Annotated in this window: 51 protein-coding genes (1 of these 51 running past the window's edge); 20 read left to right on the forward strand and 31 right to left on the reverse strand. The window is 61.7% G+C overall.

Translation table 11 applies throughout. The features are described from left to right. Positions 1-73 precede the first annotated feature (73 nt). From ACNQOP_RS19630 to ACNQOP_RS19640, 3 genes are all read right to left on the reverse strand, one after another. Complete coding sequence (locus ACNQOP_RS19630) at positions 74-2,491, reverse strand: glycoside hydrolase family 3 N-terminal domain-containing protein (protein ID WP_284988079.1); 2,418 nt, start codon at positions 2,489-2,491, stop codon at positions 74-76. Positions 2,492-3,037: 546 nt separating this feature from the next. Beyond that, entirely contained in the window at positions 3,038-3,721 is a 684-nt protein-coding gene (locus tag ACNQOP_RS19635; RefSeq protein WP_284988078.1) for a TetR/AcrR family transcriptional regulator, read from the reverse strand. A gap of 1,078 nt (positions 3,722-4,799) precedes the next feature. Then, positions 4,800-5,675 (reverse strand): SDR family NAD(P)-dependent oxidoreductase, encoded by an 876-nt coding sequence (locus tag ACNQOP_RS19640; protein ID WP_416405504.1) that lies wholly within the window; start codon positions 5,673-5,675, stop codon positions 4,800-4,802. Positions 5,676-5,781: 106 nt separating this feature from the next. On the opposite strand from ACNQOP_RS19640, the gene ACNQOP_RS19645 reads away from it, so the two are divergent. After that, the gene (locus tag ACNQOP_RS19645; RefSeq protein ID WP_284988076.1) at positions 5,782-6,378 is read left to right on the forward strand and encodes a TetR/AcrR family transcriptional regulator; all 597 of its coding nucleotides are present in this window, start codon (positions 5,782-5,784) and stop codon (positions 6,376-6,378) included. A gap of 32 nt (positions 6,379-6,410) precedes the next feature. Here the strand turns inward: ACNQOP_RS19645 and ACNQOP_RS19650 are convergent, their stop codons facing one another. Together ACNQOP_RS19650 and ACNQOP_RS19655 are read right to left on the reverse strand one after the other, a co-directional pair. Then, positions 6,411-7,451 carry an SMP-30/gluconolactonase/LRE family protein gene (locus tag ACNQOP_RS19650; protein WP_416405505.1) on the reverse strand — a complete coding sequence of 347 codons (1,041 nt, stop codon included), beginning with the start codon at positions 7,449-7,451 and terminating at the stop codon, positions 6,411-6,413. Next, on the reverse strand, positions 7,451-9,304 hold the full coding sequence (locus tag ACNQOP_RS19655; RefSeq protein ID WP_284988074.1) for a flavin-containing monooxygenase: 1,854 nt from the start codon (positions 9,302-9,304) through the stop codon (positions 7,451-7,453). Before ACNQOP_RS19655 ends, ACNQOP_RS19650 begins: the two co-directional genes overlap by 1 nt. A 174-nt stretch (positions 9,305-9,478) precedes the next feature. Here ACNQOP_RS19655 and ACNQOP_RS19660 point away from each other — a divergent pair, with 174 nt between their 5' ends. Beyond that, entirely contained in the window at positions 9,479-9,937 is a 459-nt protein-coding gene (locus ACNQOP_RS19660) for a MarR family winged helix-turn-helix transcriptional regulator (protein ID WP_284988073.1), read from the forward strand. A gap of 209 nt (positions 9,938-10,146) precedes the next feature. On the opposite strand, the gene ACNQOP_RS19665 is transcribed toward ACNQOP_RS19660, so the two are convergent. After that, complete coding sequence (locus tag ACNQOP_RS19665) at positions 10,147-11,016, reverse strand: Lrp/AsnC family transcriptional regulator (protein WP_284988072.1); 870 nt, start codon at positions 11,014-11,016, stop codon at positions 10,147-10,149. 222 nt (positions 11,017-11,238) lie between these two features. Between ACNQOP_RS19665 and ACNQOP_RS19670 the strand changes: the two genes are divergently transcribed. The 4 genes from ACNQOP_RS19670 to ACNQOP_RS19685 are packed head-to-tail and all read left to right on the forward strand — an operon-like array spanning position 11,239 to position 14,376. Continuing rightward, positions 11,239-12,081 carry a transporter substrate-binding domain-containing protein gene (locus ACNQOP_RS19670; RefSeq protein WP_416405506.1) on the forward strand — a complete coding sequence of 281 codons (843 nt, stop codon included), beginning with the start codon at positions 11,239-11,241 and terminating at the stop codon, positions 12,079-12,081. Continuing rightward, on the forward strand, positions 12,081-12,815 hold the full coding sequence (locus ACNQOP_RS19675; protein ID WP_284988070.1) for an amino acid ABC transporter permease: 735 nt from the start codon (positions 12,081-12,083) through the stop codon (positions 12,813-12,815). Before ACNQOP_RS19670 ends, ACNQOP_RS19675 begins: the two co-directional genes overlap by 1 nt. Beyond that, positions 12,815-13,600 (forward strand): amino acid ABC transporter ATP-binding protein, encoded by a 786-nt coding sequence (locus ACNQOP_RS19680; RefSeq protein WP_284988069.1) that lies wholly within the window; start codon positions 12,815-12,817, stop codon positions 13,598-13,600. The genes ACNQOP_RS19675 and ACNQOP_RS19680 overlap by 1 nt, the downstream gene beginning before the upstream one ends. Continuing rightward, complete coding sequence (locus ACNQOP_RS19685) at positions 13,597-14,376, forward strand: MBL fold metallo-hydrolase (RefSeq protein ID WP_284988068.1); 780 nt, start codon at positions 13,597-13,599, stop codon at positions 14,374-14,376. The genes ACNQOP_RS19680 and ACNQOP_RS19685 overlap by 4 nt, the downstream gene beginning before the upstream one ends. Positions 14,377-14,562: 186 nt before the next feature. On the opposite strand, the gene ACNQOP_RS19690 is transcribed toward ACNQOP_RS19685, so the two are convergent. The 7 genes from ACNQOP_RS19690 to ACNQOP_RS19720 form a co-directional block, all read right to left on the reverse strand. After that, positions 14,563-16,047 carry a DUF4038 domain-containing protein gene (locus tag ACNQOP_RS19690; RefSeq protein WP_416405507.1) on the reverse strand — a complete coding sequence of 495 codons (1,485 nt, stop codon included), beginning with the start codon at positions 16,045-16,047 and terminating at the stop codon, positions 14,563-14,565. Positions 16,048-16,751: 704 nt separating this feature from the next. Next, positions 16,752-18,308: a family 43 glycosylhydrolase gene (locus tag ACNQOP_RS19695; protein WP_416405508.1), complete on the reverse strand. Its 1,557-nt coding sequence runs from the start codon at positions 18,306-18,308 to the stop codon at positions 16,752-16,754. Between the two features lie 128 nt (positions 18,309-18,436). Continuing rightward, positions 18,437-19,279 (reverse strand): carbohydrate ABC transporter permease, encoded by an 843-nt coding sequence (locus tag ACNQOP_RS19700; protein ID WP_284988064.1) that lies wholly within the window; start codon positions 19,277-19,279, stop codon positions 18,437-18,439. A gap of 2 nt (positions 19,280-19,281) precedes the next feature. Then, positions 19,282-20,226 carry a carbohydrate ABC transporter permease gene (locus tag ACNQOP_RS19705; protein ID WP_284988063.1) on the reverse strand — a complete coding sequence of 315 codons (945 nt, stop codon included), beginning with the start codon at positions 20,224-20,226 and terminating at the stop codon, positions 19,282-19,284. A gap of 73 nt (positions 20,227-20,299) precedes the next feature. After that, positions 20,300-21,589, reverse strand: a complete 1,290-nt coding sequence (locus tag ACNQOP_RS19710) for an ABC transporter substrate-binding protein (protein ID WP_284988061.1) — start codon at positions 21,587-21,589, stop codon at positions 20,300-20,302. Positions 21,590-21,769: 180 nt separating this feature from the next. Continuing rightward, positions 21,770-22,600, reverse strand: a complete 831-nt coding sequence (locus ACNQOP_RS19715; protein ID WP_416405509.1) for an alpha/beta hydrolase — start codon at positions 22,598-22,600, stop codon at positions 21,770-21,772. Positions 22,601-22,817: 217 nt separating this feature from the next. Beyond that, a complete protein-coding gene (locus ACNQOP_RS19720; protein WP_284988059.1) occupies positions 22,818-25,028 on the reverse strand; it encodes a glycoside hydrolase family 3 N-terminal domain-containing protein in 2,211 nt (736 codons plus the stop codon). A 371-nt stretch (positions 25,029-25,399) separates the two neighbouring features. On the opposite strand from ACNQOP_RS19720, the gene ACNQOP_RS19725 reads away from it, so the two are divergent. Further along, on the forward strand, positions 25,400-25,600 hold the full coding sequence (locus ACNQOP_RS19725) for a hypothetical protein (protein WP_284988057.1): 201 nt from the start codon (positions 25,400-25,402) through the stop codon (positions 25,598-25,600). Positions 25,601-25,654: 54 nt separating this feature from the next. Here ACNQOP_RS19725 and ACNQOP_RS19730 read toward each other — a convergent pair whose 3' ends face one another. Beyond that, entirely contained in the window at positions 25,655-27,301 is a 1,647-nt protein-coding gene (locus tag ACNQOP_RS19730) for an MFS transporter (RefSeq protein WP_284988055.1), read from the reverse strand. Between the two features lie 176 nt (positions 27,302-27,477). On the opposite strand from ACNQOP_RS19730, the gene ACNQOP_RS19735 reads away from it, so the two are divergent. The 6 genes from ACNQOP_RS19735 (at position 27,478) to ACNQOP_RS19760 (ending at position 34,478) form a co-directional block, all read left to right on the forward strand. Further along, the gene (locus ACNQOP_RS19735) at positions 27,478-28,683 is read left to right on the forward strand and encodes a flavin reductase family protein (RefSeq protein ID WP_284988054.1); all 1,206 of its coding nucleotides are present in this window, start codon (positions 27,478-27,480) and stop codon (positions 28,681-28,683) included. Between the two features lie 125 nt (positions 28,684-28,808). Next, positions 28,809-29,798, forward strand: coding sequence for a LysR family transcriptional regulator (locus ACNQOP_RS19740; RefSeq protein ID WP_284988051.1), 990 nt, complete (start codon positions 28,809-28,811; stop codon positions 29,796-29,798). 19 nt (positions 29,799-29,817) lie between these two features. After that, complete coding sequence (locus tag ACNQOP_RS19745; protein ID WP_284988049.1) at positions 29,818-30,954, forward strand: LLM class flavin-dependent oxidoreductase; 1,137 nt, start codon at positions 29,818-29,820, stop codon at positions 30,952-30,954. Beyond that, complete coding sequence (locus ACNQOP_RS19750) at positions 30,951-33,413, forward strand: beta-glucosidase (RefSeq protein ID WP_284988047.1); 2,463 nt, start codon at positions 30,951-30,953, stop codon at positions 33,411-33,413. Before ACNQOP_RS19745 ends, ACNQOP_RS19750 begins: the two co-directional genes overlap by 4 nt. Continuing rightward, entirely contained in the window at positions 33,410-34,063 is a 654-nt protein-coding gene (locus tag ACNQOP_RS19755) for a TetR/AcrR family transcriptional regulator (RefSeq protein ID WP_284988046.1), read from the forward strand. The genes ACNQOP_RS19750 and ACNQOP_RS19755 overlap by 4 nt, the downstream gene beginning before the upstream one ends. A gap of 118 nt (positions 34,064-34,181) precedes the next feature. Then, positions 34,182-34,478 carry a hypothetical protein gene (locus tag ACNQOP_RS19760; RefSeq protein ID WP_284988045.1) on the forward strand — a complete coding sequence of 99 codons (297 nt, stop codon included), beginning with the start codon at positions 34,182-34,184 and terminating at the stop codon, positions 34,476-34,478. 63 nt (positions 34,479-34,541) lie between these two features. On the opposite strand, the gene ACNQOP_RS19765 is transcribed toward ACNQOP_RS19760, so the two are convergent. After that, positions 34,542-34,766: a hypothetical protein gene (locus ACNQOP_RS19765; protein ID WP_284988043.1), complete on the reverse strand. Its 225-nt coding sequence runs from the start codon at positions 34,764-34,766 to the stop codon at positions 34,542-34,544. A gap of 241 nt (positions 34,767-35,007) precedes the next feature. Here ACNQOP_RS19765 and ACNQOP_RS19770 point away from each other — a divergent pair, with 241 nt between their 5' ends. Genes ACNQOP_RS19770 through ACNQOP_RS19790 form a run of 5 tightly spaced genes read left to right on the forward strand, consistent with a single transcriptional unit; the run spans position 35,008 to position 40,119 of the window. Further along, positions 35,008-36,027, forward strand: coding sequence for a VOC family protein (locus ACNQOP_RS19770; RefSeq protein ID WP_284988041.1), 1,020 nt, complete (start codon positions 35,008-35,010; stop codon positions 36,025-36,027). Positions 36,028-36,034: 7 nt separating this feature from the next. Continuing rightward, complete coding sequence (locus ACNQOP_RS19775; protein WP_284988039.1) at positions 36,035-36,997, forward strand: fumarylacetoacetate hydrolase family protein; 963 nt, start codon at positions 36,035-36,037, stop codon at positions 36,995-36,997. After that, complete coding sequence (locus ACNQOP_RS19780) at positions 36,994-38,025, forward strand: cyclase family protein (protein ID WP_284988038.1); 1,032 nt, start codon at positions 36,994-36,996, stop codon at positions 38,023-38,025. Before ACNQOP_RS19775 ends, ACNQOP_RS19780 begins: the two co-directional genes overlap by 4 nt. Positions 38,026-38,065: 40 nt before the next feature. Continuing rightward, complete coding sequence (locus tag ACNQOP_RS19785; RefSeq protein WP_284988037.1) at positions 38,066-39,136, forward strand: amidohydrolase family protein; 1,071 nt, start codon at positions 38,066-38,068, stop codon at positions 39,134-39,136. 11 nt (positions 39,137-39,147) lie between these two features. After that, positions 39,148-40,119 carry a fumarylacetoacetate hydrolase family protein gene (locus ACNQOP_RS19790; RefSeq protein WP_284988035.1) on the forward strand — a complete coding sequence of 324 codons (972 nt, stop codon included), beginning with the start codon at positions 39,148-39,150 and terminating at the stop codon, positions 40,117-40,119. Positions 40,120-40,604: 485 nt separating this feature from the next. On the opposite strand, the gene ACNQOP_RS19795 is transcribed toward ACNQOP_RS19790, so the two are convergent. The 13 genes from ACNQOP_RS19795 to ACNQOP_RS19855 form a co-directional block, all read right to left on the reverse strand. After that, a complete protein-coding gene (locus ACNQOP_RS19795) occupies positions 40,605-41,651 on the reverse strand; it encodes a PDDEXK nuclease domain-containing protein (protein WP_284988031.1) in 1,047 nt (348 codons plus the stop codon). A gap of 103 nt (positions 41,652-41,754) precedes the next feature. Next, complete coding sequence (locus ACNQOP_RS19800; protein WP_284988029.1) at positions 41,755-42,183, reverse strand: DUF4913 domain-containing protein; 429 nt, start codon at positions 42,181-42,183, stop codon at positions 41,755-41,757. A 14-nt stretch (positions 42,184-42,197) separates the two neighbouring features. Further along, a complete protein-coding gene (locus tag ACNQOP_RS19805) occupies positions 42,198-43,967 on the reverse strand; it encodes a type IV secretory system conjugative DNA transfer family protein (RefSeq protein WP_416405510.1) in 1,770 nt (589 codons plus the stop codon). After that, entirely contained in the window at positions 43,964-44,491 is a 528-nt protein-coding gene (locus ACNQOP_RS19810; protein WP_416405511.1) for a hypothetical protein, read from the reverse strand. Before ACNQOP_RS19810 ends, ACNQOP_RS19805 begins: the two co-directional genes overlap by 4 nt. Next, positions 44,488-46,083: an ATP/GTP-binding protein gene (locus ACNQOP_RS19815; RefSeq protein ID WP_284988026.1), complete on the reverse strand. Its 1,596-nt coding sequence runs from the start codon at positions 46,081-46,083 to the stop codon at positions 44,488-44,490. The genes ACNQOP_RS19810 and ACNQOP_RS19815 overlap by 4 nt, the downstream gene beginning before the upstream one ends. Further along, a complete protein-coding gene (locus ACNQOP_RS19820; protein ID WP_284988024.1) occupies positions 46,083-47,591 on the reverse strand; it encodes an SCO6880 family protein in 1,509 nt (502 codons plus the stop codon). The genes ACNQOP_RS19815 and ACNQOP_RS19820 overlap by 1 nt, the downstream gene beginning before the upstream one ends. Continuing rightward, complete coding sequence (locus ACNQOP_RS19825) at positions 47,578-48,894, reverse strand: hypothetical protein (protein WP_284988022.1); 1,317 nt, start codon at positions 48,892-48,894, stop codon at positions 47,578-47,580. Before ACNQOP_RS19825 ends, ACNQOP_RS19820 begins: the two co-directional genes overlap by 14 nt. 1 nt (position 48,895) lies before the next feature. Next, positions 48,896-49,642: a hypothetical protein gene (locus ACNQOP_RS19830; RefSeq protein ID WP_284988021.1), complete on the reverse strand. Its 747-nt coding sequence runs from the start codon at positions 49,640-49,642 to the stop codon at positions 48,896-48,898. A gap of 27 nt (positions 49,643-49,669) precedes the next feature. Then, entirely contained in the window at positions 49,670-49,939 is a 270-nt protein-coding gene (locus ACNQOP_RS19835; protein WP_011777317.1) for a hypothetical protein, read from the reverse strand. A 37-nt stretch (positions 49,940-49,976) separates the two neighbouring features. Continuing rightward, complete coding sequence (locus tag ACNQOP_RS19840) at positions 49,977-50,558, reverse strand: DUF6668 family protein (protein WP_416405512.1); 582 nt, start codon at positions 50,556-50,558, stop codon at positions 49,977-49,979. Between the two features lie 33 nt (positions 50,559-50,591). Further along, on the reverse strand, positions 50,592-52,067 hold the full coding sequence (locus ACNQOP_RS19845; RefSeq protein ID WP_416405513.1) for a chromosome partitioning protein ParA: 1,476 nt from the start codon (positions 52,065-52,067) through the stop codon (positions 50,592-50,594). Positions 52,068-52,109: 42 nt separating this feature from the next. After that, positions 52,110-52,622: a hypothetical protein gene (locus ACNQOP_RS19850; protein ID WP_284988109.1), complete on the reverse strand. Its 513-nt coding sequence runs from the start codon at positions 52,620-52,622 to the stop codon at positions 52,110-52,112. Beyond that, positions 52,619-53,629: a CHAP domain-containing protein gene (locus tag ACNQOP_RS19855; RefSeq protein WP_416405514.1), complete on the reverse strand. Its 1,011-nt coding sequence runs from the start codon at positions 53,627-53,629 to the stop codon at positions 52,619-52,621. Before ACNQOP_RS19855 ends, ACNQOP_RS19850 begins: the two co-directional genes overlap by 4 nt. 435 nt (positions 53,630-54,064) lie before the next feature. On the opposite strand from ACNQOP_RS19855, the gene ACNQOP_RS19860 reads away from it, so the two are divergent. Then, on the forward strand, positions 54,065-54,394 hold the full coding sequence (locus tag ACNQOP_RS19860; RefSeq protein WP_416405515.1) for a hypothetical protein: 330 nt from the start codon (positions 54,065-54,067) through the stop codon (positions 54,392-54,394). A gap of 195 nt (positions 54,395-54,589) precedes the next feature. Here the strand turns inward: ACNQOP_RS19860 and ACNQOP_RS19865 are convergent, their stop codons facing one another. The 3 genes from ACNQOP_RS19865 to ACNQOP_RS19875 all read right to left on the reverse strand — a co-directional run bounded on the left by ACNQOP_RS19865 (position 54,590) and on the right by ACNQOP_RS19875 (position 56,967). Further along, a complete protein-coding gene (locus tag ACNQOP_RS19865) occupies positions 54,590-55,021 on the reverse strand; it encodes a hypothetical protein (RefSeq protein WP_231745629.1) in 432 nt (143 codons plus the stop codon). A gap of 537 nt (positions 55,022-55,558) precedes the next feature. Further along, complete coding sequence (locus ACNQOP_RS19870; protein ID WP_284987824.1) at positions 55,559-56,452, reverse strand: hypothetical protein; 894 nt, start codon at positions 56,450-56,452, stop codon at positions 55,559-55,561. 98 nt (positions 56,453-56,550) lie between these two features. Beyond that, entirely contained in the window at positions 56,551-56,967 is a 417-nt protein-coding gene (locus ACNQOP_RS19875; RefSeq protein ID WP_416405516.1) for a hypothetical protein, read from the reverse strand. 529 nt (positions 56,968-57,496) lie between these two features. Between ACNQOP_RS19875 and ACNQOP_RS19880 the strand changes: the two genes are divergently transcribed. Then, positions 57,497-57,671, forward strand: the 5' portion of a protein-coding gene (locus tag ACNQOP_RS19880; RefSeq protein ID WP_018779737.1) for a hypothetical protein. The gene runs 59 nt beyond the window's last position; 175 of the gene's 234 nt are visible here — the first part of the coding sequence; it begins with the start codon at positions 57,497-57,499; its stop codon lies off the right edge, out of view.

The raw sequence follows: 57,671 nt of genomic DNA on the forward strand, positions 1-57,671 counted from the left end.
CAGCCCTGTCGGGGGGGGGGGACGGGGGCGGCACCCGGGGGCGCCACCCCCGCGTGTCCCGCCCAGTGTGATGTCAGGAAACGCTGGTTGTGGCGTAGAAGCCGCGGTTTTTTCCATCGATGACGGCGGATTTCTCGATATCGAACGATCCCGTCAGGCGGATATCAGCTGAGGAAGCCCCGACGTTGACCGTCATCTGGCCGGCTTCAACAACCCAGCGCATGTCGACGTCAAGGAAGGCGAACTGGTCGGCCCGCATTGTAAAGTGAACGGTTTTGGTTTCTCCGGCTTTGACGAACACCCTGTTAAAGCCTGCCAGTTCCTGAACGGGGCGGACCATGCTGGCGAGCTCATCACGGACGTACACCTGGACGACCTCTTCGCCGTCCTGCTGGCCGGTGTTGGTGATATCGCAGGACAACCGCACCGCACCGTCGGCTGTAACCGTCGGAGTCAGGGCGAGGTTGGAGTACTCAAAGGCCGTGTAGCTCTTTCCCTCCCCGAAGTGGAACAGGGGAACCTTGGATCCGTCCACGTACCGATTCATGATCATTGTCCCGGCGCTGCTGAAGCTGTTGCTGCGGCGGTGGGCTGCGTAAAGGGGGATCTGGCCGGCGTCCCGGACCGCCGTCATTGGCAGACGTCCGGCAGGGTTGTAGTCGCCGAAAAGTACGTCGGCCAGTGCCTGGCCTCCGGTTTCACCCGGGAACCAGTTTTCGATGATGGCCGGGAAGTTTTCGGCAATGTAGACGCTGGATAGCGGCTTGGCGTCCATGTGCACCATGACGGCCGGTGTGCCGGTCTCGAAGATGCGCTGGGCAAGTTCTTCCTGAATCCCAGGAAGGCCCACGTTGGCGGTGTCGATCCCTTCACCGGAGGTGCAAGAACTGCCCCAGCCGTACTTACCGCCGAGCGTAAGAATCACAACGTCCGCTTCCTTGGCAGCGGCAACCGCGGCATCGAAACCGGTGCGGTTGGTGCCGGCGATGTCGCAGCCCTTTTCGTACACCACTTCGGCTTCGGGGCACTTGTCCTGGATGGAGGCGACGATGGTCGGGGTCTTGTGCCCCAGCGCACCTTGGAGGGCCTGCTCCACCGCTGCGGGCTCGGAGCGGACATCGCTGCCTTCAAAGAGCGGCGCCAGCGGGGGCTGTTCGTAAGAGGCGGTCAGCTCAGGAAGGTCGAGCATCCCCGCCATTTCCGACATGGTCCCGCTCATTGCCAGATCGATTGAAGCCGGGTAGGTGTAGCAACCGAAGAAAAGGCGCAAAGAGTTGGCGTGAGGGCCGATGACGGCGATCTTTTTCGTTGCCTTGTTCAGCGGAAGAAGGCCTTCGTTCTTCAGCAGGACGATCGATTCGCGGGCGGCCTTCAGGCTGTGCGCCTTGGTGGATTCCGGCTCGTAGGCGGCTGCGATCATCTCTTTGCGTGCTGAGTTGTCTTCAAGGAGGCCGAGCTTGGCTTTAAGGGTCAGCATGCGGCGTACCGCGCGGTCGATGAAGCGCTCTTCGAGTTCGCCGCGCCTGACCGCCTGGACCAAGCCGTCAGTGAAGCCGTAGGGCGTGGGCAGTTCAACATCGAGTCCGGCTTTGAGTGCCTTAATGCCGCCGTCGGTGGGGTCCGCGCCGACGTTCAGGTCGACGGCGAGGTTGATGGACATGTAGTCGGAAACAACGAGGCCTTCGAAGCCCATCTCCTCGCGCAGCAGATCATCAAGGATGTGCTTTGAGGCGATAATGAGCTCGCCATCAATGGTGCCATACGAGTTCATGATGCCGGCGAGGTTAGCCTCGGTGATGGCAGCCTGAAACGGCTTCGCGTAGACCTCGCGGAGCTCCCGAGGCGAAATGGGGTTGGAGGTCATGTTCAGGCCGCCTTCCCCAAGGCCGAAGCCGAGGAAATGCTTGCCGGTAGCGGCCACGCCGTCGGCAAGGTTCTGTCCCTGCAGGCCCTTCACGAATGCAACGCTCATCGCAGCGCACAACGTGGGGTCCTCACCGTAGGTCTCGCCCACGCGGCCCCAGCGGGGATCCCGGGCGACGTCCATGATGGGGGACAGCGCCTGGCGCACCCCAACGGCGAGCATCTGCTCACGGACGATGTCGGTCATGCCTTCGACTGTGTCAGGGTTCCACGTAGCCCCCAGCCCGATTGCCGAAGGAAATACTGTCCCTCCAAGTCCCGTCCAGCCTGAGACCGCCTCGCCGTGGAGCAACGGCGGCACTGACAGGTCGGTTTTGGTCATCACTGCGTCCTGGACCTGGTCGTAGTGGTCGGCGTCGGCCTCAATGGATACGCCGGTGCTGATGCTTCCGGATGCACCCAGACCGTGAGGAAATTTGACGAGGCCAGTGTCGAGATGGCCCGTGATGGGAATGGTGCACTGAAGCTGTGCGACCTTCTGCTCCAAGGTCATGCGTGATATGAGGTCTTCGACCTGATCTGCGACGGTAGTCGCCACGTCAGAGGTCGACAGTACTTGGTTTTCCACTCGGGTCTCCTATTCCGCCACCCGCTACGACGCGGACGTGGCATGGGGGTTTGGCCCCTTGAACGCTTTACTGGCATGCCTGACGACGCCGAACAAAGTGGGTCTGCGGGCTGTCCATGCCACCGTTGTCCTTCACCGTTGAAGCAAGCCGCTGGGGATTCAGTGCGGCACCCCTTTTTCCCGGGGTGGGAAAAATTCTAGAGGGGTGAGCACTGTGAGTCAAGTCGCATGCTAAAGCCGGAGGCAGGTCAGCGGACGGCAGGAGGGCGCCTTATCAGCCCGATCGGTGAAAGCCAGCGAGCGGCTCAAGGCGGAGGTCAGGGTATCCGGCGATACATCATGGTCCAGCGCAGGGGGCTGGACGGAACGCTGACCGATTTCCTCCGACGCGCAGCGGAACGCTGGCACGCGTCAAATTCCGGCCGAAGCCGGCAAAAGTCGCCCACGACACAAGGCGGTATACGGCATTAAGCCTGGCGGCCACACCAGTGGCATCTGCGGGATGTGTTCCACTGGGGTGCCGCTGGCAATGATGCTGCGTACGTGCTATAGCTGTGCTTTGGGCCGTTCAAGCAGGCGCTCCACGCCAAGCGACACAATTTCGAGGTTGAAGGCAAACTGCTCTTCGGTGCCGAGTTCCGTTGACCGTCCCCCGACCAGCTTGCGAAGAAGTGTGAATTCCTCTTGGGGGGCCTTCTGCAGCAAGTGCTCAAGGACAGGTTCCTGAGGATGGCGCCCTGCGGTTTTCGGAATTGAGCGGTCCGTCGCTGACGTGAACGCAAGGCCAGCCAGCAAGGCAATGACCCGCCCAGCTTCGGCTTCGGGGAGTCCAGCGGCAACCAGTGCCTCCGCGGCAGCCTCCGCTGGTCTGATGGCTTCGAGGTCGGCCTCTGTTTCATAGCCGACATAACTTGCCCATGCTCCGGCAGCCGTGACGGCGTCTCGCGTAATATGGGCAAAGGCCCGGATAGCCTTCCGCCAGTCCTTCTCAGGGGTGAATTCATGGGCGGTGACCGCCTCCCGGAAGGCGTCTGCAGCCACCATGCGAAGCAGAGACTCGCGGTTATCGACGTGGTAATGCAAGGTTTTGCGGTCTACGCCAATTTCTTCCGCGAGAGCCTGCATGGTCAAGGTCGATGGGTCGAGTACCTTGGCCGCCTCGATGATCCGCTCACGATCGACGCGCCGGGGCCTTCCCCGCCGCGGCCTGACGCCCTCTACGCTGGTCATGCCACTCCTAACGGTCTTCAACATTGCACCTTCATCCCGTCCGCCCTGAGAAGACGAGTACAGCGATGACTTGACCTCGCGGGTATTGGGCACCTATCTTTTTTACCACCCAGGGGAAAAATCTGGAAAACAGAGGTACCAGTGAGCCTACCGGAGTGCGAAGGACCTCGCCAGGATCAGAGGGCACACACAGTGCGCCTGGAAGATCGGTCCCGCTACGCCGCAGCCTTCTAGTTGCAGATTGTTAGCCTCGGCGTCCGCTCCTGTGCCGACCTCAATTCTTAGGGTCCGCGGGACATGTCATTCTCAGTTCTCGGGGGCCGGCTGCTTATTCAGGCGAAAGAAAGTACACATGGACCAACAGAAACCGCAGGGCAACCGACTGCGACTTACCATCGACAATCGCGACCAGCTTGAGTGCGCTTTGGACTCAGCGGTCACTAAACTTTTGAGTGAGGGCGGGAAAGACTGTGGACAGGGAATACTTGTCACGCGTCACGATCACGGCACCTTTACCCTCGAGTTCTGCATGGAGATCGAGCATGGGGTTGTAATTGAAAAGGATCTACGAATCCAGCGAATCCTTACAGGCAGCGATGTACAGCATTAGCAGCAAGATTCGCAATCCCCATACTCCCGTGCCTACCCGCCCTACCTGCCATCCGACTGCTGCAACTCTTAACGGCAGGTGCCTTGGTGAGAACGAGGGGGAGCTCACGTGACGGCCGCCCGACAACCACTCAGTGGTGGTCCGTGGATGCCTGTCGATGATTGGGTATCTGTCGTAGGGCGCCAGGTCCGGGTCTACCGAAACGGTGTCCAGATTGATTGCGGCCAAGTCGATGCCGTCACTGATGGCGGTGGCATTCTGTGGCTGATGCAGGATGGAGCACACCCTAGGCGCATCGTTGAAAAAGTCCTGGGGGTCGAGCTCCACCTTGCGTAAGGGTCTGCGCCTGTATTTCGAGCCGTCCGGAGTGTCCTTCACATCGGTCGGGCGTAGTTAATAGTTATCGGGAGGTCAGCAGGAACGCGTCACTGCTGTTCCTGCTGACCTGTCATCGACGTGGCAGCTGCCTCACCCCATCCACTGCCCGCCGGCGACGTCGATGGTTTGTCCGCACATGTAGTCAGCAGCTTCTGTGCTGAGGTAAGCGACCATATTGGCCACCTCTTCCGGGATGGACACCCTCCCAAGTTGAATGTATCGATCCACAGCCTCCAGCATTGAGCCTTTCGCTGCGAGGGCCTGCTCGTCAGAGGCGTTTGCCAGTATGTCGCGCAGCAGCGGGTTGATCATCACGCCGGGTGCCACCCCAAGGACATTGACGCCTCTCGACGCAAACTCATGGGCGAGGTTCCGCGTGAAGCCTATAACGCCGGACTTCGCGGCGTTATAGACAGTTAGCCCCCGGTGCTGAATCCGGCCTCCGACAGAGGCGATGTTGATGATACGTCCGTGGCCCTGGGGCAGAAAGTGTTCAACCGCGGCATGTGCGCCATACATGAGCATTGTGAGGCTGCCATGGACCGTGTAGTCAATGTCCGCCTTGGTGTGGTTTTCGAACCTGTCGGAGACCACCTGAACGGGATTATTGATCATAATGTCCAGACCCCCGAGCGCCTGCGTGCTTTCTGAGACCACAGAATGCACCTGATCCCAGTCGGACAGGTCTGCCTGGAACGGGATGGCTCGCGTGCCCCATCGGCGTTCGATGGTCTCGGCGTTAGCGACGGCTCCGTCCTTATTCAAGTCGATGACAGCGACGTCGGCCCCCAGGCCAGCAAGCCGGTTGGCGATGGCCTGCCCCAAGCCACCTCCCCCCGCCCCTGTGACTACTGCCTTTTTCCCCGTGAGGTCCATCAGATCGGTGACACGCTTTTCGACTATGTGCGTCGGCAGCCGGTCAAAGCCCATCGTCTCGGCGAAATCAACGTTTTGTGTGCTCATCATGCTCCTCGTTGGTTATGAAGGGCGCCGGCCTCCCGGACAAGAGGGCTCCTTTGCCTTAAAGGCAACATACTGTTGCCTTTTCTAAAGGTCAATAGAATGCTGTTTCATGGCCGAGTTAATGCGCAGGACACAGGGAGCCCAGCAGGGTGCACGCAGCTCGCGGGTAGTTGAGGCCGTTCTGAGGGCCACCACTGCGGAGCTGTCACGGGGAGGCTATGCCCGCCTCACGATTGAGGGGATCGCCAGGGCTGCAGGAGTTAACCGCACGACGGTATACCGGCGTTGGCCTACGCGGGCGGCCTTGCTGGCTGCCGTCCTGGAGCCACTCCTGGCCCGCTATGACGTTGTTCCAGACACCGGCTCAAGCTGTCATGACCTGTCCGTGCTGTTACGAACAGTGCGCGACAATGCAGAGCTGCCCGAGGGCCAGGCCTTTACCGAGGCGACAAGATCCACGTCCACCGAGCTGCAGGATTTGATGTCCGCCGCGCTGCACAGAGCCCTCGCCCCCTTTCACGCCGTGCTGGCTCGAGCGGCGCAACGGGGCGAGATCAGACCGGAGCAGCGCGACCTCATCGCCCAGCTCGCCTTCTTTGGGGCCGCCATGTGGACGCAAACGCATCCTGCACCTCCAACCGATACGGAGTGCGACGATATGGCACAACTGCTCCTGCCTGGCGCAGCCGCTGCCCACAAGAGGTGACAGCCTGTTCCCCTTACGCTCCGTCGGGCCTTCTATCCACCATTAGATTGACGCACACCATCGGCGAGGGCCGTGAACCCGTAAACGAATCCTCCACCCTTGCCGCTCACGGTCATGTAGCCTTCCGTAGTGCCCGGCTTAAGGGCGACGTTGGTTGCCGATGAAACGTCGTCCTCCCTCGGTACGGCGATAGTGGCCGCCAGTTCGCCGTCGGGCCGGTAAACGAGGACAACTGCCCGGTTGTGCATCCCGACGTACGTGTTCCCTGCCGCGTCGACGGCCAAGGAATCCACTTGGCCGACGCCTGCACTAACGTGCACGGCAGGATGAGCGGTCTGAACCCTGTACCCGTCCGCGCTGAGCCTGAGGTAATCGATTCGATTTCCCGTGTTGTGGCTTACCCACAGTCCGTCATAAGCGGGGTTGAAGGCAATACCGTTCGGCGCTGGCATGTTCCCAGCAAGGACGTTTCCTTCAGCGGTGTCCTTGTCGATCCTGACCAGGCGGCCGGTAGGTTTCCAGTAAGGATCCTGCGACCCGGCGGCATCGGTGACGTACAGGTTTCCTTCCTGGTCGAAGGCGATGTCGTCGGGATTCATGGCAACGCCGTCCAATGTGCCCTGGAAGAACGTGCGGTGGTCCTTCCCCGAATCGGTGATGCTTTGAACTGTACCGCCGACAAAGTCCGTAAGGTACAAGCGTCCGTCGTGCGGGCTGAACTGTGCCGAGGTGAAAGCGCTGACATCATCCGTGTAAACGGTTTCCACCGCTCCGGATGCAACGTCTAGTTTTATAACCTTTGGGCCACCTGCTGGAGCCATTACGTCTACCAGGTAAAGCCCCCCGTCTGGGCCAAAGGTCGGCCCTTCGAGCAGGGTCATTCCTGTTGCCTCGTGAACAGCCGATACCTGAAACAGACGTTTCGCCGTTTGCTGCATGGCTGAGTGAGGCCCGGCTTGCGAGGATGTCTGTTCCGGCGGGGCCTGCACCGTGGCGGTGCAGGCGGAAAGTGAAGTGGTGAGAGCGGTGAGCGCTGCTGCGGTGGTCAATAGTCGCTGCCATTTTCTTGGCATTATCCTCCCGCCTTTGGCCCAGCGTTTACGCGGCGCGTCTTGCCGCGGGTTGACGACGACGTTAGGACATCCCGCATGGATTCCTGACGCCAGTGCCGCAGGAGACGGTGGAACGCGACGGGTCCGGGGCTGTAGGTTGTCGGGGACGAGACGCGGGTTCCTTCGCCGTTGTAGTAACCGGGGGTGCACTCGGCCAGGAACCCGCCGTCTCCCGTCGCCGTTTCGGCGATGTGGGCGCACCATGCCTCCTCTGATTCGGGGCTGGGTTCCACGACACCTGTCAAAGTGTCTCTGGCCGCGTGAATGACTGCGGCTATGTGCTCTGCCTGTTCCTGCAGGATGTGCGCGTAATTCACGGAGTTTGCGTTTTGCATAACCCCAAGATTGAACAGATTGGGAAACCCGCGAGTGTAGAAGCCATGAAGCGTGCGGGGACCATTGCCCCAGGCGGCCAGAAGGGACCTGCCATGACGACCCGTCACCGGAAGAGTGCCGGAGAGAACACCCGACACTCCCACATCGAATCCCGTGGCAAAAACGACGCAATCCACCTCGTACTCGACATCACCCACCACGATGGAAGTCTCAGTCATCTGGGTGATTCCACCAGTGTCGGCCGTGTCAACGAGTGTCACGTTGGGCCTGTTGAAGGTTTGCAGGTACGTATCACTAAAGCACGGACGTTTGCACATATATCGGTACCACGGCTTCAACAACTCCGCCGTTTCAGGGTTTTCTACGATCTCGTCCACTCGGGCACGGATTCCCGCCATCACCTCCCAGTCGGCGAGCTCATCCCGTGCTTCACGTTGCTCATCGCTCAGACTCTTGTCTACGGAGCCCGACAGGAATTTCCGTTGCAATCGCACCGTGCGGGTCCAACCGTCATTTACCAGGCTTTCGGTTACCGGTTCTCCAGAGAGTACCGCAAGGAAGTTCTCCATCCGTTCGCGCTGCCACCCCCGGCCCAGGGACGCAGCCCATCGCAGGTCTGTTGGCCTGTTGTCGCGGACGTCGATGGTTGAGGGGGTCCGTTGGAATACCAGCAATTGCTGCGCATCCCTGCCCAGATGAGGGATGACCTGGACTCCGGTGGCACCGGTCCCGACGACTGCGACCCGTTTGTCGGCCAGCCCGACCAAGTCACCCTCAGCTGTTCCTCCGGTATATCCATAGTCCCAGCGGCTGGTGTGGAATGTATGGCCCCTGAAGGTCTCAATTCCGGGAATGTTCGGCAGCTTAGGCTGCGTCAGCGTTCCGGAAGAAGTGACGACATACCGCGCCCGGAAACGATCACCCCGGTCGGTCTCAACCGTCCATTCCTCCGCTTCCTCATTCCACCGAAGACCTGTGGCGCGGGTATGGAAGAGCGTATCGCGATAGAGATCGAATCGTTTGGCCACGGCAATGGCGTGCTGCCGGATCTCCTCCCCAGGCGCGTAACGCCAAGAGGGAACATATCCCACCTCCTCCAGCAGGGGCATGTACACATAGGACTCAATGTCGCAATGTATGCCCGGGTAGCGGTTCCAATACCAGGTGCCCCCTACGTCCCCGGCCTCATCCATCAACCGAATTGATTCGACGCCAGCCTCCCGGAGACGTGACGCCGTAAGCAGGCCACCGAAGCCGGCGCCGATCACCAGAACCTCCACGCGGTCACTGACACGCTCACGCATGGTTTTCTCGGAATAGGGGTCAACGGCGTAAAAACCAAAGCTTCCGCCAGTACTGCGATATTGACCAAGCCCCTCTGGGCGGATGCGCCTGTCACGCTCCTCGCGATACTTGGCACGTAGCTCGTCGATGGTCGATGGCTCAGCGGAAGCTTGGATTTGGACCTTGGAAAACATTCTTCGTTCCTCCAGTAGTGATTGGTCGCCCCGGACGGCAGGATGTGCGCCGCCAGTCCGCAGGCGTCAGGTGGTGTCCCGGAATCGGAAAAGAAACTTAGCTCGAAGCTAAATAAAAACTTAGCGTTAAGCTAAGTAATGGTCAAAAACGGTTGCAAGAGGTAATTTGGCTGCATGCCGCACCCTGACCACGACCACCAAGCACTCCAAGAAAGCGTGAATAATCTCGCTGTTGCTGTAGCGATCCGATCACTTCCGCTGGTGCTGCAAACTTTCCTGACGACAGATCTGACCATTCAGCAGCTGAAAGTCCTATCGGTGATAGTCACGTCAGAGCACGGAGTTGCCATCGGGCGACTGGTTAGTCAATTTGAGGTGTCGATGGCATCCATGTCCAAACTTTTGGACCGCCTTGTGGCAGCTGGCTTAGCCACACGAGTGTCGGATCCCAGCGACCAAAGAGTGCGCGTCATGAAAGCCACCACCCTTGGAAGAGCTGTCGTACGCGAACTAATGGCCACAAGGCCTGAACTCGGCGAAAACATCTTGGCACGCCTCAGCCTCGATGAGCTTCGAGCCCTTGAAACTGGGCTCGGAGCCATAAGCAGAGAAATGCGGAATCTTTCCGGCTGAGGTCACGAGCCCTCTCGTCGAGATGCCGCATCCAGGAGTTGGGAACCGCAATCCGCCGAAAGACCTTGCTTGAACCTCTGACGTTCCATACCTCAGCTGATTCCTGACGCCTTCTTCTCAGCCTGGCGTCATGGCGCGGTGATGGGTTTCGCCAATGTCAGGGCACGCGGTAGCCGTGCCGCGTGGAGCGGGGCCTTCACATCGTGTTCCTAATGCTCTTCTTTCACGACATTGAGGTGTATCCATGACTCGACGTGGATGACTTCAGGTATTGCCCGGATCTGGTCAACGGTGCGGAGTGCTGAGTTTGCGTCCGTTCCGTGGACGGTGGCTATAACGTCATGCTGGCCGATGCTGGATGCCAAGAAGCTAAAGCCCGGTATGGCCTCGAGTGATTTGACTAGTTCCAAAGCTGTCCCTTGGATGCGGAGTCCAAGCCCCATGCGGGTCACTCGTTCCTGGGAGGCGGGGCGCCAAGTGACACCGATTTTTACGATTCCGCTGTCCAGGAGACGCAGAACGCGGGCCCTTGCGGTTCCGGTTGATATTCCAAGGGCAGTGGCCATTGTTGTGTAGCTGGCACGGCCGTCCTGCCGCAGAATCTCGATGAGAGCCAAATCAAGTTTGTCGATGGCCGGGTCCTTGATTTGAGCCGGATGCAGGATGTCTATGAGGAGATCGGTATAGATGCTGGTGCGCATGTAGGTCACTCCAGGGATGTTGCGGATGTCCTCGATACATGCCTGGAGTTCCTCGTGGTTCCTGGCCCGAATTTCTGCTACCAGGGACATGACCCCGGCAGTTATGGACACGAACAGAACCCGGTGGTCCTGCGCGATCTTCTCGGCCAGACTCTGAACCGGGGTCGCAGCGTCGATAGAGACATGCGCCATGACAGGCAGCCCAACGACGGCAGGGTGAGCCAATCCGATCACTCTGACACCAGAGTCAGTCAAGAGCGTCGTCAGTCGACGAGAGACCGAGATGCGGTTGAGACCCACTTTGTGGGCAAGCTCGGTCACGGTGATGCGGCCGTTAGCGACCAGTTCCTGCAGTATCTGCTCGTCAAGCTCATCCATAACGCCATCCTTTCCGCGGCTTCGTTACGGGAAATTTTTCTGCGCGATTCTGCTTACGAATCTGTAAATTGAAGTCACCTTTCACGATGATAACCATCATCGTATGCCGTGAGCATTTACACATCTGCGTTCTCCCGACTCAAGACTGATGTTCTGAAATTTTGCCGCCCTAGCATGTGAGGAGTGCCACACCCGTGGGGCTGTTCGACGAAAGGGATTGTCATGACGAAGTTCGGCTTAGGTTCTGTAGCTGCCGCCGCAGTGGTGGCGCTGACCGCATGTTCAGGGGGAGTCGACGCTACTTCCCCGGAAAGTGCCAGCGGTCCGAAGGGTTTGCTGAAGTCCGGTGAGTTCAGTGTGTGTATGACGCCGCAGTACAAGCCCATGGAGTTCTATAAAGACGGCAACACGGGGACCCAGCCAATCGGTTTTGATTCCGACGCGGCGGTTGCGCTGGCGGAGTCATGGGGCGTGAAGGCCCGGTTCTCTGACGTGGCTTTCGACGGGCTGATGCCGGCGCTTCAGGCTGGGCGCTGCGATGCGGTGTGGTCAGGCCTGTACGTCAACGAAGCCCGCCAGCAGGTCGCCGACGCGGTGCCTTACCTGAAAACCGGATCGGTGATCATCGCCCCAAAGGACTCGAACATCAAGAGTGCTGAGGACTTGGCAGGAAAGACAGTAGCCGTACTTGCCGGGGGCGCCTACGAGGCGAATCTCAAGGAACTCTCGGCGGCGTTGAAAAACAAAGGCCTCCCTGATCTAATCCAGCAGTCATACCCGCAGAACACGCAGACCTCAGCTGCAGTTACGAACGGCAAGGCTGATGCGCTCATCGATACTGACGTTTCCGTCGGTGAGATCGTAGAGAAGACAGGCGGAAACCTACAGCCAGTTCCCGGAATCTTTGAGGCCGACGCCGTATTCGGCATTTACGTCAAGAAGGGCTCGGTCCTGACCGACGAGATCCGCAACGGACTGAAGACACTTGGCGACGAGGGGAAACTGGCCGAGATCGCAAAAAACTACTCGCTGGACGCCAGCCGCCTGACCGAATCGACAAAGTAATGGACTTTGACCAGAGCATCTTCCTCCAGGCGCTGACTTCCAAGGAATTCCTCTCCGGCGCAGCGTTGTCCCTTGAATTGGCTGCCGTCTCCCAAGTGGCCGCTACCCTGATCGGGCTCTGCATTGCCCTCGCTGGCATCTCCAAGAACAAGACCCTTAGAAGCTTGGCCTGGGTTTATGTGTGGTTCTTCCGCTCCGTGCCGACACTGTTGCTGCTTCTCATCGTCTGGAACGCTGCACCGCAGGTCATTCCCGCGCTCCGCGACAGTTGGTACTCGCCATTCCTTGCAGGGTTTGTGGGTCTCTCGGTCGTCGAAGGCGCTTTCATGGCAGAAATCCTCCGTTCAGCACTGCTGAGTGTTGACGGCGGGCAGAAGCTTGCCGCAAGGGCACTGGGTCTAACCCCTGCGCAAACGTTCCTCCGTGTCGAACTGCCACAAGCCATCAAGGTGGCGCTGCCTCCCACGGGCAACGAACTCATCGGAATGATCAAATACACCTCGCTGGCATCGGTGATCTCACTGCAGGAGTTGATGACCACAGCCCAGGTCCAAGTCGCAACCACGTTCCGATACGCAGAATTTTACTCGGCCGCGCTCGTCTTCTACCTCGTCATTGTCAGCGCCGTGATGGCGCTCCAACACCAGGTGGAAAAGCGATACCGATGGGTTTCCCTCCCCGATAAAACCCTGCCCCGCGTCGAGCGCGCTACCGCTACCTTGAAAGGACTCTGATGTCCGAGACCACCACAACGCCACCTCAAACCGTAAAAAGCGTGCTCGAAGTAAGGAACCTCCACAAAACATACGGGCACCAAGAAGTCCTAAAAGGAGTCGATTTCACCGTCGGTTCGGGCGAAGTCAAAGTAGTCCTCGGAAGGTCCGGATCAGGGAAATCAACCATGCTGCGCCTAATGGCCCTCCTGGAACCCCTCGATGCCGGAGAGGTCATCTTCAAGGGTCAAAAAATCGGCATCGACGCCAACAACCGGCCCGCACGCGAACGGACCCTGGCCCACCAGCGTTCGGAGATCGGCATGGTCTTCCAACGCTTCAACCTCTTCGCCCACCTCACCGTCCTGCAAAACGTCACCCTGGCTCAACGCCTGAGCAGGAAAACCGGTGCCGCCGAAGCCAAAGCTCGGGCAGCGGACATGCTCGACCGCGTCGGGCTGGGTTCCCACCTCCGCCACTTTCCCGGCGAGCTTTCCGGCGGCCAGCAACAACGGGTCGCAATCGCCCGGGCACTGGTCCTGAACCCTTCCGTCATGCTCTTCGATGAACCGACCTCGGCGTTGGACCCGGAACTGGTCAACGACGTCCTGGCCGTCATGGAAAATCTTGCCGCAGACGGCATGACGATGGTCGTAGTAACCCACGAAATGGGATTTGCCCGGCGAGTCGGGACCGACGTCGCCCTCTTCGACCAGGGCGTACTCGTTGAGCAGGCACCCCCTGAGGAGTTCTTCACCAACCCTCAGCACGAACGCACCCGCGAATTCCTAAGGCACATACATTGAACACACCCACCCCACAACAAACCGTCCCCCGCACTTCCCTGACTTGGTACGCCCTTGAAGAAGTACTCCCAGGACTGACAAGGATCACCGAACCCCACGTCCATCCCATGCTCCAATCCAACATCTGGTGGCTTCACGGCCAGGACCGGGATGTAGTCATCGACGCGGGCCTCGGCATCGTCCCCTTGCGCCACGAGATACCCCAAGTGTTCGAACGGGACCCGCTCCTCATCATCACCCACACCCACCTGGACCACGTCGGAGGAGCACATGAGTTCAACCACATCGCAGTACACGGTGAAGAAGCCCACACCCTAATAACACCGGGACCTGTCTCCCTGAACACCCACACCCTGTACGGCATCCTGGGAATAGATATTCCAGAGAACGAAGAGCCCTCAATGCTCCGCCGCGTCCCGCACCCCGGCTACGACCCGACCCAATACCAGGTGGCGCCGGCCACCCCAACACGACGGCTCAAGGACGGAGACAACATCAACACCCTCGGAACTCCCTTGGAGGTCATCGCGACCCCGGGACATTCCCCTGGGAGCATCTGCCTGTACGATCGTCAACGCCAATGGCTCTTCACCGGAGACACAATGTACGAAGGCCAACTCCTCGACACGATCCACGGAGCTAACCAAGCGGACTACCGACACACCATGGGCCTCCTCCTAAAACTTGATGTTTCCGCCGTTTTCGCAGGACACGGACCACAGTTGGGCCCGGCTTCTCTGAAAACCATCGCTGAGAACTACCTCTCCGGCCCATAAGTGAGGCAAGCATGCTGCTGTCGACACTTTCCAGTCCGCCCGCAGAGCCCAAACACCTAACCCAGGAAGAGCGGCCGTACCTCAACCCGGGAGAACGCGTTCGATTACAACGTCCCGGGGAACCGCCGCCAGGGATCTACCCCGTGAGGGTCGGCAGCATGGCTGGACCGGACGGCCTGCTGGAGGCTACTCGGCCCAGATCATTGACATATCGTCACTCGGCAGTGGATTTGCCCACGTGCGCCGGACGGACAGGCGTAGAAGACGGTCCCGATTTGTGGCGAGGACTAGCAGCCAGTCCTGCTCGGGCCCCTGCGTGGGGGCTTCGAAGAGGTTTCCGTGTGGCTCCCGCCGGACGTCGAAAGGTTCCGTGGTTTCGGCTGTGCGTGGATTGAACCACACGCCGAGGACGTCAGGGGTGCTGAGGTAAGCAAGGTTCACCCGCTCTGATCCTCCGTCAGTGAGATAGACAATGGCGAACTCACCGTTTCGGTCCAAGGCTGCCTGCCTGTGCTGGTCGAGGCATGTATGGCCGCACTTCGCATTATGGGCAACCATTGACTGAGCAGGCACCCATCGCTCAAAACTGAGGGACTCGACAAAATCCCTAAGGATCGTCATCTGTTCCGCTCCCGGGTGAGTGAGCGCCTCGTACCAGGAGGCGCTCAGAACTTCATTGCGTTCTTTTTCTGAGATCATGCACCAAACGGATGCATGACCATAGGTGTGGCCGAACGCTCCTGCAAGTACCGACCAGTATGCACGTTTGCGGACAATCCAATCACCATGGAGGGGGAACAGTTGAGGCCAATTCATGGGCATCTGCTCGTATGCAGGCTCCGCATCTAGGACGGGCATAGGATTAGACCGCTCATACTCAGCACGCACTTGCCAATAACTCGCTGTTATTAGTCCATGGCCAGATTGGAGCAAGATTAAACTGATCCAAGCTTCATCGTCGGACCAGTATGACATGGTCGAAAATTCATTCGTCTCCATCTCAAAGCAGGTGTGGTAGGTGATGATGAGGTTACGCCAGGCCGGACTGGACTCGTCCCAGCGGGGATTTTGTCCCGTTACGCCGTTTGCGAGTCCCTCCGCCATTCGTCGCCATACGGGCCGATAATCAATTCCCTTATGGATGGGCTGCCGATCCCCGCCCAAACACCAAATAATATGTGGCCTATCTCGGTAGCGGGCTCCAATCCATCGGCCAAAATCGTATGCATTGTTTTCCGTGACCGTCTCGGGGAACGTCGATCCTCCCCAGCTCTCTCCTACAACAAGCTGGCCCCAGACAGGCAGAAGCATGACGTATAAGCCCATGTCCTGAGCCGCTTGAACAAGTCGGTCGAGGTACTGGAAGTAGGCCTCATTCGGCTTGGAGAGGTCACCCCCCTGAAGGGCTGAATTTCCCGCAGGGTCCCGCATGTCCACATCCCGTTCCGGATCAAGGGCGACAATCTGGATAACCGTGAAACCCTGCATGCGCCTCTTGTTCATGTAATAGAGCGCATCATCCCACTTGAGTCGCTGCGGTAATGTCCACGCGGTGTCTGCAAGATAGAAGAAGGGCTCACCCTGGATGGTCACCAGCCTTCGGCCGTCTGCAGAGACAGTCAAGGGACTCAGTGCCGGCTGCGCGTGGCCGACTATTGTTTTGTCGCTCACAGCCCGAGAACTTCCCACGCGTCACAAGGAGACCGTCTCAACTTTCCTATGTCACGTTGCGTGACTGCAGCAGAAATAGTTAGGAAAAGCTTTACGGGCATCTTCGATCCTTTGGTTTGTTCCTGGGCGGCCGGTGGTGTCGGGACAGTATCCGCGCTATTGACAATGAAGCTTGTAAGAAATGCTTTACGGCGATGGCAACCATCAACCTCTTCGATAACACCGGATCCTTGGCCCGCTGCACTTTGGACCAACACTGCGGTCGAGAGCATTGAAGAGTCGTGCTTGGTGTTTCCGCTGTGCCGGCCCGCTCAGGCAAACCGGGCACTAGCGCTGCAGCTTCACTTGAGAGCAAAACTGCGATGAGTTGCCATAGTCCTCTACGAACTCGGTCAGTGAGTGAAACACTAGCCACATGGCACGCACCCGCTACTTCCAGCGGCAGAATCCCTTAGAAGCTCGCCATCATGTGCGCCGCTGACCATCCATTCGACTACCTCATCCCGCCATGTTGGAGTGTGATCATCCGGAGCACCGCGTCTCGGGCGACCGCACGACGAGCTTGCGTGCAGTCCGTCCGCGCTGTGGATACGGGATTGACGGTTACTCTCTGCAGGAGAGGCTCGCCGTGGCCTGACCTACTTGAGTGCCTTAGCGAACGCCACTTGGTGTCCGTGACGTCGAAGGTGGTCCACTGGTTGGCTTTAGTGATCCAGGGCGCGGTACTGGAATTTCCGGAACCTTACGCTTCCCTCCCCGAATGAGAAGAGCGCAGGGCGGAGGCTGAGCAGTTCTCCGACGGTGTTGGTGTTGAATCCGGAGACTTCGAACCGCAGGCCGTGCCGTGTCCATTCCTCCCCGTCGACGCTGTAGTACATGGTGACGATGTGGGCATCGTTGACGATTCGGAGGTGCATGACCCGAGAGGACGCGGCAGGTTCGCGCCAGTACGGAATCGGCTCTCCCGCCCGATAGGTAGTCATCTTCTCCCCATCCAGGCCCATTCCGCAGAAGAGGCGTCGGCTGTAGTAGAGCAGCAGGCCACCGGTTGCTCCCTCTTCGACTTCAACCTCAACGGTCACTTCGTACCGGTGGTCTCCGACGAAGCAGGTCAGGGGAGAGGTGTCGGCCGGGCTGCTTCCGCTGGCCGTCAGGACCAGGCCGTCACCCAAGGACGCACGCCGGTACTCGTCCTTCGAGGGTGCGTGGAACGACCACTGCACTCCGAAGCGGGGCACCGAAAAATCGTCGGAGAGAGCCAGCCCGTGCCCGCCCGGTTCCCGGGAACCGCTGGGAAGCGGCGAAGGCTGCGGTTGCGACAGGTCCTTGCCGGCGACCATGGGCCAGCCGTCCGGGGTCCACTCGATGCGTTCCAGCAGCGTCTGGCGTCCCAAGGTGGAGAACCCGTTCTCGTAGCCGTGGTAGATGCTCCACCACTGGCCGTGAGGGCCCTCGAAAAGGGTGGCGTGCCCTTTGCTCCACCAGGGTTCTTCTGCGTCCCAGGTGCGGATGATGGGGTTCGACGGGCAATCCTCCCAGGGTCCGTGGACCGAGCGCGACCTGGCGACCGTGACCATATGTCCGGTGGGCGGCCCCGATGTGCCGCCTACCGCCGTCGTCAGGTAGAACCAGCCGTTACGCTCGGTTAGCTTGGGGCCTTCCAGCGCGTAGGCCTCCGTGACCCAGTCCTCGGGGTATTTCCAGCCGTCGTAAACGTGCTCAATGGGTCCGTCCGTTGCCAGGCCGTCCGGTGTGAGGCGGACACGGCTAACGCCGTTGAGGAACAGGTAACGGTGCCCGTCCTCCCCCACGACATGCCCCGGGTCGATGTGGCCGGATATTCCCAAGTTTGTGGGTTTACTCCACGGCCCCTTCATATCCTGGGCATGGATGACGTAGATCTGCGCGGGAGCGGAGGGATCCGGTGACACATCTGTCGGTATCACGGGGATGTAGATGTAATACCTGTCGCCTACCTTGCACATATCCATGGCAAACACATTCCCCAAGGGATCAGGCAATGCAGGGCCGAGGGGAGTCCAGTTGAGCAGGTCCCGCGAGTGCCAGATGATGAGCCCGGGAGTCGATTCAAACGAAGAGAACGTGATGTAGTAGTCCTCTCCGTCCCGGAGGATGGAAGGGTCCGGGTGGTCGCCGGCGAAGATGGGATTGACGTATGTCCCATCCCCAAGGTCGGCTTGCCGCTGGCCTTCAACGGCGCCGGGCACGTTCAGCCATTTAGGACTTTCAGATGTGCGCAAGATGTTGCTTCCGTTCGTTGTCTATCGGTGAGGCCGTGGCCAAACGTCGAAAAGTACCGCCAAATGATGCCCCAAATCGTTTGGTGTAACACTGGCATGTCGGCGCGTCTCTACTTGGGGTAGGTTCGTTAGCTTTTGATGCCGCCAGCGTAGCCCTGCATCAGCTTCTTCTGGGCAAACACGTAGAACAGCAGCACGGGGGCCATGGCAATGAGCACCACCGCGAAGCTGAGGTTCCATTGTGAGACGAGGCTGCCCACGAAGTTGTAAACCACTACTGGCAAAGTCATGTAGGGCGAGCCGTTCAGGAAGATGACAGCCGTGAAGAAGTCGTTCCAGACCAGGAGGCCCGACAGGATGGCCACTGTGCCGGTTGCCGGGGCCATCTGGGGGAAGATCACCCGGGTGAATATCTGGAACCTGCTGGCACCGTCAAGGGTGGCTGCTTCTTCATAGTCCCGCGGCAGGCGTCGGAAGAAACCCGAGTAGAGGAATACGGCAAACGGCATGGTCATAGCCGTGTAAATCACAATCATCCCCCACGGGCTCCCGACCAGGCCCAGGTTCCGGGCCCCGATGTAAAGAGGAAGGACCCCAAGCTGGGTGGGGAGGACGATCGCGATCAGGAAAATCCTGAAGACCGTATTCGACAATTTGCGTGTACTGCGGGCGAAGACGTACGCAGCCGCGGACGACAAGGCGATCAGGACCAGCACTGTGCCGATGGTGATGATGAGGCTACTGAACAGGCCCTGGTACACGTTGCCGGACTGGCTCCCCTCCGGCGACAGCAGCTGGATGAAGTTGTCCAGGGTTGCCGCTTTCGGCGGAGCGAAGGCCGACGTGGTTAGCACTTCGTCGCTGGTCTTCAACGACGTGCTGATCACGATCCAAAACGGAAGGAGCATGATGATGCTGGCGATGACAACCAGGATTTCCCGGGCCAGTGACCACTTGGTGTAACGATGCATTGCTATTCTCCGTTGCTGCGGTCGCGCACGACGACTTGCTGGACGACGGCCAGGATGAGGATGAAAACGGTGAGGACGAGGGCAGCGGCTGCCCCCAGGCCAAAGGCCCCGTAGACGAATGTCTGCTGGTAGATTTGCGAGGCCAGCGTCTGGGTCGCGTCACCGGGGCCGCCTCCCGTCAGTGTTAGTACCTGGTCGAACACCGAGAGGCCCTGGATCAGGGTCAGTACAGTGGCGATGGCAACGGACGGCCTGATGGTGGGCAGGACAACGCCGGTGAACGTCTGCCAGACGCCGGCCCCGTCCAGGCCGGCTGCCTCTTCCAGTTCCACGGGAACAGTGGCGAGACCGGCCAGGTAAATGACCATGACAAAGCCGATGTTCTGCCAGACCATGACGGCCAGGATGCACCACAGTGCCAAGGATGGGTTCGCGAGCCAGTCCTGCTTCAGGGAGTCGAGGCCAACAGCCGAGAGGAACTGGTTGAGCGGTCCGTCGAACGCGAAGACGAACTTCCAAATGAAAGAGACTGCAACAGAGCTGAGCACCACGGGCATGAAGATCAATGCCCGGAGAACAAAGCGCGTCTTGAGGGTCCGGTTTAACGCCAGGGCGAAAAGCAGCCCAAACAGGTTGGTGAAGACAACGTACCCGGCCGCAAGAAAGAGTGTATTCCGAACCGAACCAACAAGTGCAGGGTCCTTGGCAACCTGGACGAAGTTGTCGAATCCCACGAACTTAAACGAGCCCAGCCCTGTCCAGTCTGTGAAGGCGAAAAATGCGCCAAACGCCGTCGCCATGTATGTCACCACAATGGTGAGGGTCACGGCTGGAAGCGCCCACCACCAACGGCCGAAGCCGATTCCGGAGGGACGCCGAACCGGTGCCGGGTCTGGTTCTTTCGTGTCAGTTCCCGAGGGAATGATTCGTCCGTTGGTAATAGTCACTGTCACAGTTCCTTGTTTTGTTTCGGAAGGAGAGTCTGGTGCCGGCCGCCCCAGCCGGACGGCACCAGCTGGTCTAGTTGCCCCAGGCCGTATCCATGTCCTTTAGGACATCGTCCGACGTTTTCTGCCCCGTGATCATGGCCGTGATTCCCTTGCCGAGACTGTCGTAGACCTTCGCGGAGGGCCAGTCAGTCTGCGCGAGCGGCCGGACTTTGTCGTTCCTGTACAGGTCAGCGATAGGTGCATAGCTTGCAGGCAGCTGATAGTCGCCGAGGTTCACCGGGAGGGTTCCCTGGCCCTTTGCCACCATTTCGGCCCCTTCCTTTTCCGTGAAGAACTTGAGAAGCTTCTTCACCAAGGTGGGGCTCTTGGTTTTGGCATTGCCTGCAAGAGCCATTTCGGCGCTCGTGCCCAAATACTTTTCAGAAGCGCCGGGGGCAGGTACAGGGAGGACCACAGGGGTCACCGCGCCTTTGGAACCGTCCGCGATGCTCTTGGCTGCTCCGCCGGGGGCGAAGAAGCCCAAGGATTTCCCCTGCCCGACGGCACCGATGATGGCGTCAAAACCGGCACCTGCGGCACCGTCCTGGAAGCAACCGGCGTCGTACATCTTTTTGACACCGTCGAGGGCCTCTTTCCACCCCTCTTCACCGGCGAAAGTAGTTTTGCCTGCAGCCCGGTCGGCATTCCACTCCGGGTTGGGACCGTAGACGGTCGAAGTTGCGAGGGTCAACGCCAGGATTCCGGGATTGGCGGGCACCGTGCCAGCCAGAGCTGCCAGTGAAACGCCCTTGTCCCTTGCCACCCCACATTGCTTCAAGAGGTCTTCGAACGTGGAGGAGTTGTCCAGCTTGACGCCGACTTCCTCGGCTTTGGCCTGGTTGAAGATCAAGCCGGCCGGCATCGAGGACAGCGGGACCGCGTAGACCTTGTCTTCGTACTTGTAGAGCTTCTCGATGCTCTTGGGCAGCGTCTGGCTGAACTCCGGCTCCTTGAGCTCAAGCAGCAGGCCTGCCTTGGCAAATCCGTTCATGGATCCTACCTGCCCCTGCCCGGAGAAGATGCCCATGACGTCTGCGGCGCTGCCCCCTTGAAGCTGTGTGGTGGTAGTCTGCGGCTGCGTTTCTGCGGGCAGCTTGACCAGTTCGACCTTAACCCCGGCATTTTCCTTTTCGAAGGCGGCAACCGTGTCCTGGATGAAGGTATCCGTTGGGTTGGACGTGGAGTAGGAGAACTTGATGGTCTGGGGTTCGCTGCCGGACGGGGCAGTGGCATCCGAGCCGCCACAGCCGGTGAGAACTACAGAAGCAGCAATGGCTGTGGCTGCGGCGGACAACCACCGCCGGCGGTTAATGGGATTCATTGACACGGGTTACCTTTCAACATCCTTGTCGAGGGGCGACCTATAGGAAACGCCAGGCCCTCGTGAGTGCAGCGGAGGGGAATTCATCAACCGCTTTCTTGTAAATCCAGTAGACCGTGGTTACAGCCCACCGTCCACGCGACTTTGCTTATGGCCTCCATTCACGGAAGTGATGGCGCTTTACAGCTTTTCGCGGCCTGCGGGCGGCCTGCGGTAGGAGCCCTGCCGCCGTAGGCGCTGCGCCATAAGCTCAAGGACTGCACTAACCGGCTCAACATCCGCCGACAAGTTCAGGAAACCGTGCAGCAAACCGCGGGCAAGTACCTGCTGAATGTCGACGCCGGCCGCTGCCAAGCCAGCGCTGAAGGCCTCCCCCGACGCGCGAAGGTCGTCATACTCTGCATTGATCACCAGCGTTGGGCCCAAACCCGTCGGGTCAGCTTCTCCAGGCATCGCGTAAGGCGAGGTGGGGAAGCTGTCACCGCCAAGGTAGTTCGTAATTGTTTTGCGGTGAAAGTCGTGGGATATCGTCATGACCGGCGGCAGCTCGGCCTGGACCTCCTTCAAAGACTGAGATGGCTCGGGCATGTAGAAGTGTGCCGAGGGATACACCAGAATGAGGCATTCCGGTGCCCAGCAGTCTTCGTCCCTCAACTGCAACGCGGCGGAGGCTGCAAGATGTGCACCGGCGCTGGCACCCCCGAGGGCAACGCGATCAATACGCAGGCCCTCCAGATTGTTGCGTACCCATCCCACGACGGCGACTACGTCGTCCAAAGGAACCGGATACCGCACCCCATCTTTCACCAGCCTGTAGTCAACGCTGACAACAACGGCACCAGCACGGTTAACCATCTCGCGTGCGGTCCAATCTGCCTCCTTCATATCGAGGTCGCCAAATTGGAACGCACCGCCGTGCATCCACACAAGCCCGGTTCCGCTGACAGGGCACCCGGGCGCGGGACGGTAAACCCGGATCGGGACCGGTCCGTGCGGTCCTGAAACCGTCATTTCCTCAGTAGGCACTTGGATTGGTGGCTTCGCATCAGGATAAGAGTCGAACTCCTGCAGCCTGGACATCATCTGTGGGTTGGAAAGCGCCTCCGATATGGAGGGGATTCCTTGCAACAACGGGATCCTGGAGGCAATTGTCGGGTGTAGTGGCAATGGTCTTCCTTCTTTTGTGGGTTGTAGGTGGGCCGTGTATCTCCTTGGTCCTGTCGCCGGCTCAAAGTATCCGGATGATCTCATGTCGGTCACCCGCGACGCTGCCGCCAACGTGGATCTCGATCTCTCCTGGTTCCACCAGGTAATTTCCGTCGTTATCCCAGAAGCCAAGGTCCTGCCATCCGAGCTCGAAAGTGAGCGTGGCCGTCCCTCCGGCGTCCAAGGTGGTTCGAGTGAACTTGCGCAGCCTCCGCACAGGCTGGGCCAGGGAAGCCACCCGGTCCCGGATGCACACAAGTGTTACTTCGTCTCCCGTCAGGTTTCCGGTGTTGGCCACAGTGACAACCAGGCGGAAGCTCTCGCCTGCCCGAAGTGCTTCGAGCGGCAGTTCCTGTTGGAGGAGGCGGAGCCCCTCGTAGCTGAACGTTGTGTAGCTCAGTCCGTGGCCAAAGGGAAATCGGGGGCCCAGCGGCAGGTCGCGGTATTTGGATGTGTATCTGTCGTCTGTGTTGGCCGGCCCCATAAGGGCAACGTCGTCCGGATCCTCGTCGATGCGGGCGGATTGCATCGCCGGGCGCCCAGTGTTTTCGTGGTCGTAATAGATGGGCACCTGGCTTGAGGACCGGGGAAAGGTCATAGGAAGCCTGCCGCCGGGGTTCACCGCGCCGCTGAGCGCACGCGCCACAGCCGCCGGCCCCTCAATGCCGAGGTGCCAGGCTTCCAGGACGGCGGGTGCGGAATCGATCCACGACTCCGTAACCAGCGGACGGCCGTTGAACATCACCACCGCAAAAGGTGTGCCCGTCCCGGCAATGGCCTGGATCAGGTCCTCCTGGACGCCGGGCAGCCTAAGGTCGCTCCGTGAGCTCGCTTCCCCGGTCAATGCCGATGGCTCACCTGCCGCGATAACCACGAGATCATGTTCCGCGGCGGCAGCTGCCACGGCCGCATGGTCTTCCGGATTGCCCTTGAAGAAGCCCGTGCCTTCCATGACCGTGACGGACCAGTCTGGGCATTCCCGGCAGATGGCCTCCGCCAAGCTCTCCGACGGTGCAGCGAAGGACTGCACCCAGGCTCCGAGGTGGTCAGTGCTTTCAGCGTAGGGACCTGTCAGGAGAACCCGTACTGGGCCGGGCTGCACGGGGAGGATCCCGCCGTCGTTCTTCAACAAAACCAGGCTCTTCTCGGCCGCCTCCTTGGCGGCGTTCCGCGATTCCGGCGTCGGTGCCGTGATCTCCTGTGCAGCGTTCCGGTACGGATTCTTGAAGAGCCCCAGGGCGTATTTGAGGGTGAGCACCCGGCGGACGGCGTCATTAACCCGTTCCATCGGAACGTCCTCCGGCGTCACGGCCGCGACGCCGTCGGGGCTGGCCGCGTTTCCGCCCATTTCGACATCGAGGCCGGCAATGTAGGACTGCGCCAAAGCCTCGGGGAGCGTGGCCGCCACTCCGTGGTCCAGGAGGTTCACCACACCGTCGGCATCGCCCACCACAACACCTTCGAAGCCCCATTCCCCCTTCAGGACATCTGTCAGGAGGTGGCTGTTGGCGTGGGCAGGCCGGCCGGACACGGTGTTGAAAGCGGCCATCACGGTGGCGGCCCCTGCCTCCACAGCCGCACGGAACGGTTCCATGTAGGTATTGCGAAGCCGTTGGGTGGACACGTCCACAGTGTTGTAGTCACGTCCGCCCTCAGCCTGGCTGTAGGCCACAAAGTGTTTTGCGCACGCCAGGATGGACCCCTCCCCGTCTAGGCTATGGCCCTGGTATGCGCGGACCTTCGTCGCACCAAAGACGCTGTTGACGTAGGCATCCTCACCAAACCCCTCGACGACGCGTCCCCACCGCGGGTCCCGGGAAACATCCATCATGGGCGAAAACGTCCAGTTCACCCCGCCTGATGCTGCTTCCAGGGCTGAGATGCGGGCGTCCGCGGCCGCCACGGCGGGATCAAAACTTGCGGCTTGTGCCAAGGGAACCGGAAAGGTGGTCCGCTGCCCGTGGATGACGTCCAACCCCACCAGCAGTGGAATCCCGTGGGGCGTCTCCTCGCGGGCGACGCGCTGGAGTTCGTTGGTCGCTTCCGTGCTCCGCGGCCAGAAAACAGCGCCGGTTCCTCCCCGGACCAGTTCCTTGGCGGCCTCCAATTGAGGGCGGAAGGCGATCTGCAACTGGCCCAGTTTCTCTTCCCAGCTCATAACTGAGATGAGGTTGTCAATGAAGTCCCGGGCTTCCCGGCTCTGTAGGTTTTCAACGTCTGTTCGGGCGGACATGCTTATTCCTCCGTGGGATGGGGAGCCGCCCCAGGGCGATACACGGCACGGCAAAGGTTCCTTGGCACCGTACGACGGCGGCCGCTCCGGGGGAAATAGATTTCCGCTATGCCAGCCATCCTGTGTCCGCATGATCCTGCACCTGCCCTTCACGAATCCGCGCCGTAAGGTGAATAATCCACGCCCCTGTCTGATTCCCCGCCCCTAGAACTGCCACCCATGCCCCAAGAACCTGCCGCCCTCCCGCGGACGAACGCTCTTGCGGCCGGCTCCTGAACGAGTTCACCGATCGCCGACGTCCGCCCGGCCCCGGGCGTGGTGGCACTGGATGGACGGCAACGTGCCGGCGTCGCCTGGACACGGCCATTCGGGTGGATGTTACCGACGCCATCCGGCCGGGTGGCAACACCCTGGAAGTGGCAGTGACCAACCCGTGGGCCAATCGGCTGATGGGGGATGCGGCCGCAGGCCCCGGGACCCTGCCCGGATCTGTCGTCTTCGAGGCCGACGCCGCGCCACTGCCCGCCGGGCTCCACAAACCGGTGAAACTGCTGATCTATCCGGCCACGTGACTGGCCGCCCTGGTGTGAACCGGCAACATCCACAGTCCACATCAAGGCAGCCTCCTACGTGGCGGGCTCAGACTCGGACAGCTTCTGCTCCGGCATGACAATGGAAAGCAACACCCCGACCGCGAAGATGCCAGCCAACACCCAAAAGATAGGCAGGAACACTGCGGCGTAAATGTCGGCCACACCCGCCTGCACCTCGACGGGCAGCTGCTGGACAGCGTGCGGATCCGTGACCGCTGACGCTGGCAGGTCCATGTTGTTGGCTGCGGATGCCTGGGCCAGGGACGCGGCGAAGAGGCCGCCCAGGACGGCAGTCCCTACCGTCACTCCCAGTTCCCGCAGGTACCCCAGCGAGGCGGTGACCCCACCAACAATCGCCTGCGGCATGGCGTTCTGCGCGGCCACCACCGTAAGCTGCATGAAGCTCCCGACGGCCAGGCCGAGCAAGCCCACCAGGACCCCCACCAGGGGCATGGGGGTTGCTGGTCCGGTGAAGCTGAGGGCTACTGCCGCGGCAACAGCCAGGGCGGAGCCAGCCAGCGGAAAGACCTTGTAACGGCCGGTCCGGGTCACGATCCAGCCGCTGAGGTTGCTGGCAACCATCATGCCCAGGACCAACGGCAGCAGAATCATGCCGGCGGCCGAGGCGGACGTGGAGTAGGCCATCTGGATGTAGCTGGGCAGATAGGCCACCACACTGAACAGCCCAGCACCCACCACCAATCCCAGCCCGGCTGCATTGACCACCGGCCAGCTCCGGAACATCCGCATGGGTATCAGCGGCGCCTTGGAGCGGATCTCGACCACGACGAAGATGATGCCCAGCACTATGGCGGCGGCTGCGGCGGCCGCCACGACTTCCGGCTGGCTGTCCGGGTCCGTAGAGAGCGCCACGGCGAACACCAGTGTGCATGTGAAGGGGATCATGAGGGCAATGCCGGGCGCGTCCACTCCGCCGGTTCCGCTGGCAACGCGGAGCTTGCGCAGGGAGAACGCCAAGGCCAACGCCAGCAGGCCCACCGGAATGTTGATCCAGAAGATCCAGCGCCACCCCACTGTGTCCGTGATGGTGCCGCCCAGGAGCGGGCTGACCACCGTAGCGATGCCAAAGACCGAGCCCAGGGGGCCGAGGTACTTGGGCCGCTGCCGAGGCGGCACCAGGTCCGCGATGATCGCCGAGGGCAGCACCGCCATGCCTGCACCACCTAGGCCCTGGATTCCCCGGTAAAGGGAGAGCTGGAAGATGTCCTGGGCAAAGCCGCAGAGCACCGAGGCCGCCAGGAAGACCGCAAGCGAGATGGTAAGCAGGACCGGCCTGCCAAACCTGTCGCCCAACCTGCCAAAGATCGGCATAGCCACCGCCATAGCCAAGGCATAGGCCGTTACTACCCAGGCCATGTGGCGCGCACCATCCAGCTCGCCAACGACGGTGGGCAGGGCGGTGGCCACGATGGTGTGGTCCAAGGCACCGAGCAGCACAACGATCAGGAGGGCCCCATAGACCCGGCCGATCCGGACGCCTGCGCCCGGAGGTAGTGTCTTGGCCTGCCCGTCACCGTTAATCTTAGGAACTTCATGAGAGGGTTCTGTCCGCGGACTCGATTGTGCGGGGAAGTTTGAACGGCGCACCGTCACCTCGTTCTGAGTGGGCCGGCAATCGCGGCCAACGCCGGCCAGCTGCGCGTCCGGGGGATCGTCCACCCCGGCCGACGGGCCTCTGGAGGCCCCGGCGTTCCGTCGAAAGTACCATCCCGACCAGACGTTAGGAGGGGCTTGCCTACATCTGAATTGCCGATGCCGCACATACCGGGGAACTATTTCCGCCCGCCCCGTTCAGCACGTTTACTGGGATAAAACTCGACGAAGAGGAGGGCACGATGGCGCAGACCATCCCCGCTTCCACCACAGACGCCCAGGAAACCAGCCCGGAGAATCCGGCTTGGTTCCGCTACGTCCTGGGCCAGTATCCCACCGGTGTCACGCTGATCACTTCAGCCCACGACGGCGACACCGCGGGCATGGTGGTGGGCACTTTCAGTTCCGTTTCCCTTGACCCGCCCCTGGTGGCCTTCATGCCTGATGTCCGCTCAACCAGCTGGCCCAAGATCCAGGAGGCCGGCTCCTTCTGCGCCAATATCCTCACTGCCGGCCAGCAGGATGTGTGCCGCGCCTTTTCCCGAAAGGCAGAGGACCGGTTCAGCGCAAGCAGCTGGGGTGACACCCCTTCGGGCAGCCCGCGGCTGCAAGGTGCAGCGGCCTGGATCGACTGTGACATTGAGAACGTCATCCGCGCGGGTGACCATGACATCGTCATCGGACGGGTCAACGCCTTGGACGTCGGGGAGTCGAAGGACCTGCCCCTGCTTTTCCTGCGGGGCGGCTATGGTTCCTTCAGCATTCCGTCCATCGTTTCTCCCGCCACTGCGTTGACTCGGCACGTCAAGGCTGCCGACACGGCGCGGCCTGAAATAGAAGCCCTGGCAGACGAGCTTGAGCTGGAGGTCCTGGTCAGCGGCGTCGTGGACGATTCGGTTGTCGTCCTTACTGCCGCCGGTGTGCGGAGCTCGCCCAGCGGTGCCCCGTCCAGGGTTGGTGTCTCGTTCAGCCTGGCCGCGCCCCTTGCCCCCCTCCATGTGGCCTGGGCCGGCGAAGCAGCGGAATCCCGCTGGATCGCCAACGCCAGGGAGGTCGTGGGACACGTTGAACCCGAGGTTGCCCGTGCTGAGCTGCAGCAGGTGCGCGACGTGGGCTATGCAGTATCAGCCGGTGCGACCACCGCAGCAGAGTTTGAACGCATGGTGGTGGTGCCCAGCGAAACTGCAGCTCCCGACCTCAGCGGAGTGCTTCCCCGGCTCCTGGAGCGGACGGCCACCACAGGCCCGGCGTCCATTGATGATCCCGCTGGAGTCACTTCTCTCCACGCGCCCGTGTTCGACTCGTCCGGACAGGTTGCCGTGACCCTGACACTCAACGGCTTTGCGGCTACGGAGTCGGCCGCGCACCTGGCCCGATGCCGGGACCGGCTGCTCGCGGCGGCTGCGGCGGTTACTGAGGCAATCGGCGGGACCCCTCCTGCACGCTGACGCCCGTACAGCGGCACGGCAATTGACCGCTCCTGTGACCTAACTCATAATTAGTATCAGTATTCTAATTCGAGTTTCTGAAACGGTTCTGGAGTTGGAGCCGTCCCCCTAGCGTGGAGAAGACAATGGTAAATCTGCTGACTGCCGACCTGAACCTGCTTGTTGCCCTTGATGCTCTGCTCGTTGAGCGGAACGTCACGCGGGCAGGAGCGAGGATCGGCATTAGCCAACCTGCCATGAGCTCCTCCCTGCAGCGGTTGCGCCGCCAGTTCGACGACGAGCTGCTCACCAGGGTTGGCTCCGCTTATGAACTCACTCCCCTGGCACAGGTCCTCAAGGAGGATGTCTCCGAGATTCTCCGGCTGGTTGAAAGGACCTTCGATGCCCAGGCGGTGTTCGATCCGTCCACCTCCACCCGCAGTTTCCGAGTCATATCCTCGGACTACTGCCTGACAGCCCTTTCCGGAAAGCTGATGACCCTGCTCCAGGAGGAAGCACCCGGCGTACAGATCCATTTCGACGCGGTCACCCCGCTGGCAGTGGACCGGATCAAGGAAACCCTCCAGAACGCAGACCTGATGCTCATCCCCAAGGGACACTTTTCCGGCTTTCCGCACACCGAGCTCTTCACCGACAACTGGGTATGCGTCACCGGCCAGGATTCGCCCGAGCGCACGCTGACAATCGAAGAGATGCGCGACGCCCGCTGGGCACGCCTCTTCGGGACGGAAGTGGCCTCTACCCTCGCCGACCGGCGGGTCTACGACCTCCAGCTCGGTGAACGGACCGATGTCATCGTGGACACGTTCATGATGCTGCCCTTCGCGGTAGCCGGCACGGACCGCCTTGCGCTGGTTCAGGAACGCCTCGCCCGCATGCTGTCAGCGGTGGCCGGGGTGCGGATCATGCAGTTGCCCATCAGCTTGCCCACCCTCGTCGAATGCGCGTGGTGGCACCCGTCCAAATCGGCAGACCCGGGCCATCAGTGGTTCCGGCGCCTGGTCTCCAGGGCTGCCGCCCAACTTGACCCGGTCCCCTCGGATCAGGAGTCCACCACGCCTGTGGTCGCCTCCAGATCCAACCTGCCTGACACAGCAGTTTCCCAAGCCCCCTAACCCGTTACCAGGAGTTCCCATGCACTTTTCCCTTTTCCTTACCTCCCGTTCCCGCGGCCCCGAAGAGGACCGTCCGGTCATGAAGGCCATGGTGGAGCACGCCAAGGATGCCGAACAGCGCGGCTTTGACGCCGTCTTCCTGCCGGACCACCACTTCACCGGATACGCTCCCCCCGCCAGCGATCCGTTCGTCTTTGCCGCCTACCTGGCCGGGCAGCTCGAGAGGATGCATTTTGGCTTCTCCGTGCAGACCCTCGCTTTGCACCACCCGGTGCGCTTCGCCGAACGGCTGGCCCTGCTGGACCAGTTGACGGACGGCAAGCTGCTGGTAGGGGTGGGAAGCGGAACTACTCCGGAAGAAATGATCGGTTTCGGCGTCAACTTTCAGGACAGCTCGCGGCTGGCCAACGAGAACCTTGAGATCGCCGAAAAGCTGTGGGCGAAAAAGCCTGAGGACGGGCCCGTCACCTTCGATAACGGGCACTACCGCGGCGCCGTGGTATCCCGCATCGTTCCGGCCCCCTACACAAAGCCGGAACCGCGCGTCATGTCCGTCGCCGCCCGGCCCTCCAGCGTCGAGCGCGCCGCAAAAAACGCCCAGCCCGCCTTCATCCTCGCCTTCACTCCCCCGGTGATCGACGGCGGCAATGCCTACGAAGAAGTCCGCAAGAACTTCGCCACCTACCGGAACGCTCTCGAAGCAGCAGGCCATTCGGAAGAGAAGGTACGTGCCGCACTCGAGTGGACCACCCACTCCTACCAGCATGTGCACATCGCCGAGACGGACGAGCAGGCGGCAGCCGAAATGGACGTCATTCTCCAGCAGTACCAGGAAGCCGTGGAACGCGAGCACCAGGCGAACAAGGCGGCGGAAGCCATCAGCGGCGTTGACCTTCGCCCCGCCCCCGATGCCCGCACCGAGGGCTACAAGGGGACTTGGTGCCTTTATGGGAGCCCGGAGACAGTCGCCGCTGAGCTGCAGAAGTACGCAGACTTGGGGATCGGCAACGTCCTCATGGGCCTGATGGGAGGACCGCTGACCGGGGAACGCAAGCGTTTCACCGAACAGTCGATGCGGCTCTTCTCCGAGCGGGTACTGCCGCTGCTTCGCGCCTCCGAAGGTGCCGTCGAGGCCGAAAAGGTGACGGCCCTGTGACCTCCAGTCCCCTGGGCAGCACCTCCCGCCCGGCAGCCGCGATGGACCTAACCGGAGCCGCGCTAACAGGCGGACTTAACGGTTGGAGCACCAACGCATGCCCCGAACTGGAGGTTGAGGAGATGGTGCTCCTGGACGGTCCCCTGGGGGTTGTCAGCAGGACCATGGACGAACGGGACACTGCCCTGCTGATGCCGTCCGGCACGGCATTGGCGGCCACCTGGGACACGGAACTCGTGTCCCAGGTGGGGAAGGTCCTCGGCCAGCAGGCCCGCGAACGCAGCGCCAACGTCGTCCTGGGACCGAACCTCAACCTGCCGCGCTCTCCACTGTCAGGACGGGCCTTCGAGATGTTTTCCGAGGACCCCTTCCTGACCGGCGACCTGGGCGCCGCATGGGTCCAAGGCGTTCAGTCCCAGGGCGTTGGCTCCTGCGCGAAGCATGTCGTGGCCAATGACACGGAGACAGAACGCCGGCGGATGAATTCCCGGGTTGACGAGGCAGCGCTTCGGGAAATCTACCTTCGGCCATTCGAAACGGCCGTCCGGCGAGCCAACCCGTGGATGCTGATGATGGCCTACAACAGGGTCAACGGCGTGCACTGTTCCCAGCACCGCCCGCTCATCAACATCTTGAAGGGCGATTGGCACTACGACGGTGTTGTCGTCTCCGACTGGTTCGGCGTGGACAACACCAACGAAACCGCCGAAGCAGGACTCGATCTTGAAATGCCTGGACCGGCCAGGTTCCTCGGTGACCGCTTCGCGGAGGCAGTGACTGCAGGGGAGGTTACTGAGGCCCGGCTGCAGGACGCTGTGCAGCGCATGGTTCGCCTTGCCGACAGAACGGGGCGGCGGGCCGGACGCTCCGGCTCTATCCAAGGAGATTCCCGCGATGAGGCGGAACAGAGGAAGGTTCTGCGCACAGCAGCGGCTCGCTCCTTCGTGCTGCTCGAGAACAGGGAGAGCATGCTCCCCCTGAACCCCGGGCGCATCACAACACTCGCCGTCATTGGACCCAACGCCACCAAACCTTGCTTCCAGGGAGGAACGTTCGCCACGGTACGTCCAGAGGGTGCGCTGGAGACACCCTTGGACGCCATCCGCCGCGCAATGGGACCAGGGGTGGAAGTTTCCCACGAGCCGGGAATTGTGCCGGCCTCGCCGCTGCAGCTCACGGAGCTGGGCAGCACCGCACCGGACGGCACCCCGGGAATCCTGCTTGAGGTGCTGGAGACTGGCGGAACCGGTGAAGACAGGGTCCTGTACTCCGAAGTCAGGAAAGCGTCGTCGTTTGTCTGGTTCGGTGCCGTTCCCGGCCTGGGAGCCGGCGCTCCGGGCAAGGTCCGCATCAGTTCCCGCCTTACCCTGGCCCATGCCGCACGCTGGACGTTTGGAGCCGGCGGGACCGGGACCACCGCCCTCACGGTCAACGGCAACCCTGTCCTGGACGTACCGCCTCCGGCACCGGATGACGTGATGGGCGTCGTGGCACGCGGTGAAACCACCGGCGTGTCCCTCGACCTGCCAGCCGGCAACGTGGACATCGTGGCGGACATGGTGTTTGAACCCGGAAGGGTTCAGTCCGTAACGGCAGTCGCCGCCCCGGAACCGACAGGCAATCCGCTGGCCCGTGCTGTGGAACTCGCAGGACGCACCGATGCGGTGGTCCTTGTCCTGGGCGATGACCAAGGCTCTTCCCGGGAGAGCGCCGACCGTACCACCGCTGCCCTCGATCCGGCCTGCGACGAACTGGTGGATGCAGTGTCAGGGATGAACCCCAATACCGCGGTGGTGGTCAACGCTTCCCGCGCCGTCCTGCTGCCGTGGGCGGATAAGGTCAAGGCCGTCCTGATGGCGTGGTTCCCCGGCCAAGAGTTCGGTCCCGCCCTCGCATCCGTGCTCACCGGCCAGGAGGCTCCCTCCGGACGCCTCCCCGTGTCCTTCCCGGCACGAGACGAGGACATTCCGGGCTTCGGCACCGGCTTCGATGCAGGGCTGACCCTTGACTACTCTGGCAGCGAACCCACGGGCTACCGGCATTTTGAAGCCTCTGGACGTCCGGCCCGGTACCCGTTCGGCTACGGGCTCGGATACACCCGCTTCGAGCTGGTGGAAGCAACCGCCGCCGGCCAGGGTGAGGCTTCCCGGGAACCAGCGGACGGGGTGCACGGCATTTCTGTCCGGACCAGCATCCGCAACTGCGGGGAAGCGGCCGGCAGGGACGTCCTTCAGGTCTACGGCAAGGCTCCGGGCGAGGACTCGCTCAGGCTGATGGGCTATGCGCAGGTGGACGTGGCAGCCGGATCAACGGCGGCGGTGGAGATCCCCCTCGACCCGGCCGGCTTCCGGCGCTGGAACGGGGCGGCGTCCTGCTGGTCAGTTCCACCGGGCGACTGGGAGTTACGGGTTGGACGCCACGCAGCCGACCCGGGAATTCTCTGTAGGATCTCGTTGTGACGATTCCGGACACAAAATCACGGGAACCCAAGCAGGCCAGGAGCCGCCGGTCCTTCGAGAAAACGATTGAAGCTGCCCTGTCCCTGCTGCAGGAGCGGGGCAGCGACGACTTCACCCTGGCTGAAGTCAGCGCCCGCTCCGGCGTTTCCATTGGCTCGATCTATGCACGGTTTGACGGCAAGGATGACCTGATCCGGGTGGCACACGGCCGCAAGATGGATGATATCGATGCGGTCTCATCCCACCTGTTCGGGGAATTGCCCGTTGCCGCAGATGAGGGGCTGGAGGAACGCGCCCGGGCTGCTGTCGACGCAGCTGTCCGCATCCTGCGTCGTTATGCCGGTATCCTGCGCCCGTTCATGCTTCGCGCCAGCCAGGACGAAGCCATTTCCAGCCGCGGAGCAGCGTCCCACGCCGCGTTGGCACAGCACTTCTCGGATCTTTTCCATGGCTGGCCCGGCGGTCTATTGCGGCAGGAAGACATCGACTGGAGCTTCAACGTTGTCTACAGCGTGGTGGCCCGTCGGCTGGGACTGGGAAGCACCATCGAGGGCAGCGGCCGCGGCGAGTGGGACGAAATTATCGACAAACTGGCGGGAATGGTGTCCTCTTACCTCCTGGCACGCGTGGACACTCCGCCCCTGTCCTGATTTCCGCCATAACCGGCGCCCATACCACCTATCCAAAAGCTCCTCTTCCGGCGATCACCGGCCTCTCGGCATAGTGGAAACCAACTACCACTGTCGACGGAATGGAGTACCTGTGCACGTGCGAGTCAGCCCCGGTTCGGTAGCACTGGATGATCCTGATGATTGCAGCACCTTCAAAGTCATGCTGGCAGAGGAGGCAAGGGACGCCCTGCCGGATCTGCTTAAATCGACCTCCGCCGGGACGCTGGAGGACCAGGATGTGATGGTTTCCGTCGACTGGATCAAGAGCGAATGCTCCGGACGGATCGGGATGGGCTGGAACTACCGCTTTGCCAATATGCTGGTCTACGCCGCCGGCAAGGGCTGGCTTAGCCCTGACGGAACGCATGTGCGCGGACACGTCGAGACGTTCTGAACACGGGGCGGCGCTGCGCCCCTGCTATGCCGCGCCGGGGCACAGCGGCGTATGGCCACGCGATCAGGCGAAGGCCTGGCGGACCAGCCCGTAGGGCACTGCCGGGTGAACCCGCACCACATAGCGGTCCAAGCCCACCCGGGAAATCATGATGCCCAGGCGATGCTCCTCTGCGGACTCCGAGACAGCCTCCACAGCCTGGCCCAATGCCTCGTTCAGCCCTGTTTCCGGGCTGACCTTTATCTCCAGCATCCCCGGCGGGCGCCTCAGCTCGTCCTGTAAGTCCATGCCAGCGACGCTAACCACTGGCAGGGCCCCTATGGAAATAGCTATCTTGGATGGCTGCCATCTCCACTGGGAATGCCCTCTTCCTCCAGCCGCGGCAGGACAAGTACGTTGCGGGCGGGGTATTCGTCGCGCCGATGGCCGTCATAGCCAAAGTGCTCTTCCGCAGCTATTTCGGCTGCTGGAAAGTGGTTACAGGACCTGCACCAATCAGACCGCAGCCAGTACCAAGAAGGACTTCACCATGGAAACGCCCCTGTCCCACCTCGCCCACCTCGAGATCACCACGCCGGACGTCGATGCCTCGGCCAAGTTCTACGAAGAGAAGTTCGGCATGCGCATCATCGACCGTGTGGACGGCAACGTCTACCTGCGCTGCTGGGGCGATTACTACCGATACAGCCTGGTCCTCACTGAAGGCCCGGAAGCCTCACTGGGCCGCATGGCTTGGCGCACCAACTCCCAGGCAGCCCTCGAAGCGGCCGCACAGCGCGTCGAAGCCGCCGGAGTGCAGGGAACGTGGACAGCGGGCGGACACGGCTACGGCAAGGCCTACGAGTTCACCGGTCCCTTCGGCCATCACATGCGCCTCTTCTTCGAGGTGGAAAAGTTTGTGGCAGAACCCGGCTTTGAGTCCAGCTATCCGGACCGGCCCGAACGCCGCAGCAGCCACGCCGCCGCACCGCGCTTCCTGGATCACGTCACGGTAGCAACCCAGGACGTTCGCGCTTTCGCCAAGTGGTACAGCGAAGCCCTGGGCTTCCGGGTTATGGCGTTCGTTGACCTGGACGAGGCCCCCATCACGGTCTTCTCAGTCCTGACCACCAACGAGAAGTCCCACGATTTGGGAGTGGTGGCCGATACCTCCAACCGCCAGGGCCGGGTCAACCACATCGCATTCTGGGTTGATTCCACTGAGGACCTGCTTCGAACCGCGGACGTGATGATGGAGAACGGCACCCCGATGGAGTACGGCCCCTCCATCCATGGCGTGGGCGAACAGAATTTCCTCTACTTCCGCGACCCGTCCGGCCTCCGCGTGGAGCTGAACTCTGGTGGCTACCGCAACTACGTCCCGGACTGGGAAGCCAACACCTGGAAGCCGTCCGAGGGCTCGAACAACTTCTACAAGAATGGCGCCATGCCGCACTCCATGACCGAGTCCTTCCCGCCCGCCGAAGGCCTCACCGCCACCGAAGAAGGCGCCTCCCCCGCAATGAAGGAAGCACTCCTGAACCCGTATGCCAAGCAGGGCCGAGGCTAAGCACATCATGGCTGAATCTACGTACGCCCTCATCAGGTTCACCGAGCCCGGCGACAGCAAGGCCCGCAGCGGCTTGCTGGTCAACGGCCGGGTCCTGCCGCTGGACAATGACGTCAACTCCCTCATCCGGCATTGGGACACCACTGAAGTGGAACTGGACTGCTTGGCCGCCTCCGCAGCAGAAGACACGGGCCTGGCTCTGGCCGAGGTCCAGGTCCTGGCTCCGGTGGAACCGGTCCAGATCCTGCAAACCGGTGCGAACTACCGCAAGCACGTCGTCGACCTCGCCATCGCACACCGCGAACCGGGCGAGGACGCCGAAGAGGTGCGCGCCGCAACGGCCGCAATGATGGACAAGCGCGCAGGCCAGGGCACCCCGTACTTCTTCATCGGGCTCCCGACGGCGATCGCCTCGGCCACTGATGACCTCACCCTCCCGTCCTACTCGAAGTCCCACGACTGGGAGTTGGAACTCGCAGCCGTCATTGGGAAAACAGCTTTCCGGGTCACCCCCGAGGAAGCGCTGGAGTATGTCTTCGGCTACACCATGGTCAACGACATCACCACCCGCGAGTACGTGTTCCGCAAGGACATGCCCGCCATTGGCTCGGACTGGTACCGGGCTAAGAACGCCCCGGGCTTCCTGCCCACCGGACCTCTGCTGGTGCCCGCCAAGTTCCTCGGCGACCCGCAGGACGTCCAGGTGACGCTCAAGCTCAACGGCAAGCCCATGCAGGACGAGTCCACGTCCGACATGATCTTCGGCGTCGCCAAGCTGGTCAGCGAAGCGTCGCAGATCATGCCCCTGCGCCCCGGCGACCTGGTCCTCACCGGCAGCCCCGCCGGCAACGGCCAGCACTGGGGTCGGCTCCTCCAGGACGGCGACGTCATGGAAGGCACCATCACGGGGCTTGGCACCCAGCTCATCCACTGCAAGGACGAAACTCCCACCGAAAGCAGCAGGCCGTGACCACCCAGGACACAGCAACCGGCCCCGGGGAATCCTTCGATTCCCCGGTTATCCGGCGTGACGATCCACTCGGCAGCATCCGCGCCATGGCGCAGGACCACAACAACTGGGGGCGCTGGGGCCACGATGACGTTCTGGGCACCCTAAACTTCATCGATGCCGCCAAGCGCGTCGAAGCAGCAGCCCTCGTGATCACCGGCGAGTCCTTCTCGCTGTCCCAGCCGTTCGACACCAACGGCCCGCAGAAGGGCTGGCGGCGCCGGACCAACCCTGTCCACACCATGACCGACACCGGCGTGGACGCGGAGCGCGGCAACCAGGGGTTCCCGCACGGCTTCGGTGGCGCGGACGACGTGATCGCCATGCCGCTGCAATGCTCCACCCAGTGGGACGGCCTGGGCCACATCTTTGACCAGGGCAAGGCCTGGAACGGCCGTGCCGCCGGTGACGTGGTCACCTCCGAAGGGGACCTGGTCACCGGAATCGAAACAGCAAAGGCGAAGATGGTCACCCGGGGCGTCCTGCTCGACGTTGGTCGCGCGCTCGGCCCGGACCTCGGCCGGGACGACGGCGAGCTTCCCGACGGGTTCGCCATCACCCCCGAGCACTTGGAACGGACAATTGAGATCCAGGGATCCAGTTCACAGGTGCGCCGGGGGGACATCGTGGTGCTCCGCACCGGTCAGTACACGCGGGCCCGCCGTGACGGCTGGGGCGATTACGCCGGCGGGCCCGCCCCGGGCCTGTCCTTCAGCACTGCACCTTGGTTGCACCGGAGCGAGATCGCCGGGATTGCCACCGACACCTGGGGTTTCGAAGTCCGGCCCAACGAATTCGACGCCGCCTTCCAGCCTTTGCACCAGATCGCCATCCCCAATCTGGGATTGTTCCTGGGTGAGATGTGGGACCCGGAGGCCCTGGCCGTGGCTTGCGCCGCAGATGAGCGGTACGACTTCCTGCTCACAGCGGCACCGCTGCCGATCACCGGCGCCGTCGGATCGCCCGTCAATCCCATAGCGGTCCGCTAAGCGGGCCTTCACGTCTGTCACGCCCACTAAGGAAAAAACCATGCCAGTTACCGGATCCCAGCCCGTCGTCGACGTCCATGCTCACATCCTGCTTCCGGCATTGCAGCAGCTGGTCGCGGAGCAGGACCCTGCCGGGTTCGCCGAGCATCAGGACCTGGAAGTGCGCCGCAACGGGCGGGAGTCCATGGCGGCCTCGGGAAAGATGATTAAGGAACGTTGGCCTCAGCTGACAGACCTGGACCGCCGGCTCGCTGACATGAACGCCCAGGGTGTGGATGTGCAGCTGGTCTCGCCGTCGCCGTCGCACTTCTACTACTTCGCCGGCAAAGACCTAGCGCTCCGGCTGGCCAAGGCGGCCAACCAGGCCGTCCGGGATTTCGTGGACCGGGCCCCGGACCGGCTCAACGGGTTGGGGCTGGTCCCGCTCCAGCACCCCGACCTCATGGTGGAAGCCCTTGAGGACGCGGTCATGGGGCGCGAGCTGCTCGGCGTTGAGATCGGATCGTTTGCAGCCACCCCCGTCGACCCGAAGCGCAGCTCGGTTGAGCTCTCGGACCCCCGGCTGGAGGCCTTCTGGTCACGCGCCGAGGAGCTCGGCGCCCTGGTGTTCCTGCATCCGTTCGGCTGCTCCCTCGATGAGCGGCTGGATCGTTTCTACCTCGCCAACACCGTTTCCCAGCCCGCCGAGAATGCGGTGGCCCTGTCCCACCTGATCTTCAGCGGTGTCTTGGACCGCCATCCGGGATTGAGGGTCCTGGCTGCCCACGGAGGCGGCTACCTGCCCACCAACCTGGGACGTTCCGATCACGCCTGGCGCGTCCGGCCGGAGGCGCACGGGTGCGCCGAACCGCCGTCGTCCTATCTCAAGAAGCTCTGCTTCGATTCGCTGGTCCACAGCCGCGCAGAGCTGCAGGCCCTCGTTGCAGCGGCCGGGCCGGAGCAAGTGCTGCTCGGCTCTGACTACCCCTTCGATATGGGCTCGGACCGCCCCGTGACGGAGGTCCTGGAAGCGCGTCTTCCAGAAGAGGACCGGGTCCGGGTGCTGGCAGGCAATGCTGCCGCCCTGGGCATCACGTCCGCTTCCGTCCGCACCGCCAGCGAGTCAGCCTAAGGAATAGATTTATGGTCAAAATTGCCCGTTGGGAGTACGACGGCGGGACGCAGCCCGGCTTTGTGAGCGACGGCGGCTGCTACGCCCTCCCCCAGGGTCAGGACGTTCAGTCGCTGCTGGACGCCGGGCTCGACGAGACGTTGGACATTGCCCGGCGCACCATCGGGTCCGGTGCTGCGATTCCGCTTGCCGACGTACGGCTGCTGTCTCCGTTGAAACCTGCCACCATACGGGACTTCGTGGCGTTCGAAGAACATGTCGAGGGCGTGAGGAAGAGCATCGACGGCGTGGCGGGGGTGGTCCCGGAATGGTACGAGGCGCCGACCTTCTACTTCACCAATCCGCACACGGTGACCGGCACCGGCGAGGTCATCGGCATTCCCGCCGGCTGCACGGACCTGGACTTCGAGACGGAGGTCGCCGCCGTCGTCGGCCACATTGCTGGAAGCGACGGCCGAAACTTGTCCGCCTCTGACGCGCACCGGCACATCTTCGGCTACACCATTCTCAACGACTGGTCTGCGCGGGACCTGCAGCGCCGTGAAATGAAGGTAAACCTGGGCCCGTGCAAGGGCAAGGACTTCGCCAACACACTGGGACCCTGGATTGTCACCGCCGACGAGTTCGAGGACCGGCACAACGCCGAAGGATTCCTGCCTATCTCCATGTCCGTTGAGGTCAACGGGGAACAGGTCGGGCATGACCTGCTGTCCAATATGGGTTGGCCGTTCGCCGAACTCGTGGCCTACGCCTCGCAGGACTCCGTCGTTAAACCCGGCGATGTCTTGGGCTCCGGCACCTGCGGGAGCGGCTGTCTCGCCGAATTCTGGGGCCGCAACGGCACCCAAACGCCCCCGCCGCTGAGTCCCGGCGACGTGGTTCGCATGAGCGTGGAGGGCATTGGAACCATCGAAAACACCGTCGGAGCACGGCGCGAGGCTGCTACCCGAGTGCCTGCCCGCAACCGCCCGCGTGTTAGATAGCCAGGGCGTAATAGGTCTCCTAGTCACAGTGAAGACGCTGTCTTGACTCACGAGGACTGCTTCCAGCAATCGCCCTGTCGTGCCCGCCCACTCGCTACTTCGAGCCAAAGAACTGTTACACCCCAAGTGCGCTCAAGCCGGGTTCCTCGATGATGGCGAGCTCGGTGCTCATCTGGCCGGCGCCCCGGACTTTTCGCTCCGGTGCAGACCAGGGACGAATCGTCGTCTGCACCCTTGGCGCAGCCCACGTTCGGGGTGGCGTCACTGCCCTCGACGGTGGAGTCTTCAGATTCAGCCTCGCGGCGCGCCATCTACTACCGCCGTGGTACTTGTCAGCATAGTCGGTGAAGAGCGCCTCTGAGGGTGCCACCTCCACGACTATGGATCTGATCGAAGATGGCGACGCTTACTAATGCCGCATAAACCAATGGTGTCAAGCCTCCTGCCGATGAGTTCTAGTCGATGACCATCGCAGCCGGCGTCGTTCAGCCTTCGGATTCTGCAGTTGCTTCTGCCCATTCGAGTGCGGCGACAACGTGCCCTTCGTTGGGCAGGGCGACTTTTTCGTCTGCGGGCAGTTTGTCGTAGGTGTAGGCGGCGACTGCCATAGGTGACGTGGACCGGCCGAGGCTGTACCGGACGCTGCGGTCGTTCTTGGTGCCACAGATAAGGATGCCGATGGTTTCGTTGTGGTGCTCACGGCGGAGAGTGTCATCGACCAGTGCGACATAGAAGTTCAGCTTGCCGGCATACTCTGGCTGGAACTTTCCTGTTTTGAGTTCGATGACGACGTAGCGGAGTTGCTCGATGTGGAAGAACAGCAGGTCTACGTAGTAGTCGTCTCCGTCGACGTCGAAGTGGACTTGTCGGCCGACGAAGGAAAATCCGGGTCCGAGTTCCTGCAGGGTTTCGGTGATCCGGTTGGTGAGGGCGTTTTCGAGGTCGCGTTCTGCGACTTCCCCGGAGAGCCCGAGGAATTCGAAGTTGTAGGGGTCCTTGGCCATCTGCTGTGCCAGTTCCGAGTCCGGGGAGGCGAGTTGGCGGTTGAAGTTAGATGGTGCGGTACCGGTGCGTTCCATCGACCGGTTCATCATCATGTTCAGCAGCACGTTTCGTGACCAGCCGTATTCAGCGGCTGCGGCGGCGTACCAGTTGCGCTCTTCGGCGGTGTTGGCTTTGTCCAGAATGGTGCGGATGTGGCCCCACGGCAAATGTGCCACAGCCTGTGGCACATTTGTGTCGTTGTCCCAGGCCCGCACCATCGCGGTCATGTATTGCAGGTTGCGGTAGGAGAGGCCTTTGATGTCTGGGAATGCGATCCGCAGGTCTGTGGCCAGCCGGTTCAGCACGCCGCTCCCCCACCCGTGTTGTTCCTGGCGGGCGAGGATGTCGCGGCCGAGGGACCAGTAGAGCTCGATCAGGAGAGTGTTGACGGTTCGCTGGGCTTGGGTTCGTGCGCCGTGTACCCGGTTCTTCAGGGACTCCAGCAACTGGTCATAGCCTGCCGGGAGGTCAATTTCTGAAGAAGTCATGCCCCCACCCTATCGAGCGGCAATAGTGCCACTGGCTGTGGCACTATTGGGAGTCGCGTCTCGTTTGCTTTTTGAATTTGCGGGGCAAAGATGTTGGCCGGTTTCATGGCTTGGCGCCTCGGACGTCAGGGAACCAGCCAGCCGGAGCCATTTTCGGTTCCAAGAGCTCTGGCTCCCGGTGTTCTTTCATATCGCAGTTGAAAAACGGCCCCTGCGGGTCGAGCAGGACGCGCATGTGGTGGTCTGCGTGGTCCCTCCACCACACACTCATACCGGTCGCCGGGTCCAGACGTAGATGCTCCCACGAGCGCCACAAAGCCGCCACACGCGAGACGGCCTCCGGGTGGAAATACCACTCGATGCACCACTTGGCGGACTTTCCCGTGACGCTGCGGACATACGTGGGCAGCAGCTGCTCATGAAGGAACTCTTCGGCCGAGCCGAAGACGAGCTCCGGTTCTTTCTCCGCGCCAAGGTCGGCATGAGCCGGGGCCGGTGTGTCCGTGTCGTAGAGGTCAAAGTCAGTTGCCACGTGCGGCGCCCTTCCTATTCCGTGTCCCATGGATTGGCTGCCGGTGCAGCGGGGACAGGGGCCGTGGGTTCTTCGGGGCGGGGGCTGTACTTCTTGATGGATGCCTCCACCGTTTCCTTATGGGGACCGGTGTACCAGGGCATCGTGCGGACGAGCGTGGCTGGTGCGCCGGAGGCGAGGACGACGGCGCGGCCACGGTCCAGTTCGGCGAGGTTGGAAACGTCGAAGATGCGTTCCTTGCTCTCTTGGCGTGAGCGGCTGGAGCCGGACTTGCCGGAGGAGGTGGAGACGTTGATGTAGCTGTAGTCACCGATCAGGTCCGAGAGTGCCCGGAGGAAGGCTTCTTCTGCCACGCCGCCGCCGTAGACCTTGACGTTCGCCGCTGACCAGATTTTCCGCATATTTGCCTCTCCCCACAGCTCGACGCCCTGGGACCAGGACTGCAGGATGCCCATGACGATCAGGCCCTTGGAGCCGTAGTGGCTGAACTGGTCCGGCAGGGCTGCCCAGCGGACCACGTTGGCCAGCTCATCCAGGGCGAACAGCGCCGGCTTGGGCAGGCGGCCGCCGCTGCGCTCGGCGCGTTCTTCCATGGCCTCGGCAATGGCCACCGTCAAGGCTGTGGTGAGGGGTGCGGCCGACCCGGCACCTTCCTTGGAGAGGATGTAAATCGTCTCCTGCGACGCCGCGAAAGCATGCGGGTTGAACTGCCGGCGGGTATCTGTGGATACGGTCGCTCCACCGGTGGGGGTGACCCAGCGCAGGGTGTTCCGGCTCTTGAGGCATTGGATCATCTTCTCGGCCGTACCGAAGATACCGTCACGCTGCTTATCAGCCAGCTCGAGTGTGGATTCAAGGCCCTTGTACTGCAGCTCGTAATCATGTTCGCGAAGAATATTGATGGGTTCACGGTTCACCTGTTCGGTAACCCACACGTACACCTGCGTAATGGGCAGCTCCCCGAGCGCGGCCGCGAGGAAGTACGAGGACAGAATATCTTCTGCTTTGGGATCGAAATAGGCATCAGGCTTGGACCCAGGCACGCGGGAGCCGACCGAGAAGTGCTGGGTGAGCTTGTACGCCTTCTCCTCGTCGGTAACGTAGGAGAGCGGGTTCCACCACCAGTCCGGTTCTTCCTGGGCGATCTTCTGCGGATCGAACACCCACACCGGAGCCGTGCTCTCCCGGACGCCACGGGTGCCGTCCACGACGTCGCGCTTGTTCGAGGTCGAGACCACGGCGCCGGGTGCGTCCAGAACGGCGGGCATGACCCGTGACGTTGATTTACCGGTACGGGGTCCCCAGATATCCAGGCTCAGGTCTTCCCAGGACTGAATAAACTTCTGAGCCGTGGAGACGACCTTGCCCACGACAATGCCGGGCGTGTCAGTGACCCCCAGACGCTCGGCGGTCGCTTTCGCGCCTTTCTCGGAGAACGCGGCCAACGCTTTACCGCGCCCCAGGTAGCGGGCGGCCTTATCGACGCGGGCACGCTTGGAGGCACCCTTCCGCCAGGCCACCAGGGCAACGATGGTCAGGGCCAGAACCACGGCGGCCATGAGGCAGGCGACGACCGTGGCCTCGGTTGGCCACGGCACCCGTCCCTTGGCCAGTCCGGCGATCAGATCGATGGGGTGGGCTGGTGGGGCGGCGATGCCCGCCATCCACGAGCCGAGGTGCAAGGCGGCGTAAGTTCCGCCGCCGAAGACGACGATGAAGCCGATGGCCAGCCAGACCAGCAGAGCATCGCCCATGCCCATCCCTTTACGATTCGGTGCGCTCATCGCGTTTTCCTTCCTCTGGGGCCCTTGGAGATGACGTCTCTATTCCCGACCGTAGCTTTTCTGTTCGCGGCTTCGTTCTCGGCCCTCTTCTTCGCTTTGGCGGCCTCGATCTTTTCCTCAGCGTCTTTGGCCTCGCCCTTCCAAATTGGTACAAGTGAGCAAAGCGTCAGGACTATGAAGAGCCAGCCGATAACGGTGCTCCACAGGGGAACGGCGGCCCAGGGGGTCTTCCATGAAGCAGGAAAGTTAAAGCAGACAGCAGTGACAAAAATGCTGAGTATGGTTAGACCATTTTTCGTCCAGGTGATTTTGTGGTTGGCAGTGTCGAACACGCGGTGGACAACTACGGCGATTAGAGCGAAAGCCACAAGCAAAGCGAGCCAAAGAAGTAGCCAGCCTTTCAGGTCGTTGTAAAGCGCCCAATCGCCCCAGATGCTGGCGATAATGCTGAAAAGTACCGCACCGCAGAAGAACGTCACCACCGCGAAGACGTACCACCACTCTGTGGGGGTTGGGGCTCTCACGCGATTCCTCCTTGAGTGGGCAGGGCCGGGGCTGCGGATTCGAGCAGGGTTTCCGGTGCTGCATGCCATTTGCCGTCGGTGTCGTTGACCCCTTCGGGGCCCTTCTCCAAGGAGGTGAGTCCGACCTGGACGGGGATCCCGGGACGGCCACCGACCTTGATGAGGAACTTTCCCCGGCCCGGAGGTTCGACGTCGACGCCGCGTGAGTCCCACGCGGGCGGATCCTGCCAGCCAATGAGCTTCTGCTGCTCCTGCCGGGACAACGGAATGGCGGAGGTCAGCAGCGGCATTTCCGAGGCCGGAAGGCCGCCGCAGATGACCATGCCGGAACGTTCGACAAAGCCGCGGGCTTTCATCCGGTCCTCTTCTGCCGGCAGGGCCAGCAGGTCGGACATGGTGTGGGAAATCATGATCTGCCCGACGCCCACGGAGCGGTTCAACCGCGTCAGCGCGTCTACACGGTCCACCATGCCCTTACCGGCACGCAGCGCCCGCCACAGCTCGTCCAGGACCACGAAGTAGTTCCGTCGCGGTTCCAAACCTGCATCGGCGAGGGCGTTGGCGACGTTGACCGTGCCGAAGCCGTAGGACCAGCACGCGAGCAGGATGGCGGCCTGCAGGTCCGTTTCGGTCTCGTCAATGCTGGAAACGTCGAAGACCACGGCCCGGTCACGGACCATGGGCTGGCTGGTCTGGCGGGAGAAGATTTCCCCCAGCTTCCCGCCACCGGTCAAACCGAGCAGGGTTGCCTCCAACGCCCGGGTTTCCTGCAAGTAGATGTTCATGTCGCCCCGGTCCAGGGCGACCTGCCGCAGCTCGTCAGGTGCGGAGACGATGACGTCCAGCAGGTCCTTCAACACCGGGACACCGTCGAAACGGTCATCGAGGACCCGCAAGGCACGGTCCAGCATGGTTTGTTCCTGGTCGGTGGGCGGGTTGTTTCGGCTGATCGTGATCAGTGAGACCACCATGGTCAGTCGGCGGCCGTGCGCGTCGGCTCGTACGCGGGCTGCGTCTTCGTGGTGGCCGTTGTCTTCAAGGAGCTGGGCGGCGTCGACAGCCTGGCCCGGGTCAAGGATGTTGAGGTACCCGACGCCACGGCCGAGCCGGATAACCTGCCCGCCGAGTGCCCTCACGGCTTTGACGTGCTCGCCTTTGAGGTCACCAAGGATCAGGGGATGAACCCCTTGTGCGGAGAGTCCGATGAACATCCTCCGCACGACCGTGGACTTTCCCAGCCCGGGCTTGCCCAGGATGAACGCCGAGGGGTTCGAAATCAGGCGTGCGCGTTGGAACCAGCTGATCGGGTCGCAGCAGACCGTGGCCTGGGTTTCCTCGTGGCGTCCCAACGGGACGCCGATCATGGGCGAGGACGCACCGGAAGAAAACGGCCACAGACCGCAGACCTGAACCGTTGTTCCCCGGTACTCCTTCACGGACGGGACGAGCTGGGCCATGCCCCCGCCGCGCCCGGGCCAGCCACGGGCACCAGGCCCGGCCTCACGCGGCGGCTTCTCAGCCTTCTTCGGGGCAGCCTTCGCAGGGGAAGTGCTGTGCTTCGAGGAACGGGCGAAGAGTTTCGGGAAGGCCATTACAGAGCATCCTTAATCTCGGACGGGACCATGCTGTGCTTGGGCAGTACCAGACCCAGAGGCAGGGACGCGGCGAACGCGGTGTCCTGCGAACCGTAAGCACGGCGCAGCAATACCCGGGCGGTGCCGGAGGTCTGTTCCACGGCCGCTACGGCGTCTGCGAGGCGTTCCCTATCGGTCACGGTGGCTGTGACGACCATGCCGAAGTTCACCAGCCCGGCACCTTGGGCTTCTTCCTGGGCGGTCTGCGCCGCTGAACGGGCATCCACCAAGGCACGCGCTGAAGGACGGGTTCCGGAGGTGATGCGGACGTTGGCGTTGTTCTGGTCCCGCTCCACCACGGCAGCGGCCCGGGCCGAATCCATCGGACGGTACAGCAGCGAGACACGCTTGCGGTCAATGTCCCCATGCGGGGCCAGCAACCGGGACAGGACCGAAGAGTTTACCGATCCACGCGGGGCACCGGTCATGGTCCAGGACGCGGAGAACGCGGAATCGTGCCGGTAGTCATCCCAGCTTGCCTGCGTCGCGGTGGGGCCAACCTCGCCCCAGCTCAACGACACCGGGGAACCGGCCGCGTGGGCTTCATCAATGATCAGCGCAGCCGGAGGATCGTAGGCGATCCTCACAACCTCGCACAGCTCCTGTGCAGACATCGGCCGGGCGATCCCGGCACCGGTGGACTGCAACCGTGCCGACAGGCCGGGGATCCGGGATGCCAGGTCGCGGGCAACATCTTCCGGCGTCCTCTTCTTGGCACCGGCCCGGATCGCGGAGTTGAACGTCAGCGACACCCAGGCGCGGACCGTGGCAGAACCTTCCGGGTAGGTGTCCACCACCTCGTTGAGCATTTCCCGGGCGAACGCAGGTGCGTCCGGGTCGATGTTCATCAACACTTCGTTCCGCAGCCTGTACCCCGAATCCGGCGCGGTCTCCACCGTCACCGCTGCGGCGTCCAGCCCGGCCTCATCGGCCAGCCCGGCGAGCCAGCCGCCCCAGTTAGCGACCCACGCATCGACCTGCTCCGGGTCCACCAAGGACGCCCCATCAGGTTCGGTGGAGAAGATCACGGTGAAGTGGCTGGTGGTGGGAACGTGCAGCAGGGCGAAGGGGCGCTTGTAGGAATCGGTGAACTCGTACAGGGTCGACTTCGCGGCCAAGCCCGGGAGCTGGTACATGCCCCATTCGGTCACCCCGAGCGGTCCGGACCGGTAAAGGTTCGTCCCGGAGGACTTGGAGACCTTGAAAGCCAAACGAGTTCCGGCGCGGTCAACGACGGACTGGCCATGCTTGTCCTTGACTGTCAGCAGCAAGGCGCTGACACCGGCAAAGGCAAGAACGCCCAGGCCGGCGAACAGGCCCCAAATAGCGAAGCTCACAATGCCCAGCAACAGGCCGGCAAAGACGATCGCAGTGCCGATCGCGCCGAGGTTGGCCAGCCCTGCCGAGCGCGGTACACGCCAGTTGCCGTAGGACGGTTCTTTGTAATCGGTGCTAATTGCTGCCACTGGAGCCCTCCCCGGTTGAATCCTGCGCGGTCTTTTCAATTGCCTGGGACGTCTTGGACGCCACCTGTGCTCCTGTAGCTACAGCCACACCCACGGGGCCAGCTGCTGCTCCCCCACTGGCTGCTGCTGTCCCTGCACCGGCACCAGCTGTCGCTCCGGCAGGGCCGGTGCCTGCCATCCCTGCTTTGGCTGCTGCAGCCGTGCCAGCGGCTCCACCCGGACCCGTAGCACCCGGGATGGGCTGCCCTCCCCCGCCACGAGGGCCGGACGTACCATCACTGCCCTTTGGAGAGCTGCCCGGTTGCGTGCTTTGAGTGTTCGACGTGCTCGCTGACGATGACGGGGTCGGTGAAGCATTGCCCCTACCGCTACCGCCACGGCCAAGCGAAACCGCACCGGTGGCAATGGCCCCAACAGCAGCACCTGCACCAGCACCCCCACCGGAGGCCACCGCACCAACCATTGGCGTTACAAAACGCATCAGAGCAGGCAGCGCGAACAGCGCCACCACCATCAATGTGAAACCAGTGATGGAGCCGATCAATGCATCCTTCCCTCCACTGTTCCCCATCAGCAGGAACGCCACTGAGTAGACGATTGCGGCGGCCGGTTTGTAGAGAATAAAGGCGATGGTCCAGCCCACTGCTTTCTGGAACCACTGCCGACCCATCTCGGTGTTCGTGAACGCGGCCGTGGTGGGCAGAATGCCCGCCAGAATCACCAACATGCCGCTGCGAACGACCATCAGCACAATCTGAACAAGGGATGCAAGCAGCCCGATGAGACCAAGAACGATGAGGATGAAGACCCCAACACCGGTCTGGTTCGCCATGGTCAACAGCTGCATCGACTCGGCAAAGCCCTTGCCGTCCGTGGAGCGGTCAATGGTCGCGGCAGAAAAGGCATCCGCCGCAATCACCAAGATCGAAATCACCCCCAGACCCAGCCCTGAAACCAAAGTCAGAGTGATAAGCGAACGCAGCAGGTCTTTTAGGGGTGCGCCGCGCTGCTCCCAGATCAACCGAATACCGCCAAGGATGACAGCCAGGACGGCCAAGGCCAACGTCCACGGCATCAACTCGCTGTTGACCAGGGAAACAACCGGACTGGCTGCAGAACCGTCTTGGCTAGTTAGGTTCACCGTGGGGGTTGAGACCCAGAAAGTAGACAGAGTCGTCACCATCTGGCTCATGCCCTCCATGATGGCCTTCGCCATGTTTGCCATGGCATCGTCACCGAGGCCGCTGATGAAGTCTTCAGCCCCGCACTTCCAATCCAGCGGTGCACATACTTTTTCCGCCATGTCAGGCCCTTGACCACGGGATGAAGCTACTCAGATCCCGGATTTGGGCGATGTCATTAAGCAGTTCACCGGAATCGGAAAACTCTACTTTCCAGTCTCCATCGATCCACTTGAGCGGAAGGACACCATGGCCGTACTCACCCGTGGACGCTTCGAAGGCCAAATCCACATGAGCCGCCGTAGCTGAGTAGGACTTGAGGACAAACCCACGTATTTGGAGAGCAGAGGAATCTGCACTGGACGGAGTACGGATATCTTTCAATGCTGCGTCACGTCCAGGTCCGGGAACTACGAGCTTTTCGAGGAGTTCCTTCTGGACTTCGGCATCACTCATTGCACCGAGAGCCACCATATTGACCGCTGCGTAAAGGGCCCCCGTTGGGGAATGGGAGAAGCACGACCGGAAACCATTGGCACCCTTGACGCCAGGACCGAAGGTCTCTGGGGCCGTCGGGGCAGCGGTCCGGCCTACAAGTTCCCATTTCGTCGCAGGCGCTTTCCCCAAGGCTGTTTCGGTGGAACCAGGAAGCCCGCAGACGCTCTTGCCAGAGGCAGCGGAGGCACTGGGGCTAGCCGTGGCGGCACTGCTGGATTCTGCCGGTGCTGGTTGGGCGTTTCCTTGTCCTTTGGGAATCAGGAAGATGACGACTGCTGCTGCGATCAGCGCGACCACCAGCGCGGCAGCTATGATGAAACCGGGCTTGGTGAACGGATTACTTTCGGTGGTGCTCTCAGCTGACTGGCTCAAGGTGAACCTCCCGTTGTTGGTGATGGCTTAGACGAAGGCGCGGACGATGCCTGCGGCACCGGTGATGATGATGCAGCCGAGCAGGACCCAGCCAAGCTTGGCCAGGGACTGGCCGCCTTCGCCGCGCTGGAGCTGGATGACCATGGTGATGCCGACGATGATGACACCGAGAACGCCCAGGACCAGGCCGATACCGGATGCCCAGTTCAGGACGGTGAGCAGGCCGCCGGCTTCGGCAGGGACGACCGGCGTGGGGTTGGGGATGGTGCTGGTGGTGATTGCGGTGATCGAGTTCATGATGAGTGACCTTTCAGTGATTGGTGCTTGGGCTGGTTTAGGTAACCAGTGCGGTTACGTCGGTGATGAAGCGCTGGTATTCGCGGGCTGGTGGTGTGGAGGTCGAGTCTCCGTGCCGCCATGCCTCGACCCAGGGAAGGAGCCAGAGGCGGGGCGCTCCCCCGCCGACGATGGCCGCGAAATCGCGGAGTGATTTAGGTGTTTTTCCAGGTGCGTCCGCGAGGACGGCGAGGCCGAGCAGCTCAACAGCAGGTGCGGCACCCGATGCCCATTGGGTCAGGGCGCATTGAGCTGTGGTGAGGCCGCGCATGTCCGCCCGGCAGACCAGCAGCACGCGGGGTTTGCTGCCGTCCTGCAGGACAGGCCAGCAGTGCCCGGTGGGGCGTGCCCCGGTGAGCAGGTCAGCGGTGCGGCTCTCGCCCGCTCCGCCGTGGCTGCCGACAACCCATAGGGCTGGGGTACCGGACATGGTGCGGCTTGCCAGACGATCTGCGGTGTCGGGTTCGACCATGCCCTTGAGCGGTGTGCTGATCACGGCAGCCGGCGGGACGTGCACGTTAGGTGTTTCTTCGATGCCCTCGTCCGGGCTGGTGATCCAGGGGTTCAGTGACAGTTGCATGGTTCCTCCTTCCTTCAGTTCCGTATGGATGAGTTAGAAGCCTTTGGCGACGGCGGCCGCTGCAGCCAGCCATGCCCGCTGGGTGGCGGGCTGAAGAGCTTCGTAACGGATGGGTCCATTCACCAAGGCAGGGTCATAAGGAATGCGGACGACGGCGCGGACCAACGGGGCGAACCCGTCAGCGATCCGCTGCGCTTCTGCCTTGGCGCGTTTGAGGGCGTCGCCGGTCATGCCCCGGCGTGCGTCCGTGGATTCGGAGACGATGACGACGGCGTTGCGTGCCAGGTCAGCGTCGTGGCCGCCACGCGATTCCAGCGTCTGCAATGTCAATCGGGCCGCTTCAGCACGGTCCTCCATGGCAGTGACCGGGACGACGAGCTGGTCCGTGTGATGGATCATGCGCCGCCAATTAGCAGACCTGGCCGTGTTACCGGAGTCCATCACGATCATCCGGTAGTACTTCGTGGCGACGCGGTGAACGATATCGACTTCCTCGGCGGTGACCTCGTGGTCGCCTTCCTCGTTCTCGTCCGAGCGCAGAACGTCGAACTTGTCAGCCGTTTGGTGGTGCACGAAGTGCGCCAGATCGGCGCTGTTCGCTTCCGGTGACAAGAGCCTGGTCGAAGAATCCACCAGGTCCAGAACGCTGGCGTTGTGCGGTCCCTGTTCGGTGCGCCACCCCAAAGTGCCTTGGGACTCGTTGTTGTCCCACGCCAGCACCGGTCCGCCTCCGTAGCGGGCGAAGACAGCGCAGAGGTTCACTACGGTGGGGGTCTTGTTAGCGCCGCCCTTACGGTTGACGACAGCGATCTTGCGCGGACCGGGCCAGTGCTGGCTGACGGTGCGGATATCTTCACGTTCTGAGAGTTCTTCGGCAGAAGGGTCCATCCGGAGCCCCATCCGAGTGAGTGTTCCCCGCCAGCCCTGTGTTGCAGGTTCCAGCACCGGAGCGCTGACGAGGAATGAGGTTTCCTTCAAGCTACGCCGTGTCAGCGGTGCCTCGGTGACAGCCTGGGCTGACTCCGGTTCCTCGGAGGCCGACGAAGGCTTAGCTTCAACGGGGGCGGGCGGCCATGGCTGGCGTTCCACTGCCGCGGCCGTTTCCTCGATTACCGGGGCCGGCTGCGCGGGAACCGCTACCGGTTCAGGAGCCGCCACAGGGACTGTCTCAATGACGGCCGGGGCTACCGTCTCGGGCGCGGTCGCCGGAGCCTGCGCACGGCGACGTGCCGGGCGCGGTTCGTAGGAGACAGATTCGATCCTGTTGTCCGGGTGCACGATCAGCTCGCCGTGCCCTTCGGGATCCTCGATCTGGACCCGAACCGGGCGTTTCAGCGTCTGCGCTTCGCCCACGACGAGTGCCAGGGCATTGTTGCGAAGGTCCTGCAGGGAATCCCCGTCGGGGACGACGCGGGAGTTACCGGCAACGACGACCTCAGCGGTGCCGTTGTCGCGGACGATGGCCTTGATGCTTGGAAAGGCCAGGACCTCGGTTGGTGTAGTACCCATGAACTTTCTTCCTTACGTGTAAGAGGTGGAGAGGTGCGGCGCTTAGGACGTTGGTGGTGTCAGTCGGTTGACCTTCCACGGAGCGTCCTTGCCCGTGCGGAGCAGCTGCAGCATGTAAATCCCGGCGTTCGTCGGGACAGCGGCTGCGACGCCGTAGCCGTTGGATTCATCGACGGTCAGCTTGGCCGGGCCGGTGACGCGGCTGGCCGGGATGTTGGCCGGATCCACTGCCGAGTAGTCAGCGGTGGCCTGCGGGGTGAGCCAACGGGCCAGATCATTGGCCCACTGTTGTTCCTCCACCGTCGGGCGGGCGAAGTCGGCCATGGCCTTCTGCGCGACGTCCACGGCCTGATCCTTGCTGGCCTGATCCCAGACGATGCCAATAGTGGCAGGGACGGTCCCACCCGGTGCCTGCGGGCCGCTGTCGACGCTCAGAGACACCGGAGCAGAGGGTGCGGCCGTTGTCTCTGCCGGTGCCGGTGTGGTGTTCGAGGCTGGTGCGCATCCGGCGCACAGCAGGGCTGCTGCTGCGATGAGGGCCATAGTTTTTTTCACTTCTTCTCCTCTTGGTTGGGCAGATACAGGAACGCGGACGGGACACTGCTTTCGACGGTCCGGGTGTAGTAGTTGTGGTCATCCGGGGGCGGGTTGCCGTTGTAGCCCTCTTCGACGTAGGTCCCGTCGTCCTTGACTTCCTTGACCACGGCGACATGGCCGTATTGCGGGTCCGATCCCCCGGTGCCCGGGGCGTACCAAACCACTGCACCAACGCGGGGTGTTTTGCCGGAGGGCCAGCCCTTGGCGTCCCAGCCGGCCTTCCACGTTAGAGCCGAGCCGAGGCCCTGCCCGTCCGGGCGGAAATTGCCGTTGAGGAACTTGAACGGTGCATTGGTCGAACCCATCTGCTGGTTGACCCGCCACAAGGCGAAGTCCACGCATTCTCGGTAGAACATGCCCAAAGGCGAGGCAGCAGCGGAGCCTGCCCCGACCTGCAACCAGGTCGGAGAGTCCTTCCACGGATAGTCATCCCCGGCCCCGGACTTCCCCAGGATCCCGCAGTCGCCGCCTTCGACCGAGAACTTGCCGTCCGAGAGCGCCTGGACGATCTTGACCGCTTCGGGCCAGTACTTCTGGTAGTGGTAGGGGTCGGCGTTGCGCTGGACCTTGTTCCCGGCGATGGTCGGTTCCAGCAGCTCCCAGCCCGGCACGGCCTGGAGCGTCTTGATGAAGTTCGTTGCACTGATGGTCGGGTCCATACGGTCCGTGTAGGAGCCCCACGCGCCGTTGTCCCGCTGCTGGAACAACCCACGGGAGTCCGGGCCGGGACCGTCGCCGTAGTCCAGGACACGAAGACCTGACTCCCCCAGGGCCACCATGATGCTGATCGTCTGGCCCTTCACGGAGAGGTTCAGCGCTTTACCGGCCCCCATGACAGCGGCGGCGTTCTTCAACTGTTCCGCGGAATACCCCTCGACTTTCGTGTTGCCGTCCACGACAACGGAGACAGGTTCACAGTCAGCTGCAGCCGGCTTAGTGGGGGTTAGCAGCAGTAATGAAGCCATCAGGAGACTTAGAAGCAGGACGGGAACAGCTAGGAACGATACCGATCCAAGCTGTTTCCCCTCGTTCATGAGTGACCGCCGGCCACAAGAACCGACTCTGTAATGGAATCGGACCTGATCGATTGCTTCCTGAGGTCGTACTTCAAAGAAGCATCAGGATGCTTCACATCCAGGCGACGGACGGCTGGACGTCGGCTGGCCGGCTGTCGGCGCTCATCATCCTGCGACTCCTGCGTGTAGAGCAGCGACAGCTTCTGCAATTGTGTTCCTCTCTATGGCCTGCCAAGTTCAAAGTCACCCAGCCATTAGTCCAGGCCGGCTTCGCACGTGACCTATCCCTACGTTACACACTTAAGATATATAATTTAGTACTTTAAATGGTAAATCACGATAGGAAATTGTCCACTTGAAGAAAGGTTCGGCACAATGGGTTCCATGCCTAAGACCGTGCGCCCAGCAGATCCAGCCTGGTCCGACGATCTTGATGCAGCTGCGATCGCATATGGGACCCCAGTGCGCATGCAGATCATGAGACACCTTCGCGTCTCGGGGCCTCTAATGCGTTATCAACTGGAGCAGGCTACGGGCATCAAGCAGCCACTCCTGGTCCAGAGCCTCAATAAGCTCGAAGCGACGGGAGTCGTTCTTGTGAACCTCCCACGTGAAGAGCGATCTACCAGGGCGCTGACCTATACTCTCGACCAGTCCCGCGCGGACCACCTCTTGAGCTTGATGGCGGGGTATGTCCGTGCCCAGGAGCCATGACGCCCGCCTGCCCCCAGTGTCAGGCGGACAGCACTCTTGTCTGGCATGACGTTTAGGTCCGAACCGCATGGTTCGTAGATGCAGGTCTATATCCATCCATCGCCCTATCTTCACGCGCGTGTCACACATGTGTGAGTACTGCTAAGACGATAGCAGCGCAATGAGGACAGACCAACTGCTGTTGGGGCGTGGCGCCTAAACGCCTTCGTCCAGGATTTTCGCGATAGCCTTCAAGGCTTCTGGATCGACTGGGCCAAGCGCTCTGGCTGCGAAGTTCCTAACCTCGGCTCGCCTCATACTGCGAATGAGCTCCAGCTCTGCTTCCACTCGCTCAGGGAGCTTGCCGCCCTCCTGGAGAAGGTACTCCGGGTCCACGTCGAAAACCGCAGCTATGGCGCGGAGTGCTTCCTCGGGGACTACCTGTTCCTTTCCCGATTTCAGGAGAGACCATCGAGTACGCGAGAGGTAATATCCAGCCTTCTGGGCCCCGTCGCGAATGGCGGGGTAATCGAAAGGTTTCCCTGTATCCGAAACGATAACGTCCAGGAGGAGATTGATCTTCCGAGCGAGCGTTTCCGCACGCTGGATGCCGGCCGCCCGATGCGGCGAGAGATCAAAATCGCTCAACTGATCCAGCTCCAATTGTTCGCTCCGGTAAAACATCCGAAGGTGACGAGTCCTATAAGCGCACCGACCAGAGCCTCGCCCCACGTATGCTCACGAAGGGCGGTTCGACTGAACAGCATCATCGGTGATAGTACCAAGAGCCACGCAAATGGTGGACCGAAAACGTCCGTTGCCCATAGGACGCTGAAGGTCAGAACTGAAACGTGCGCTGATGCGTTCAGCCGTCGTCGCGCGAGATCGAGGCACGCGTTGCCCGCTACTAGTCCGATGACTGTGGCCGGAATGGGCTGGGGAGCGTCGAGCAGGATGCACGCACCAGCTCCGGCAATGGTCAGTAGAGCTACGATCTTCGTCCGCAGGTTCGTCGGCCAGCCCAATATCTGTGCCAGGGAAGCGAATCTTTTGTACGCGAGCCCCGGGATCGCGATGATTCCCACTGCAAGGAGCAGAACCCCGAGGATGCCAATGCCGCCCTTTATGCCTGCCAGTATGACGACCACCAGCAGGACCGGGGCAGGAGTGAAAATTTTTGAGAAACTAGTTGCCCACAGGGGCCGGTACATTGATCGGACCTGGTTCTGCAATTGATGCCTCAATATCGTCTAGAAACTTGCTTTCATCAGCGGATAGAAGGTCGGGATTTTCAACCCTTATGTCGTCAACGAAGATGATCCACCGGTACAACTGTTCCTTGGTGGAACGCGGGTGCAGACTGAGTGCTGCGGCTTCCCTTGCTCGCTGTCCTGCGTCAGTCTTTAGGAGCCTAGTGACAATTGGCTGGAGCCTTTCAATGGCGTCACGCCGTCTTACACGGGCGGTCGTCTGCTGCCGGGCACGCTGATAGGCCGGAAGTGCAAAGCCGATAGAGAAGCCCACGAGAGTGAGGGCGATCAGAGATCTATAGCCGACGTAGAGCACCTCCGGCTGATGAGCGACTGACTTTGTCGCTTCTTGGGCAACTAGAAGTAGTTTGATGGCCACGGCCATGACTCCGACGAAACACGACGCCGCAATTATGTCGAAGCCGATCCGGAACGATTCTGATTCCCCGACACGAGTGCGACGCAGGCACTCGACTCCTGTGTAAGCGGTGATCAATCCGATCCAGGCGAAAAACAGGCCCTGGTACCAGGCGATGGACGGATCCGCAGCAAAAACATCAGTGAAGTTTGTAGCGGAGCCGGGCGTGTGAGCGGCCAGGAGCAGGGCAGCCTGGGCGCCCGCCATTACCACCCCGGCCAGCACCAAGAGGCGCCATCGTGTGCGAGATGCCCCTGTGGCTGCAACAACCAGACGGCTTAGTTCCGTCATGCCGAGCCCCAGAACGACATGCACGACGAGGTTCAAAACGTTCCTGTTGCCCAGCCAGTAATCCACGCTGGTGTAGACAGCGTCGATGTTGAGAGTGGTGCCAGTCGCGACCAAGATCATGGCCGTGAGGATTCCAGGCTTCCATCCGAAACGCAGCCCTACGATCCTAGTCAGCACTACGGCCCACAAGACAAGGGAGGGGAGCAGTTGTAGAAGGCTCATCCAAAGACTTTCTCAAAGTTGCTGGCTGGAGTTGGGGCCCCTTGCATGACAAAGCTTGAAAGCAAGTACGCCACTTCTTCCGCGGCCTTCTCAAGTTCGTTCCATCGCGGGGAACGGGCCAGCATGCGCTTTATACCCCTTTGCCCCCCGAGATGTTTGAAGACCGAGGGCATTGGCGATACGAGCCCTTCACAGCCTTGATGCCTCAAGAGAATGTGTCCGAACTCGTGGCAGATGACGTGCATGCGAAGCAGCTTTGGATGACTCTCTGGAACAAGAATGTGGGACTTCATATCTGTCTCTAGCCACAGGCCGGATAACCCCGGCAAGGTATCGCTAGGAACCAGGCTGATCTTGATGGGCTTGCCGTGCGCGTGTTCCACGGCGGCCAGGAGGTCATCAAAAGAAACCATCTCTGGCAACTGAAGATGATGAACGGCGGTGCTGGGCGTTCGATGTGGGCACTCCAGGTTGCTGTTTCGGTCCCAACTTCTTCGCATTAAGTACTCCACTACAACAAGCTCACACATGTTTCACGCATGTGTGATTAGACTACTTACCGTATGCAAGATCATGTCACGGCGGGCCCTCAGGCCCTGTCCACATATACCAGCAATACGGAGGCGGCGCTTGTCATGCAGAAGGGTGATCTGGAAGATATGGTGAGTGCCGGACCCGCACCTACCGACTCCGCCAATGCTGCTGCCAGGCCATCCGTAGCGTCCAGCGGATATGCAGGGAGCATCCGCACCGAGACTCGGCAGGATCCTAGAGGGCGACACGCGGAGCCGTTTTCTGTAAACAAATCCCCAGATGGGACTCTGCGCGGTGCTAGGTTCGATTCAGTCGATAGCTGTAAACAGAAATCCGATCGACTGCACGTGGCACCAACGATGAACCAGCTACAACCCCTGGTTGTGCGAGATTCAAAGGACCTGACAAATGAGCGCAGTAATCAATCGTGGAGGCGGTCGCCCCAGCAAGGGCCTCCGCAAATACATTGGCTTCCGCACGCCGGCCAAGACCGCGGAGGACGTTCACATGATCGCCGCCGCAAAAGGCATGACTGTCACCGACTATGTTGCCTCTGCAGTCGACCGATCCTTGCGCGAAGATT

This window comes from Arthrobacter sp. LFS091 (assembly GCF_047977885.1).
Lineage (GTDB): Bacteria > Actinomycetota > Actinomycetes > Actinomycetales > Micrococcaceae > Arthrobacter.

Coding starts and splice junctions, on each gene's coding strand:
- ACNQOP_RS19815 (WP_284988026.1), bottom strand. CDS start 46,083: ATGGCCTTCCCGAAACTCTTCGCCCGTTCCTCGAAGCACAGCACTTCC.
- ACNQOP_RS19650 (WP_416405505.1), bottom strand. CDS start 7,451: ATGCCAAGAAAATGGCAGCGACTATTGACCACCGCAGCAGCGCTCACC.
- ACNQOP_RS19655 (WP_284988074.1), bottom strand. CDS start 9,304: ATGTTTTCCAAGGTCCAAATCCAAGCTTCCGCTGAGCCATCGACCATC.
- ACNQOP_RS19790 (WP_284988035.1), top strand. CDS start 39,148: ATGGTCAAAATTGCCCGTTGGGAGTACGACGGCGGGACGCAGCCCGGC.
- ACNQOP_RS19875 (WP_416405516.1), bottom strand. CDS start 56,967: ATGGTTTCTTTTGATGACCTCCTGGCCGCCGTGGAACACGCGCACGGC.
- ACNQOP_RS19795 (WP_284988031.1), bottom strand. CDS start 41,651: ATGACTTCTTCAGAAATTGACCTCCCGGCAGGCTATGACCAGTTGCTG.
- ACNQOP_RS19710 (WP_284988061.1), bottom strand. CDS start 21,589: ATGAATCCCATTAACCGCCGGCGGTGGTTGTCCGCCGCAGCCACAGCC.
- ACNQOP_RS19645 (WP_284988076.1), top strand. CDS start 5,782: ATGGCCGAGTTAATGCGCAGGACACAGGGAGCCCAGCAGGGTGCACGC.
- ACNQOP_RS19700 (WP_284988064.1), bottom strand. CDS start 19,279: ATGCATCGTTACACCAAGTGGTCACTGGCCCGGGAAATCCTGGTTGTC.
- ACNQOP_RS19855 (WP_416405514.1), bottom strand. CDS start 53,629: ATGGCTTCATTACTGCTGCTAACCCCCACTAAGCCGGCTGCAGCTGAC.
- ACNQOP_RS19745 (WP_284988049.1), top strand. CDS start 29,818: ATGCACTTTTCCCTTTTCCTTACCTCCCGTTCCCGCGGCCCCGAAGAG.
- ACNQOP_RS19640 (WP_416405504.1), bottom strand. CDS start 5,675: ATGATGAGCACACAAAACGTTGATTTCGCCGAGACGATGGGCTTTGAC.
- ACNQOP_RS19635 (WP_284988078.1), bottom strand. CDS start 3,721: ATGACCAGCGTAGAGGGCGTCAGGCCGCGGCGGGGAAGGCCCCGGCGC.
- ACNQOP_RS19825 (WP_284988022.1), bottom strand. CDS start 48,894: ATGGCGGAAAAAGTATGTGCACCGCTGGATTGGAAGTGCGGGGCTGAA.
- ACNQOP_RS19720 (WP_284988059.1), bottom strand. CDS start 25,028: ATGTCCGCCCGAACAGACGTTGAAAACCTACAGAGCCGGGAAGCCCGG.
- ACNQOP_RS19870 (WP_284987824.1), bottom strand. CDS start 56,452: ATGATCTTGGTCGCGACTGGCACCACTCTCAACATCGACGCTGTCTAC.
- ACNQOP_RS19715 (WP_416405509.1), bottom strand. CDS start 22,600: ATGACGGTTTCAGGACCGCACGGACCGGTCCCGATCCGGGTTTACCGT.
- ACNQOP_RS19740 (WP_284988051.1), top strand. CDS start 28,809: ATGGTAAATCTGCTGACTGCCGACCTGAACCTGCTTGTTGCCCTTGAT.
- ACNQOP_RS19845 (WP_416405513.1), bottom strand. CDS start 52,067: ATGGGTACTACACCAACCGAGGTCCTGGCCTTTCCAAGCATCAAGGCC.
- ACNQOP_RS19770 (WP_284988041.1), top strand. CDS start 35,008: ATGGAAACGCCCCTGTCCCACCTCGCCCACCTCGAGATCACCACGCCG.
- ACNQOP_RS19765 (WP_284988043.1), bottom strand. CDS start 34,766: ATGGACTTACAGGACGAGCTGAGGCGCCCGCCGGGGATGCTGGAGATA.
- ACNQOP_RS19735 (WP_284988054.1), top strand. CDS start 27,478: ATGGCGCAGACCATCCCCGCTTCCACCACAGACGCCCAGGAAACCAGC.
- ACNQOP_RS19840 (WP_416405512.1), bottom strand. CDS start 50,558: ATGCAACTGTCACTGAACCCCTGGATCACCAGCCCGGACGAGGGCATC.
- ACNQOP_RS19680 (WP_284988069.1), top strand. CDS start 12,815: ATGTCCGAGACCACCACAACGCCACCTCAAACCGTAAAAAGCGTGCTC.
- ACNQOP_RS19835 (WP_011777317.1), bottom strand. CDS start 49,939: ATGAACTCGATCACCGCAATCACCACCAGCACCATCCCCAACCCCACG.
- ACNQOP_RS19775 (WP_284988039.1), top strand. CDS start 36,035: ATGGCTGAATCTACGTACGCCCTCATCAGGTTCACCGAGCCCGGCGAC.
- ACNQOP_RS19670 (WP_416405506.1), top strand. CDS start 11,239: ATGACGAAGTTCGGCTTAGGTTCTGTAGCTGCCGCCGCAGTGGTGGCG.
- ACNQOP_RS19660 (WP_284988073.1), top strand. CDS start 9,479: ATGCCGCACCCTGACCACGACCACCAAGCACTCCAAGAAAGCGTGAAT.
- ACNQOP_RS19860 (WP_416405515.1), top strand. CDS start 54,065: ATGCCTAAGACCGTGCGCCCAGCAGATCCAGCCTGGTCCGACGATCTT.
- ACNQOP_RS19785 (WP_284988037.1), top strand. CDS start 38,066: ATGCCAGTTACCGGATCCCAGCCCGTCGTCGACGTCCATGCTCACATC.
- ACNQOP_RS19675 (WP_284988070.1), top strand. CDS start 12,081: ATGGACTTTGACCAGAGCATCTTCCTCCAGGCGCTGACTTCCAAGGAA.
- ACNQOP_RS19665 (WP_284988072.1), bottom strand. CDS start 11,016: ATGGATGAGCTTGACGAGCAGATACTGCAGGAACTGGTCGCTAACGGC.
- ACNQOP_RS19805 (WP_416405510.1), bottom strand. CDS start 43,967: ATGAGCGCACCGAATCGTAAAGGGATGGGCATGGGCGATGCTCTGCTG.